Origin of the sequence: Pararhizobium antarcticum, assembly GCF_001885585.1 — a bacterium.
Lineage (GTDB): Bacteria > Pseudomonadota > Alphaproteobacteria > Rhizobiales > Rhizobiaceae > Pararhizobium > Pararhizobium antarcticum.
This window is the reverse complement of record NZ_LSRP01000088.1, coordinates 1-54,763: the sequence shown is the minus strand read 5'-3', so window position 1 is coordinate 54,763 and position 54,763 is coordinate 1. Positions and strand designations below refer to the sequence as shown.

58 protein-coding genes are annotated in these 54,763 nt (G+C 60.5%); 12 read left to right on the top strand and 46 right to left on the bottom strand.

The window, feature by feature from the left end:
• Positions 1-31: 31 nt before the first annotated feature.
• The 15 genes from AX760_RS13800 to AX760_RS13730 all read right to left on the bottom strand — a co-directional run bounded on the left by AX760_RS13800 (position 32) and on the right by AX760_RS13730 (position 11,149).
• Positions 32-1,003, bottom strand: coding sequence for a flagellin N-terminal helical domain-containing protein (locus AX760_RS13800; protein ID WP_071833473.1), 972 nt, complete (start codon positions 1,001-1,003; stop codon positions 32-34).
• A 323-nt stretch (positions 1,004-1,326) separates the two neighbouring features.
• Complete coding sequence (gene fliP, locus AX760_RS13795; protein WP_071833472.1) at positions 1,327-2,064, bottom strand: flagellar type III secretion system pore protein FliP; 738 nt, start codon at positions 2,062-2,064, stop codon at positions 1,327-1,329.
• A 7-nt stretch (positions 2,065-2,071) separates the two neighbouring features.
• Positions 2,072-2,584 carry a flagellar basal body-associated FliL family protein gene (locus AX760_RS13790; protein ID WP_071833471.1) on the bottom strand — a complete coding sequence of 171 codons (513 nt, stop codon included), beginning with the start codon at positions 2,582-2,584 and terminating at the stop codon, positions 2,072-2,074.
• Between the two features lie 53 nt (positions 2,585-2,637).
• Complete coding sequence (gene flgH, locus AX760_RS13785; protein ID WP_071833470.1) at positions 2,638-3,348, bottom strand: flagellar basal body L-ring protein FlgH; 711 nt, start codon at positions 3,346-3,348, stop codon at positions 2,638-2,640.
• Positions 3,345-3,839 carry a MotE family protein gene (locus AX760_RS13780; protein ID WP_083531185.1) on the bottom strand — a complete coding sequence of 165 codons (495 nt, stop codon included), beginning with the start codon at positions 3,837-3,839 and terminating at the stop codon, positions 3,345-3,347. The genes flgH and AX760_RS13780 overlap by 4 nt, the downstream gene beginning before the upstream one ends.
• 32 nt (positions 3,840-3,871) lie before the next feature.
• Complete coding sequence (locus tag AX760_RS13775; protein WP_071833468.1) at positions 3,872-4,987, bottom strand: flagellar basal body P-ring protein FlgI; 1,116 nt, start codon at positions 4,985-4,987, stop codon at positions 3,872-3,874.
• Positions 4,984-5,499, bottom strand: coding sequence for a flagellar basal body P-ring formation chaperone FlgA (gene flgA / locus AX760_RS13770; protein WP_071833478.1), 516 nt, complete (start codon positions 5,497-5,499; stop codon positions 4,984-4,986). The genes AX760_RS13775 and flgA overlap by 4 nt, the downstream gene beginning before the upstream one ends.
• Before the next feature lie 17 nt (positions 5,500-5,516).
• Complete coding sequence (flgG, locus tag AX760_RS13765; protein ID WP_071833467.1) at positions 5,517-6,305, bottom strand: flagellar basal-body rod protein FlgG; 789 nt, start codon at positions 6,303-6,305, stop codon at positions 5,517-5,519.
• Between the two features lie 12 nt (positions 6,306-6,317).
• Positions 6,318-6,662, bottom strand: a complete 345-nt coding sequence (fliE, locus tag AX760_RS13760; protein WP_071833466.1) for a flagellar hook-basal body complex protein FliE — start codon at positions 6,660-6,662, stop codon at positions 6,318-6,320.
• Entirely contained in the window at positions 6,662-7,081 is a 420-nt protein-coding gene (flgC, locus tag AX760_RS13755; protein WP_071833465.1) for a flagellar basal body rod protein FlgC, read from the bottom strand. Before flgC ends, fliE begins: the two co-directional genes overlap by 1 nt.
• 5 nt (positions 7,082-7,086) lie before the next feature.
• Positions 7,087-7,467, bottom strand: a complete 381-nt coding sequence (gene flgB / locus AX760_RS13750; protein WP_071833477.1) for a flagellar basal body rod protein FlgB — start codon at positions 7,465-7,467, stop codon at positions 7,087-7,089.
• Between the two features lie 196 nt (positions 7,468-7,663).
• The gene (locus tag AX760_RS13745; protein WP_071833464.1) at positions 7,664-8,218 is read right to left on the bottom strand and encodes a flagellar protein; all 555 of its coding nucleotides are present in this window, start codon (positions 8,216-8,218) and stop codon (positions 7,664-7,666) included.
• A complete protein-coding gene (gene fliI / locus AX760_RS13740; protein WP_071833463.1) occupies positions 8,215-9,618 on the bottom strand; it encodes a flagellar protein export ATPase FliI in 1,404 nt (467 codons plus the stop codon). Before fliI ends, AX760_RS13745 begins: the two co-directional genes overlap by 4 nt.
• Positions 9,619-9,642: 24 nt before the next feature.
• Entirely contained in the window at positions 9,643-10,368 is a 726-nt protein-coding gene (gene flgF, locus AX760_RS13735; protein ID WP_071833462.1) for a flagellar basal-body rod protein FlgF, read from the bottom strand.
• Position 10,369: 1 nt separating this feature from the next.
• Complete coding sequence (locus AX760_RS13730; RefSeq protein WP_071833461.1) at positions 10,370-11,149, bottom strand: DUF1217 domain-containing protein; 780 nt, start codon at positions 11,147-11,149, stop codon at positions 10,370-10,372.
• Positions 11,150-11,333: 184 nt separating this feature from the next.
• On the opposite strand from AX760_RS13730, the gene motA reads away from it, so the two are divergent.
• The 6 genes from motA to AX760_RS13700 all read left to right on the top strand — a co-directional run bounded on the left by motA (position 11,334) and on the right by AX760_RS13700 (position 16,651).
• Positions 11,334-12,212 (top strand): flagellar motor stator protein MotA, encoded by an 879-nt coding sequence (gene motA, locus AX760_RS13725; RefSeq protein ID WP_071833476.1) that lies wholly within the window; start codon positions 11,334-11,336, stop codon positions 12,210-12,212.
• A gap of 3 nt (positions 12,213-12,215) precedes the next feature.
• Positions 12,216-13,163 carry a FliM/FliN family flagellar motor switch protein gene (locus AX760_RS13720; RefSeq protein WP_071833460.1) on the top strand — a complete coding sequence of 316 codons (948 nt, stop codon included), beginning with the start codon at positions 12,216-12,218 and terminating at the stop codon, positions 13,161-13,163.
• Between the two features lie 60 nt (positions 13,164-13,223).
• Positions 13,224-13,865 carry a flagellar motor switch protein FliN gene (fliN, locus tag AX760_RS13715; RefSeq protein ID WP_071833459.1) on the top strand — a complete coding sequence of 214 codons (642 nt, stop codon included), beginning with the start codon at positions 13,224-13,226 and terminating at the stop codon, positions 13,863-13,865.
• Between the two features lie 30 nt (positions 13,866-13,895).
• Positions 13,896-14,927 carry a flagellar motor switch protein FliG gene (fliG, locus tag AX760_RS13710; RefSeq protein WP_071833458.1) on the top strand — a complete coding sequence of 344 codons (1,032 nt, stop codon included), beginning with the start codon at positions 13,896-13,898 and terminating at the stop codon, positions 14,925-14,927.
• Between the two features lie 202 nt (positions 14,928-15,129).
• Entirely contained in the window at positions 15,130-16,206 is a 1,077-nt protein-coding gene (flhB, locus tag AX760_RS13705; RefSeq protein ID WP_071833457.1) for a flagellar biosynthesis protein FlhB, read from the top strand.
• Between the two features lie 4 nt (positions 16,207-16,210).
• Positions 16,211-16,651 (top strand): hypothetical protein, encoded by a 441-nt coding sequence (locus tag AX760_RS13700; RefSeq protein WP_071833456.1) that lies wholly within the window; start codon positions 16,211-16,213, stop codon positions 16,649-16,651.
• 53 nt (positions 16,652-16,704) lie between these two features.
• Here AX760_RS13700 and visR read toward each other — a convergent pair whose 3' ends face one another.
• The 20 genes from visR to AX760_RS13600 all read right to left on the bottom strand — a co-directional run bounded on the left by visR (position 16,705) and on the right by AX760_RS13600 (position 37,898).
• Positions 16,705-17,451 carry a transcriptional regulator VisR gene (visR, locus tag AX760_RS13695; RefSeq protein ID WP_071833455.1) on the bottom strand — a complete coding sequence of 249 codons (747 nt, stop codon included), beginning with the start codon at positions 17,449-17,451 and terminating at the stop codon, positions 16,705-16,707.
• An 11-nt stretch (positions 17,452-17,462) separates the two neighbouring features.
• On the bottom strand, positions 17,463-18,203 hold the full coding sequence (gene visN, locus AX760_RS13690; RefSeq protein ID WP_071833454.1) for a transcriptional regulator VisN: 741 nt from the start codon (positions 18,201-18,203) through the stop codon (positions 17,463-17,465).
• A gap of 860 nt (positions 18,204-19,063) precedes the next feature.
• Positions 19,064-20,755, bottom strand: a complete 1,692-nt coding sequence (fliF, locus tag AX760_RS13685) for a flagellar basal-body MS-ring/collar protein FliF (RefSeq protein WP_071833453.1) — start codon at positions 20,753-20,755, stop codon at positions 19,064-19,066.
• 341 nt (positions 20,756-21,096) lie between these two features.
• Positions 21,097-21,489, bottom strand: a complete 393-nt coding sequence (gene cheT, locus AX760_RS13680; RefSeq protein WP_071833452.1) for a chemotaxis protein CheT — start codon at positions 21,487-21,489, stop codon at positions 21,097-21,099.
• Between the two features lie 119 nt (positions 21,490-21,608).
• Positions 21,609-22,163, bottom strand: coding sequence for a chemoreceptor glutamine deamidase CheD (cheD, locus tag AX760_RS13675; RefSeq protein ID WP_071833451.1), 555 nt, complete (start codon positions 22,161-22,163; stop codon positions 21,609-21,611).
• On the bottom strand, positions 22,160-22,549 hold the full coding sequence (locus tag AX760_RS13670) for a response regulator (protein WP_037156526.1): 390 nt from the start codon (positions 22,547-22,549) through the stop codon (positions 22,160-22,162). The genes cheD and AX760_RS13670 overlap by 4 nt, the downstream gene beginning before the upstream one ends.
• The gene (locus AX760_RS13665) at positions 22,550-23,614 is read right to left on the bottom strand and encodes a protein-glutamate methylesterase/protein-glutamine glutaminase (protein ID WP_071833450.1); all 1,065 of its coding nucleotides are present in this window, start codon (positions 23,612-23,614) and stop codon (positions 22,550-22,552) included.
• Positions 23,611-24,516 (bottom strand): protein-glutamate O-methyltransferase, encoded by a 906-nt coding sequence (locus tag AX760_RS13660; RefSeq protein ID WP_071833449.1) that lies wholly within the window; start codon positions 24,514-24,516, stop codon positions 23,611-23,613. Before AX760_RS13660 ends, AX760_RS13665 begins: the two co-directional genes overlap by 4 nt.
• Positions 24,513-24,980 carry a chemotaxis protein CheW gene (locus tag AX760_RS13655; protein ID WP_071833448.1) on the bottom strand — a complete coding sequence of 156 codons (468 nt, stop codon included), beginning with the start codon at positions 24,978-24,980 and terminating at the stop codon, positions 24,513-24,515. The genes AX760_RS13660 and AX760_RS13655 overlap by 4 nt, the downstream gene beginning before the upstream one ends.
• A 5-nt stretch (positions 24,981-24,985) precedes the next feature.
• The gene (locus tag AX760_RS13650; protein WP_071833447.1) at positions 24,986-27,271 is read right to left on the bottom strand and encodes a chemotaxis protein CheA; all 2,286 of its coding nucleotides are present in this window, start codon (positions 27,269-27,271) and stop codon (positions 24,986-24,988) included.
• Between the two features lie 17 nt (positions 27,272-27,288).
• On the bottom strand, positions 27,289-27,654 hold the full coding sequence (gene cheY1, locus AX760_RS13645; RefSeq protein WP_056329642.1) for a chemotaxis response regulator CheY1: 366 nt from the start codon (positions 27,652-27,654) through the stop codon (positions 27,289-27,291).
• A gap of 1 nt (position 27,655) precedes the next feature.
• Positions 27,656-27,949 carry an STAS domain-containing protein gene (locus AX760_RS13640; protein ID WP_071833446.1) on the bottom strand — a complete coding sequence of 98 codons (294 nt, stop codon included), beginning with the start codon at positions 27,947-27,949 and terminating at the stop codon, positions 27,656-27,658.
• Between the two features lie 134 nt (positions 27,950-28,083).
• Positions 28,084-29,664, bottom strand: coding sequence for a globin-coupled sensor protein (locus AX760_RS13635; RefSeq protein WP_087149250.1), 1,581 nt, complete (start codon positions 29,662-29,664; stop codon positions 28,084-28,086).
• Positions 29,665-30,542: 878 nt separating this feature from the next.
• Entirely contained in the window at positions 30,543-31,904 is a 1,362-nt protein-coding gene (locus tag AX760_RS13630) for an FGGY-family carbohydrate kinase (protein WP_071833444.1), read from the bottom strand.
• A 4-nt stretch (positions 31,905-31,908) separates the two neighbouring features.
• Positions 31,909-32,223, bottom strand: coding sequence for an L-rhamnose mutarotase (rhaM, locus tag AX760_RS13625; protein WP_071833443.1), 315 nt, complete (start codon positions 32,221-32,223; stop codon positions 31,909-31,911).
• A 10-nt stretch (positions 32,224-32,233) separates the two neighbouring features.
• Entirely contained in the window at positions 32,234-33,238 is a 1,005-nt protein-coding gene (locus tag AX760_RS13620) for an ABC transporter permease (protein WP_071833442.1), read from the bottom strand.
• On the bottom strand, positions 33,238-34,218 hold the full coding sequence (locus AX760_RS13615) for an ABC transporter permease (protein WP_071833441.1): 981 nt from the start codon (positions 34,216-34,218) through the stop codon (positions 33,238-33,240). Before AX760_RS13615 ends, AX760_RS13620 begins: the two co-directional genes overlap by 1 nt.
• Complete coding sequence (locus AX760_RS13610; RefSeq protein WP_071833440.1) at positions 34,215-35,726, bottom strand: sugar ABC transporter ATP-binding protein; 1,512 nt, start codon at positions 35,724-35,726, stop codon at positions 34,215-34,217. Before AX760_RS13610 ends, AX760_RS13615 begins: the two co-directional genes overlap by 4 nt.
• Positions 35,727-35,960: 234 nt before the next feature.
• Positions 35,961-36,950 carry a rhamnose ABC transporter substrate-binding protein gene (gene rhaS / locus AX760_RS13605; RefSeq protein WP_071833439.1) on the bottom strand — a complete coding sequence of 330 codons (990 nt, stop codon included), beginning with the start codon at positions 36,948-36,950 and terminating at the stop codon, positions 35,961-35,963.
• Between the two features lie 135 nt (positions 36,951-37,085).
• On the bottom strand, positions 37,086-37,898 hold the full coding sequence (locus AX760_RS13600; RefSeq protein ID WP_071833438.1) for a DeoR/GlpR family DNA-binding transcription regulator: 813 nt from the start codon (positions 37,896-37,898) through the stop codon (positions 37,086-37,088).
• A 211-nt stretch (positions 37,899-38,109) separates the two neighbouring features.
• Between AX760_RS13600 and AX760_RS13595 the strand changes: the two genes are divergently transcribed.
• Positions 38,110-40,209, top strand: coding sequence for a bifunctional rhamnulose-1-phosphate aldolase/short-chain dehydrogenase (locus AX760_RS13595; RefSeq protein WP_071833437.1), 2,100 nt, complete (start codon positions 38,110-38,112; stop codon positions 40,207-40,209).
• 26 nt (positions 40,210-40,235) lie between these two features.
• On the opposite strand, the gene AX760_RS13590 is transcribed toward AX760_RS13595, so the two are convergent.
• The gene (locus tag AX760_RS13590; RefSeq protein WP_071833436.1) at positions 40,236-40,394 is read right to left on the bottom strand and encodes a YqaE/Pmp3 family membrane protein; all 159 of its coding nucleotides are present in this window, start codon (positions 40,392-40,394) and stop codon (positions 40,236-40,238) included.
• An 80-nt stretch (positions 40,395-40,474) separates the two neighbouring features.
• Between AX760_RS13590 and rhaI the strand changes: the two genes are divergently transcribed.
• From rhaI to AX760_RS13565, 5 genes are all read left to right on the top strand, one after another.
• Positions 40,475-41,770 (top strand): L-rhamnose catabolism isomerase, encoded by a 1,296-nt coding sequence (gene rhaI / locus AX760_RS13585; RefSeq protein WP_071833435.1) that lies wholly within the window; start codon positions 40,475-40,477, stop codon positions 41,768-41,770.
• A gap of 178 nt (positions 41,771-41,948) precedes the next feature.
• Complete coding sequence (locus AX760_RS13580; protein ID WP_071833434.1) at positions 41,949-42,203, top strand: GlsB/YeaQ/YmgE family stress response membrane protein; 255 nt, start codon at positions 41,949-41,951, stop codon at positions 42,201-42,203.
• Positions 42,204-42,272: 69 nt separating this feature from the next.
• Entirely contained in the window at positions 42,273-42,461 is a 189-nt protein-coding gene (locus AX760_RS13575) for a hypothetical protein (protein ID WP_071833433.1), read from the top strand.
• A gap of 42 nt (positions 42,462-42,503) precedes the next feature.
• The gene (locus tag AX760_RS13570) at positions 42,504-42,965 is read left to right on the top strand and encodes a YbaK/EbsC family protein (RefSeq protein ID WP_071833432.1); all 462 of its coding nucleotides are present in this window, start codon (positions 42,504-42,506) and stop codon (positions 42,963-42,965) included.
• A gap of 134 nt (positions 42,966-43,099) precedes the next feature.
• On the top strand, positions 43,100-43,489 hold the full coding sequence (locus AX760_RS13565; RefSeq protein WP_071833431.1) for a DUF930 domain-containing protein: 390 nt from the start codon (positions 43,100-43,102) through the stop codon (positions 43,487-43,489).
• Between the two features lie 526 nt (positions 43,490-44,015).
• On the opposite strand, the gene AX760_RS13560 is transcribed toward AX760_RS13565, so the two are convergent.
• The 10 genes from AX760_RS13560 to bioB form a co-directional block, all read right to left on the bottom strand.
• Positions 44,016-45,044 (bottom strand): histone deacetylase family protein, encoded by a 1,029-nt coding sequence (locus AX760_RS13560; protein ID WP_071833430.1) that lies wholly within the window; start codon positions 45,042-45,044, stop codon positions 44,016-44,018.
• Positions 45,045-45,068: 24 nt separating this feature from the next.
• Entirely contained in the window at positions 45,069-45,572 is a 504-nt protein-coding gene (locus AX760_RS13555; protein ID WP_071833429.1) for a GNAT family N-acetyltransferase, read from the bottom strand.
• Positions 45,572-46,519 (bottom strand): 3,5-dioxohexanoate:acetyl-CoA acetone transferase, encoded by a 948-nt coding sequence (kce, locus tag AX760_RS13550; protein ID WP_071833428.1) that lies wholly within the window; start codon positions 46,517-46,519, stop codon positions 45,572-45,574. Before kce ends, AX760_RS13555 begins: the two co-directional genes overlap by 1 nt.
• The gene (locus AX760_RS13545; RefSeq protein ID WP_071833427.1) at positions 46,512-47,867 is read right to left on the bottom strand and encodes an aminotransferase family protein; all 1,356 of its coding nucleotides are present in this window, start codon (positions 47,865-47,867) and stop codon (positions 46,512-46,514) included. The genes kce and AX760_RS13545 overlap by 8 nt, the downstream gene beginning before the upstream one ends.
• A 21-nt stretch (positions 47,868-47,888) precedes the next feature.
• Positions 47,889-49,526, bottom strand: coding sequence for a N,N-dimethylformamidase beta subunit family domain-containing protein (locus tag AX760_RS13540; RefSeq protein ID WP_071833426.1), 1,638 nt, complete (start codon positions 49,524-49,526; stop codon positions 47,889-47,891).
• A 142-nt stretch (positions 49,527-49,668) separates the two neighbouring features.
• Positions 49,669-50,652, bottom strand: coding sequence for a beta-ketoacyl-ACP synthase III (locus AX760_RS13535; protein ID WP_245295018.1), 984 nt, complete (start codon positions 50,650-50,652; stop codon positions 49,669-49,671).
• The gene (locus tag AX760_RS13530) at positions 50,649-51,863 is read right to left on the bottom strand and encodes an adenosylmethionine--8-amino-7-oxononanoate transaminase (RefSeq protein WP_245295020.1); all 1,215 of its coding nucleotides are present in this window, start codon (positions 51,861-51,863) and stop codon (positions 50,649-50,651) included. The genes AX760_RS13535 and AX760_RS13530 overlap by 4 nt, the downstream gene beginning before the upstream one ends.
• Positions 51,864-51,925: 62 nt before the next feature.
• Entirely contained in the window at positions 51,926-52,564 is a 639-nt protein-coding gene (gene bioD / locus AX760_RS13525; RefSeq protein WP_071833424.1) for a dethiobiotin synthase, read from the bottom strand.
• Positions 52,561-53,706, bottom strand: coding sequence for an 8-amino-7-oxononanoate synthase (locus AX760_RS13520; RefSeq protein ID WP_071833423.1), 1,146 nt, complete (start codon positions 53,704-53,706; stop codon positions 52,561-52,563). The genes bioD and AX760_RS13520 overlap by 4 nt, the downstream gene beginning before the upstream one ends.
• On the bottom strand, positions 53,703-54,662 hold the full coding sequence (gene bioB / locus AX760_RS13515; RefSeq protein ID WP_245295019.1) for a biotin synthase BioB: 960 nt from the start codon (positions 54,660-54,662) through the stop codon (positions 53,703-53,705). Before bioB ends, AX760_RS13520 begins: the two co-directional genes overlap by 4 nt.
• Positions 54,663-54,763: the final 101 nt, after the last annotated feature.

The following is a 54,763-nucleotide window of genomic DNA, read 5'->3' as shown; positions in this document are numbered from 1 at the left end:
GAATGGCCCGCCCGCGCCGTTTCTGGTCCGATTAACGGAAGAGCGACAGGATGTTCTGCGAGTCCGAGTTGGCGATCGACAGGGCCTGGATGCCGAGCTGCTGCTGTGTCTGCAGAGCCTTGAGGCGTGTCGATTCCTCGTTCATGTCGGCGTCGACGAGACGACCGACACCCTTGTCGATAACGTCCATCAGGTCGGCCATGAAGTCATCCTGCATCGAGATGCGCTTGTTGGTGGCGCCGAGCGTTGCAGCGGAGTCCGTCAAAGACGTCAGCATGGCGTCAACCGCGCTGATCATGCCATCGATGTCTTCTGAGCTGGTCGAGGAGGTGAGCGAGATAGAATCTGCGCCGGTCGGCGCGGTACCGCCCGAAGCCAGCACCAGGTAGTAGGTGCCGTTGGCCGTGCCGGTGCCGACATTGGCGCCCTGCTCGACTTCGATAGCCTTGGTCAGCTGGCCGTTGTCGGAATCGACGGTGTCGATGAGGACCGAAGTCGCAGCATCGAATTCGAGGATGCCGACCGAAACCGAGCCGGAAGCGGAACGGGTGAACGAGCCAACCATTTCCTTGGTGCCGATCGCCGTCGTCGAATCGTTGTAGAGCCAGTTTTCACCGGAGAACGAAGCCGACGTTGCCGTCGAAACCAGCTGGTTCTTGAGTTCGGTGATTTCCTTGTCGATCTTGGTCTTGTCGACGCCCGGTTCGCGGGCAGCAACCAGCTTGGCCTTGATTTCGGAAACCACGTCGATGGCGGCGTTCAGACCGGTATAGGCTGTGTCGGTCTTGGCAGCGCCAAGGCCGAGGGCATCCTGAACCGTCGAAAGCGCCTTGTTGTCCGAACGCATGGTGGTGGCGATCGACCAGTAGGCGGCGTTGTCGGAAGCACTGCCAACGCGCAGGCCGGACGAGATGCGGCCCTGGGTCGATTCCATGTCGGAGGAGATCGAACGCAGGGTGGAAAGTGCCGCCATGGCGGAGGAGTTTGTCAGAATGCTTGTCATAGGATTGTCCCTCTAGGATACAAAATACAAAGGATAGGGGACATACCGGATTGAAAAGGACCGGTGATAAAGGATCGGCATCATGCCTCTTGGCGCTGCTTTTCAGGAGCAGGTCGCCAAACCCGTTATGCCAGGACAATGTCGCAGCAATAGCTTGTAATTTGCTTAATAGACGCCCGTTTATTCGAGCTTTTGCATATGCCGGAATTTCCCCTGAGGACACTATGGGGAACGAAAATACTACAATATATTCAGATGCTTATGAAAAAATATGCCGCGGTTAAACGCCTCGAAAAGAAACGCAAAGTTAACCATAAGCCGGTTCAGTTGAAAGACCGGACAAGGCTGCCGACAAGCAGGTTCCAACCGTCGATCAAGACGAAAAACAGGATCTTGAACGGCAGCGAAATCGAGGTTGGCGGCAGCATCATCATGCCCATCGCCATGGTGATGGTGGCCACCACGAGATCGATGACCAGAAACGGCAGCATGATCAGGAAGCCGATCTCGAACCCGCGGCGGATTTCCGAGATCATGAAGGCAGGCACCAGAGCGCGCAGGTCGACCTTCTCGTCGACGACGACGGTCTGGCCCTTCTCCTCGGCGATATCGATGAAAAGCTGAAGATCCTTGTCGCGGGTATTGGCGGCCATGAAATCGCGGAAGGGCTCCGACACGCGCGCAATCGCTTCCGTTTCGGAAATCTCGTTTTTCAGCAGCGGATCGATACCGGTCTGCCAGGCCCGATCGAAGGTCGGCGCCATGACATAGAAGGTCATGAACAGCGCAAGACTGACCATGATCATGTTCGAGGGCGTCGTCGCCAGGCCCATGCCGGTGCGCAGGATCGCAAAGGCGATCACGAAGCGCGGAAAGCTGGTGACCATGATCAGGATGCCCGGCGCAACCGACAGCACGGTCAGAAGACCGAAGGTACGGATGATCCAGGATGCCACGGAGCCGTCGATCGGCTGCGTCAGGATGTCCGCAGGAAAGCCCTGCGCACCCGCAATACCGGACATCGCCATCATGGCGGCTATGAATGCGACGGTACGGATCATGGGCGAATCATTGGATGACAAATGTCCTGAAGATCACATTGGTTACGCGTCCTTCGGAACGAAGGTCAACCCGTTCCTGGATATCATCCTTCAAATACTGGAATCCACGCGGTCCCTGGATCTGCTGCAGCGAGACCGTCTTGAGATAGCCGGCAATATCCTGGTGGATCTGTTCCGACAAGGTGACATCCGGTGCACCGTTGAACTGGAGGGCAACCTCCAGCCGAATCCAGTTTTCGGACGGGTAGGCAAGGTTCGTGGTGATTGCCTCAAGCTGGACGATCCCGTTGGCTTCTGTCGCGACCCGCGGCAGCCCCTCGTCCTTCTTCTTCTTGCCGCCATCTTCCTCGCCGGCCGGTTCGACTGCAGCGGCAGCGGCGTTTTCCGGCGGTGGTGCGATCATGCCGCCCAGCATCCAGCCGCCGCCGCCCGCCAAAAGCGTCAGCACGCCGATCGCAGCAATGGTCACGATCGGTGATGGCTTTTTTGCAGCTGGCTTGCCGCCCTCAATTTCGTCCATGATCACAATCCATACCTGTTACACTCCGGCCGACCCTGCAGCAGTGCCGCGGCTCAAATCGGCGAGATGATATCCATGATCTGCTGCCCGACCGGCGGCTGCTGCACTTCCGTCAGGCGGCCGCGGCCACCATAGGATATCCGCGCTTCGGCGATCCTGTCATAGGAGATCATGTTCTTCGCATCGACATCCTGCGGCCGGACGATACCGGCGACGTTGAGGATGCGGATTTCGTGATTGACGCGAACCTCCTGCGAACCGCTGATCAGGAGATTGCCGTTTTCGAGAACCCCCGTGACGACAGCTGCAACCAGCAGGACCAGTTTCTCCGAGCGTTCCGTTGTGCCTTCGCCCTTGGTCGATGTGTTGGAACCGTAGTCGAGACCACCCTTCCAGCCGAAATCGCTGACTTCGGACTGGCCGTTGGCGCCGATGTTGAAGCCGCTGTCATTGGTACGCTTGCGGTCTGTCTTGTTGTCGAACGAGGCCTTGTCGTCGATGCGGATATCGACCGTCAGGATATCGCCGACATTCAGCGCACGCGCATCCTTGAACAGCGCCGCCTGCTGGTCGCTCCACAGCGAATAGCCATGGGCGGTCGGCTGCGCCTGCTTCGGATAGCTCGCCAATTGCGGCGTCTGCGCATATTGCAGGCCGCTGCCGATCGGGCTCATGGAGGGCGCGCGGCCGATCTCCTTGAAGGTCTGGCTCTCGCAGCTCGACAGAAGGCCAACGACCATCAGCATCGGAAGAGGATATTTCATGATGGTTCCTTCGATGTGTTCGGATCGCTGGCGCTCGAGATGATGTTGGTCAGCATGGCGGCCTTGTCGGCCGCCATCTCGCTGAGGATCAGGCTCGACTGGCGCGGTGGCAGCTTCATGACGATCGCCGCGGCGATTTCCGGATTGACCAGTTCGAGCTGGCCGGCCGCGGCATCCGCCTTCATCGTCTTGTAGATATCGACAAGGCCAAGCTCTGCCTGCTTGAGGAAATCGTCGCGCCGCTTCAGCCAGTCTTCATACTCGGCCCGGCGCTTTTCCAGCACCCCGATGCGCTCGTTGACGCCGGCCTGGATATCGGCCAGCTCCTGCTTCTGCAGGACATAACGCTGGTCGCGTGCTGCATCGGCGATATTGGTGCAGAACTGCTGGATTTCGTCGGATGTCCTGTTGGCTTCGACAGGGGCCGCAACCTCCTGGGCGAAGGCGCCCGGCATGGTCAGCATGGCGCCGATCAGGCCGGCGAAGAGCATCCGGGGCGGAGTGATGGTGATGGAAATGCTGGTCATTGCAGTACGAGCTCCGCCTGGAGGGCTCCGGCCGACTTGATGCCCTGGAGAATGGAAATGATGCCGTCCGGCTTGACGCCGATGCTGTTGAGCCCGGCCACCAGCGATCGCAGGTTTGGTCCGTTGAGGATTGCCACCGTGCCGCCCTCTTCCGATGCCTGGATCGTCGTGTTCGGCTCAACGGCGGTTTCGCCGCGCGAGAAGGGTTCGGGCTGGATCACGGTCGGCGTCTCGGTCACCTGCACGGTCAGCGTGCCGTAGCTGACGGCAACCTCCGAGATCCTGACATCCTGGCCGATGACGATCGTCCCCGTGCGCTCGTTGACGACAACACGTGCCGGAACGTCCGTCTCGATCACCAGGTTTTCGATGTCTGCCATCAGCCGCGCCAGGTCGGCCATCTTAGGCTTGTCGACGACGACCGACTGCGAATCCCGCGCCTCGGCAATGCGTCCGCCGAACTGGGTCGTCGCATAGCGGTTGATTGCTTCCGCCATGCCGACGGCCGTCGAGAAATCGGGGTTTCTAAGCTGCAGGACGAGATTGAAGCCGTCCTTGAACTTCGAGGGAAGTTCGCGCTCGATGATCGCACCGTTCGGGACGCGACCGGACGTCGTGATGCCCTGGCTGATCGAGGCGGCATCGCCCTGCGCATTGAAGCCCGTGACAACGACAGAGCCTTGCGCCACGGCATAGATCTGTCCGTCGGCCCCTGAAAGCGATGTCATGACCAGCGTGCCGCCGCGCAGCGACGTGGAGTCGCCAAGCGAACCGACGGTCACGTCGATGCGGCTGCCGGGGCTCGCGAAAGGCGGCAGGTTTGCCGTCACGAGAACCGCCGCGATGTTCTTGGAGCGCGAGTCATTGCCCTGTGTCGAAATACCGAGATTCTGCAGCATGGCGCGCAGCGACTGCTCGGTGAACGGCGAGGAGCGCAGGCTGTCGCCCGATCCCTGCAGGCCGACGACGAGACCGTAGCCGATCAACTGGTTGTCGCGGCCGGACTGGACGGATGCCACGTCCTTGATCCGCGATGCCGCGACAGCGGGCGTCGTCGCGAGAGACAGGGCAGTTGCCATGGCCAGAAGCCAGCGTCCGAAAGGAAAGGTCATTTTGCCACCACATGAATTGTACCGTCGGCCATCACGGTTCCCGAGACGATGACGCCGGAATCGGTGTTGCGGACGCGGATCAGATCGCCGATCGCAGCACTTTCAAGCGGCGAACCGGCAGCCGTGATCGTCAGCGGGCCATTGTTGAAAACGATGCGCACGGCCTTGCCGCGTTCAACGGTGTAAGGGTCGCGAAGCGCCGAGGTGAGGATGACCCGACCGGCGAGAAGTGTCCGGCTGGTGATCTTCCCCGCCACCTGATTGATGGCGGAGGCATAGTCCCCGGTCAGATTGGGATTGGTCACCTCGACCGCTTCCACCTGATGGCTTTCTATCACTTCGCCTGGATAGATCGTTCGGGTGGGAATGACGGCCATGGGGTTCTGGGCCTGCGCCTGGCCTTGCGGCATCAGGCTCATGCACAGAAAACCCGCAACGGCCGATGCCCGCAGAAGAAGACTTCCGCGGGGCTCGTTTGCTTTTGCTGCCGATGCAGTCCGGCGAAACATCATGTTTCCCATTCCTTCTATTATCTGAGGTTCTTGCTCACGGTGGAGGCCATTTCGTCGGCCGCCTGGATGATCTTCGAATTCATCTCATAGGCGCGCTGCGCCGAGATCAGATCGGTGATTTCCTTGACGGGATCGACGTTGGAGGCTTCGAGATATTTCTGCTTGATCTGGGCGTAGCCCGGATCCGCCGGCGTGCCGATGACGGGATCGCCGGATGCAGGCGTCTGCTTGAACAGGTTGTCGCCCTGCGGCTCAAGACCCGCTTCGTTGACGAAGTTTGCGAGCGTCAGCTGGCCGATTTCCTGGGGGATCGTGTCATTGCCGACCCGGGCCATGACCTGCCCCGAACTCGTGATGGTGATTTCGCTCGTGTTCTGCGGAACGGTGACGCCCGGAACGACGGTATAGCCATCAATGGTGACGAGCTGGCCCTCGGCATTGGTGTTGAAGGCACCGGCGCGGGTATAGGCCGTTTCGCCATCCGGTGTTTCGATCTGGAACCAGCCGCGCCCGATCAGCGCGAGGTCAAGATCGTTGCCGGTACTGACAAGGCTGCCCTGGAGATGAAGATTGCGAACGGCCGAGGTCTGGACGCCGAGGCCGATGCTGGCGCCTTCCGGAACGACCGCCTGGTTGGCGCGGTTGGGAACGCCCGCGGCCCGCTCTGTCTGATAGAGCAAATCGGAGAACTCGGCGCGGGCGCGCTTATAGCCCGTCGTGTTGATGTTGGCGATGTTGTTCGCGATCACCTCGAGGTTCAGCTGCTGAGCATTCATGCCGGTCGCGGCAATGGAGAGGGCTTTCATGGATCTGATCCTTTAAATCGGCATGCGTGCGATTTCGAGATAGGCGCTGACGACCTTGTCGCGCACGGCGATCGCGGTCTGCAGCGACTGCTCGGCGTTCATGACGGCGTCGACGACCTCGCGAGTATTGGCCTCGCCGCGAATGCCCTGCAGGGAGGAGATTTCGGCCTTCTTCATGTTGCCGACCATGTCGCTGGCCATGCTGCCCATGACGTCCGCGAAGCTCTGCGTCTTGCCGGCTGCCGAAGCGCCGCCGAGCATGGATTGGGCCGTGGATGCAGCGGACGAGGTCGACGAGCTTGCGTCGAGCCCCTGCATGCTGGAAAGACCGCCGATGTTCTGGATTGCGTTTATCATTACTGCGAAGCCCTCAAGAGGTCGATGGTTGCCGAGATCAGGTCACGTGCCTGCTTGATCGTCTGGAGATTGGCCTCGTAGGAGCGATTGGCTTCCCGCATGTCGGCCATTTCAATGAGCACGTTGACATTGGGCATCTTGACCATGCCCTTGTCGTCCGCGGCCGGGTTGCCCGGATCGAATTCGGTGATGAAGGCGCTGTCGTCCGTTCCCAGCCGTTTGACTTCGACGGTCGATGCGCCGCTGGCGCGGTCGACTTCGGCTGCAAAGCTGACGGTCTTGCGGCGATAGGGATCGGCGCCGGGGGCATCGCCACTGGAACGCGCATTGGCGATGTTTTCCGAAACGATGCGCAGGCGCGTCGATTCCGCTTCGAGGCCGGTGGCTGAAACTTTGAGAGCTGAGATGAGGGGATCCATGATTCCTACTTCCGTACCGCCATGAGCATCATCCGGTGGAAGGCTTTCACCAGTCCGGTATTGAGCTCATAGTCACGCTTGATTTGGCCGGTCTTCATCATTTCCTTTTCCAGCGCGACGCTGTTGCCGGATTGCTGAATCTGGGCATCGTCGAGCATTCCGACCTCCGTCACCTGCGCGGCGCCGGCTGCATCGACGAAATGCCCCGGCTGCGTTGCAGCCATCTGAACGCCTGTTTGCTGAAGAACACTTGCGAAGGGCTTGACGTCCTTGGCCGCATAATGCGGCGTGCTGGCATTGGCGATATTGCCGGCGACGACGTTCTGGCGGACCGATAGCCACTGGGCCTGGCGGGACGCGAGATCAAAAAGCTGAATAGGTTGCATCATGCGACTCCATTGTTGATCCGACCCTAGGGCCGTAATCTTGCGTGGGACTTGTCGTGGATGCAGATGCAAAACATCCTGCCCGCCAGAGGGGAGAACCCGTGGCGATGGCAGGGATCACCGGCGCGCAGCGAGCGCCCGGGATATTCGGCCATCATGGCGGATTGATCGGCAGCCGGATGCGGCAGCCGTAAAATCAGTTGGTCTCGAACACGTCGCCGTTGGTGGTGATCAGCACCCAGCTGCCCTCGCGCTTTTCGAGCGTGGCCAGCCGGCTATTGTCCGGAAGGACGGAACCGACACGCACGAGATACATGCCGCTCGCATCCTCGATCAGCGCTCGACCGTTGGCCACGTGCATCAACTTGAAGCCGGAAGAGCCGGGGAACGGCTGATCGATGCCGTCCTTCTCGCTGGCCGACGTGTCATCCACGGCGGACATCGGAACCGTCGCGGTAAACAGTTCGTCGACGGCAGTCCTGATCTCGGGATCGCTCTCGGGTTTGCCGTCTGACGACAGAGAGGCAACCGTCCCGGACCCAACCTTTTCGGCAAGGTCCCGTGTTGCGCCGCTCCAGGGGGCGGGCATCGAGAACGTGTCCTGATGCAGGAAGGCATACCAAGGGAAGAAGGTCGCGATGGCGGCAAGCACTATGCCGGCTGCTCCCAGCGCCTTGTCTATGGTGGGCAGGCGTTCGCCGCGCTTGCGCTGCGGAACGACTTCATCGGCATCCTGATCGTTTAGGCTCATGCTCGTGGTCTCAAGCCGGCTGCGGGCTGGTTGCCGACGCTTGCCGCAGCCTTCAGCGCGTTGGCAAGATCGGTGAAGGCATCGAAGGCCGGCCGTTCACCAGGCGTCTGCTTCAAAATTTCGTAAATCACCGGCACCTGCTTGATCGCCATGTCGAGATCCGGATCGCTGCCCGGCCTGTAGCCACCGATCAGGCGCAGGTCACGGGTTTCCTCGAAACGGTGGATCAGCGATTTCAATCGCGACACCAGTTTTTCCTGGTCCGGCGTCCAGGCTTTTCGCGCCAGACGCGAGACCGAAGCCAGCGGATTGACGGGCGGATAGCGCCCCTCTTCTGCCAGGCTGCGGTCCATGACGATGTGTCCGTCGAGAATGCCGCGGGTCGAATCGGCGATCGGATCGTTGTGATTGTCGCCGTCGACGAGGATCGAGATGATTGCCGTGATCGTTCCCGTTCCCTCTGCGCCAGGCCCTGCCCGCTCGAGAAGGCGCGGGAGTTCGGTAAAGACGGAGGCCGGATAACCGCGCGCGATGGGCGGCTCGCCCGAAGCGGTCGCCACTTCGCGGATCGCATGGGCAAAACGCGTCACGCTGTCGACGATCAGCAGCACGTTGTCGCCCTGGTCGCGATAGTGCTCGGCAATGGTGATTGCCGTCAGCGGTGCCATCTTGCGCAGCATCGGGCTTTCATCGCTGGTGGCAACCACAGCGACCGACTTGGAGAGGTTCTCGCCAAGCGTGTCCTCGATGAATTCGCGCACTTCGCGGCCACGTTCACCGACCAGTGCGATCACGACCTTATCGAAGGCATCGGCGCGGGCCAGCATCGAAAGAAGGGTCGATTTGCCGACGCCGGAGCCGGCAAAAATGCCGAGACGCTGCCCCAGGCAAAGCGGAGAGAAGATGTCGATGGCGCGAACACCGGTGCGGAAACCATGTTGAACGCGCTGGCGCGTCATGGACGGCGGCGCCGTGTTGGAGATCGGCCGGCGGATGTCGCCCTGCAGAAGCGCGCCAAGGCCATCGATGGGTTCGCCAAGGGCATTGATCGTTCGCCCGCACCAGCCTTCGGTCGGTGCGACACGGAAGGCACCCTTGCGGATCACCGTGTCATGGATGCCGATCGGATCGCCCGGCTCGATCGGGCAGACGACCACGGTTTCCTCTTCCACCTTCACGACTTCGCCCAGATGAATGCCGGTTGCGCTCCTGTGCGCGACGAACTCGCCGAGCCGGACATGCCGCGACAGGCCGCCGACCGTGTAGTGGCCAGCCGAAATCGTCTTGACGTGACCGCCCGGTGCAATCGAAAAATCCGGGTTGGAGTAGCGTCCAACGAGGCCTGCAAGTGCTGCAAGCGACGTCGATGTCTTGCGAATCTGGATTTTCTCGCCCTGCATGCCGTTTCCTGTCCCGATATCGGTTTACTTGGCGCCGCCGAGGGTCTTGATCGCTTCGTCCAGCGTACCCTCGCTATCGCGCATCAGGGCCGTGATGTTTTCGAAAGCCCTGGAAACCATGATCAGCTGCGACATCTCCTGCACCGCATTGACGTTGGATTCCTCCAGGAAACCCTGCATGACGCCGATGTCGAAACGATCGACCACAGGTTCCGGATTGGTCGTCGGAATCACCGCGCTGTTGTCATAACGTGCAAAACCATTGTCGAAATTGGCCTCATAGACACCAAAGGCTGCGACTTGCGCGCCATTCTGGTGAATCGAGCCATCCTGGCCGACTTCGATGTTGCCAGCCGCGTTGTTCAGCTGGATAGGAGCGCCACCGGCATCGAGCACCGGATAGCCCTTGATCGAAACCAGGTCGCCGTTTTCCGTCAGCGTGAAGCGTCCGTCGCGGGTCAGCGCAGGGCCGCCCGGGGTCTCGATCTGGAACCAGCCTTCACCCTTGATGGCGAAGTCCAGCGAATTTCCTGTCTGCCTCAAACCACCATTGTTGGTGTTGATGAACTCCTGGCCTTCCGAGACGAAAGATACTTTCGTTGGTTTGGTATCGCCCAGCATCTGGTTGAACTTGATCTCGGTGGCACGGAAGCCGATCGTGCTGGAATTGGCGACATTGTCGGCCAGCGTGTTCATGCGTTTTTCGAGCGCCATCTGCGATGAGACGGCAACATAGAGACCGGTCTGCATGTCAGAGCCCTCCGAGTTTCAGTTTGTTGATGGAGAGCAACAGATCAGACGAGATGCCATAGCCGCTGGACGATCCGAAGACTGCAAGCGGATCGTAGGGATCGGAGGAATTGCTCAGTTCCCAGAGGGCTGCGAACCGCTCCATGAATTTTCCGAGCTTCGCCGGATCTTTGAAATCGGCGATGTCGATCGACTTTTCGATGGTGGCCACCTGTTTGTCGATGTCGGAGGCGGCAAATTCGTCCGGCAGCTGCATCACGGTACGAACGACCTGCGCCAGGGCCTCATCGGCCAGGAGACCATAGCCGCTGGTGATCGACGGCGCCATGCGTTCGAAATACAGGGCAAGGCGCACACCGGAGTTTTCCTCTCCGGCATTCTGCTCCAGCGTCTGGCGGGCATATTTGTCGGCCACGCCCTTCTGCGCCTTGTCGAACGACGTTGCGGCGGTACCGTTGCGGGCAAAATTGAGCGATTCGACCAGTTCGGAATAACGGTTGTCGGTCAGTTTCTTGGCGAAGGCATCCTCGTTGTCGATGCCTTCGGTCAGCACTTTGCGCATGAAGGCCTTGGCATAGCCCATGTCCTCCAGGCCGTGCGCCTTGATCGCATAGTTATAGAGCCGGCTGTCGGCGAAAAACTCGTCGATGGATTTCACGTCGCCAATCTTGGAGAGGTAATATTCGGTCTCGCGCTCAACGTCGGGCTGCTTTGCCACACGCTCCAGCGATTTCGACAGATCGGCCGTTATCAGTTTGTAGCTGGTGTAGGTCGTCGTCACGACGGAACCCCCCGTTGATCCAATTTCAAAGACGGCGCATGGCGCGCCCGTTGTAGGGAAACTGCCTTGCCTTGCTTGCGCGAGCCTGTTCCGCAAGATGATGGAAAGGGGTCATGGGCCAGCCTCACGCAAGGCTGAAACCGTATCTGTTGCCGTGAAAATTGCGATCTTGGCGGACAAAAACATGAACATCATCATCGGCCTTATCCTGACATTCGGCTGCATCATCGGCGGTTACATCGCCATGGGCGGCCATATGGAAGTGCTGAACCAGCCCTTCGAGCTTGTAATCATTGGCGGGGCCGGGATCGGCGGCTTCATTATGGCCAATTCGATGAAGGTCATCAAGGACACCGGCAAATCCCTCGGCGAAGCGTTCACCAACAAGGTTCCGAAAGAACGCCATTATCTTGATACGCTCGGCGTTCTCTACAGCCTGATGCGGGACCTGCGCACGAAGTCGCGCAACGAGATTGAAAGCCATATCGACAATCCGGATGAATCCACGATTTTCCAGTCGGCCCCGACGGTTCTGAAGAACAAGGAATTGACCTCCTTCATCTGCGACTATGTCCGCCTGATCATTATCGGCAATGCCCGCAGCCACGAGATCGAAGCGCTGATGGACGAGGAAATCAACACGATCACCCATGACAAGATGAAGGGCTACAACGCGCTTGTCACCATGGGCGACGCTTTCCCGGCCATCGGCATCGTCGCCGCCGTTCTCGGCGTCATCAAGGCCATGGGCGCGATCAGCGAGCCGCCGGAAGTGCTCGGCGGCAAGATCGCCGCCGCCCTTGTCGGCACCATGCTCGGCATCTTCCTGTCCTACTGCATCGTCAGCCCGATCATTGCCAACATCAAGACGGTGCGCGACAAGCAGGGGCGTCTCTACATCATCGTCAAGCAGACGCTGCTCGCCTACATGAACGGCTCGGTCCCCCAGGTTGCGCTCGAATACGGCCGCAAGACGATTTCCGCCTACGAACGTCCGTCGATCGACGCCGTCGAGCAGGAAATGATGAATCCGGGCGGCGGTGGCGAAAGCAAGGCGGCCTGATCCATGACAGAACCAAGCACCAGCAACGTTCACCCCTTTGATCGCCGCCTTCTGGCGCGCATGACCGGGGCGCTCGGCGACAGTCAAACGATCGGCAAGACCTGCAGCGACCTCGGACAGATCTTCTCCGAGTTTCTCCCGGATATCTTCAAGAACGAAACCGGGCTCGACATCGCCATCGGCTATGCCGGCTTCGAGGTCGGCCTGAAAAGCGAGCTGATCACCGATCTCGGCACGGCTGTCGCACTCAGTGATACCGCACTGCGCAACTGGGCCCCGGACTTCAACCTCAGCTGCGACAGCCCCGTCATCATCACCCTGATGGAAACGCTGCTCGGCGCGCCGCTGTCTTCGATTGAAGAACCGAAGCCCCGGAAGCTGTCGGCCATCGAGCTCGATGTCGCGACGATGATTTTCGAGAAGTTCGCCGACGTCCTGCGCTCCGCCGTCAACGCGCCTGGCGGGTTCGAGCCGCTGCTCGGCCGCCCCTACAATGCCAGCGATCGCCCTGCGCCGGATCCGGAAATCGAGGATGTTTATTCCGCCTGCATCAACATGACGGTCGGCCTCGGTCCGGTGCTTTCGACGTTCTCCGTCATCGTGCCGCAAAAGACACTCCTGAAGACGCACATCGTCTCGCCGCACGGCGTGGGACATAACAAGAAGCCAAATTCCGACTGGAACGAGCATCTCGAGCAACAGGTCCGCCGTTCGGCGGTAACGCTCGAGGCCCGGATCAAGCTCGAAAGCCTGACACTCGACACAATCAGTCGCCTGCAGCCGGGCGACGTCATCCCGTTTCACGATGCAAAAGATGTGCGCGTCGAAGTCAACGCCAATGGCCGCGAGCTCTACATTTGCGAGTTCGGGCGCTCCGGCGCGAAATACACTGTGCGCATAAAAGACACACACGGTTCCGAGAACGACATTCTTCACCATATCATGGGTTAAAAGAACCGCGACCCGACCGGCAGTATGGTTGGGGCAAGTTTCAACTGGAATAATTCAATCATGGCTACCAAAAAAGCACCCATTGACGAAAAAGCGATTCTTGGCGTTGGCGATGACGAACTCGATCAGGCGATCGACGATCTGCGCGGCGTCTTGAAAAGCGATACCACCGGCGGTCTGCCCGGATCCGATTTCGGCATGGATTTCGGGTCGACCGAGAGTTCAGACCTGTCGTCGGATTTTGGCGGCTCCCTGGACGATACGTCAAGCAGCCTGGATAGCTTCGGCGGCGATTTCGCAGCGACAAGCTTCGGCGAAGACGCTGCAGCAGACACTGCTTTCGGGGCCGGCGATTTCGGCTCCACCAGTGATTTTGGCTCGACCAGCGATTTCGGCGGGTCGTCCTTCGATGCCGGCTCCGCGTCGGCCGAGCCCGGCAGCAGCCTGACCGCCAATCTCGACCTGATCATGGACATCCCGATCGATGTCCAGATCGTGCTTGGATCGAGCCGCATGCAGGTTTCCAGCCTGATGAACCTGACAGAGGGCGCCATCATAGCGCTCGATCGCAGGATCGGCGAAGCGGTCGACATCGTCGTCAACGGCCGATTGATCGGCCGCGGCGAAATCACTGTTCTGGAAAACGACGAAACGCGTTTCGGTGTGAAGCTCATCGAAATCAAGGGTACCAGTAAAGTTTAAAGCCCGGTTTCGGGCCAAGGGGATAGATCCATGATGGATTTTGACAATTTCGCGGCGCAGGCGCCGACAAGCCCTCTCAGCCAGATCGACAAGGCTGCGGCGGTCCTTCTGGCCATGGGCAAACCCATCGCCGGTAAATTGTTGAAGTTCTTCACCCAGAGCGAACTGCAGGCGATCATTGCCTCGGCGCAGTCGCTCCGTTCGATCCCGCCGCACGAACTGGAAATTCTCGTCAACGAATTCGAGGACCTGTTCACCGAAGGTGCGGGCCTGATGGACAATGCGAAGGCCATCGAGGGCATCCTCGAGGAAGGCCTTTCCCCGGACGAGGTCGATGGCCTTTTGGGGCGGCGCACCACTTTCCAGTCCTATGAAGCCAATATCTGGGACCGCCTTCAGGATTCCGACCCGGCCTTTGTCGCCCAGTATCTTGGCAAGGAACATCCGCAGACCATTGCCTACGTGCTGTCGATGATGCCATCGACCTTTGGCGCCAAGGTTCTGCTGCAGCTGCCGGAGGCCAGCCGTGCCGACATCATCAACCGCGCCGTCAACATGAAGACCGTCAGCCCCAAGGCCGCAGCGATCATCGAGACGCGTGTTTTTGAAATGATGCGCGAACTTGATGCGGATCGCAATTCGACCGGCTCGATCAAGATCGCCGAAGTCATGAACGAGCTGGAAAAGACCCAGGTCGACAGCCTGCTCGCCTCGCTCGAAAGCCTCAACACCGATGCGGTCAGGAAGGTCCGGCCAAAGATCTTCCTCTTCGACGACATCCTCGCCATGCCGCAGCGCAGCCGCGTGCAACTGTTCAACGACGTTTCCGGCGACATCATCACCATGGCGCTGCGCGGATCCGGCATGGAACTGCGCGAATCGGTCCTGGCCTCGCTGGGTGCACGCCAGCGCCGCATGATCGAATCCGACCTTTCGGCCGGCGATGCAGGCATCAACCCGCGCGATATCGCCATCGCCCGTCGCTCGATCACGCAGGAAGCGATCCGCCTGGCCGCCAGCGGCCAGATCGAACTGAAGGAAAAGGCGCAAGCTGCCGCCTGACGCGGAAAAGCCCGCGACCGCAATGCGCGCCGGCTGCCACCGGCGCGCATTTTGCGTTTTTTGATCAGACGTCCGTGCGGCTGTCCGGTTTCTGTGAAGCCCGGATGTTAAAAAGCGCCTCCCCCTTGCATGCGGGCCGCGCCGGGATCACAACAGGCCGTCGCGCACGCGCTGCGGCGCTGCACGAGGGTTCGTCGATCCAATGTCTGAAGACCAGGACAAAGACAGTAAAACCGAACTGCCATCGGAGAAAAAAATCGCCGATGCGGCCGAGAAAGGCAATGTGCCGTTCTCGCGCGAAGTGACAATGTTCGCCTCCACCATCGCGATCTATATCTTCTTCGTGTTTTTCATGCCGAGTGGCTTCACCACGCTTGCCGAGGCGCTCAAGGACATTTTCGAACAGCCGGAGGCTTGGCGCATCGAAACATCCACGGATGTCGTGGCCTTGGTGACCCACATCTTCTGGTCGGCCAGCGCATTGATGATACCGGTCTTTGCGCTGCTCATGATATTCGGCCTTGGCTCCTCCGTCCTGCAGAACCTGCCTTCGCCCGTTCTCGACCGGATCGCGCCGAAGATAAGCCGGATTTCCCCGATCGGGGGCCTGAAGCGGGTCTATGGTCCCCAGGGCCTTGTCGAATTCGGCAAGTCGTTGTTCAAGATCATCATCGTCTCGATCATCATCGTGCTGGTGCTGAAGAATGACTACTACAGTTCGCTCGAATCGATGTTTTCCGATCCGCTGACGATCTTTGCCACCCTGTCCGGCGATCTCCACCAGATCATGATCGTCATCCTCTTCGCCACGGCGACGATCGCCATCGTCGATTTCTTCTGGACCCGCCACCACTGGTACACCGAGCTGCGCATGACAAAGCAGGAGGTGAAGGAAGAATTGAAGCAATCGCAGGGTGACCCGATCATCAAGGCGCGCCTGCGTTCGATTGCCAGGGATCGTGCGCGCCGGCGGATGATTTCTTCCGTCCCGCGTGCAACGCTTGTTATCGCCAACCCGACCCACTTTGCTGTCGCCTTGCGTTACGTGAAGGAGGAGGGAGACGCGCCACAGGTGGTGGCCAAGGGGCAGGATCTCGTTGCGTTGAAAATTCGCGAGCTTGCGGAGAAACACGGCATTCCGGTTTTTGAGGATCCGCCCCTCGCGCGCTCAATGTTTGCGCAAGTCTCGGTGGATAGTGTGATTCCACCGGTGTTCTACAAGGCAGTCGCCGAACTGATTCACCGGGTTTATGCAACGCAGCCGAAACGGATCACGTAAGTCGATGAAAAAATGCCAGTATTCCGAACAGCGCGAAAAAATTGTAGCCGAAGCCATCCGACCGGTCGCCACGGAATTGCGCCTGATCGACGCGGCCGATTTCATTGCGCTTTTGCGCTTTGAATCGCATGGTAGCCTGGCCGATCTCGTTGCATCGGCCGCAGAACTGTATTTCCTTCCGGGCACGGTGAATTTCGGCATCGGCGGCAACTACAATCTCGACTGGGATACCAAGCCGGAAATCGTGCTTGATCTCGAACTCAAGCCTGATGGTGTCACTGTCTATGCCCAGCTGGCACTCGGCAAGGACACTGCCGGACTGGAAATCAATCATATCGCCTTCCAGAGCCCGTCCAGCGATCCGGACGAGAACACCGCATTTCTCGCCAAAAGCCTGAATGCAGCGAAGTTCGTCACGTCCTATCCCACGGCAATGGCGAGCTGAACGCCACCGTCATCCGCACGAACTGTCCCATCCCAACGATCAGAGACCGGATATCAGCTGATATAGCCAAGGCGGATCGCCTTGGCGATCGCCTGAATGCGGTTAACGGAATCGAGCTTTGTCGTTGCTACGCCAAGATAGGCATTCACCGTATGAACCGACAGCCCCATTTTTTCGGCAATCTCTTCGCTGATATAGCCATCGCCGGCCATCTGCAGGCAGGCGATTTCGCGATCGCTGAGGGATTCGGAAGGGAGAACGCGGCGCTCGTCAGAGCCGAGGATGTCGATCATGATCTGGCAGCTGCGCCCATGCAGGTCGATGATGACAGCGCTGCTGAGGTCGATATAGCTGCCCATGAACATGACATAGCCATTGCCCTGAGCACCGAGACGAACCGGAAAGGCAATACCGGAAAATGGCAGGAAACGGCCTTTGAGCCGATGGGTGAAGCGCGCGAAGTCCGAGGTTTCGGCCGCCTGGTGTTCGCCGGAGCCATTCCAGAGCAGAGGCAGAAGCGACGCATCGAGATGCGCGAGCATCTGGTCGCTGTAGGAAGAGACCAGATCATGCGCGGTGGCCTCCGAACCCGTGCCCCAGTTGTCGAGCACGCAGGTCAATTTGCGCGACGCCGGCAGACCACTGCCGTTCAGGCGCAGCACGGCAAAGTGCTTGGCGTTGATCTGCTTCTGCATGGCCTGCAGGCGCGCGACAAGCGTGGAAGCCCGCGACACTCTCACCTGGCGTCCTGCCTTGCCGTCTTCATAGGCCCGCGTATTGGGCGGCAGGATATGCGTCATGATCGTCGCTCCTAGACCAGGTTGTTTCGAACAGCGTAGGCAATGGCCTCGGAGCGTGTCTTCGTGGCTGTCTTGCGCATAACACTGGTGATGTAGTTGTTGATGGTGTTGCGCGAGATGCCCAGGATCATGGCGATTTCGTCGCTTGTCTTGCCTTCGGCGATCCAAAAGAGACATTCAAGTTCGCGTTCCGTCAGTTCGAAATCGCGGTCGCTGCGGACACTGCGATCATTGGCGAAGCTGGCGAAATAGCCCGTCAGAATCCCGACATCCCGGACGCTTTCCTGGGACAGGATGACATCCTGCGGAAACAGCAGCATCAGCGACAGGCGGACGCGACCGACGTTGAAGGTGATCGAGCAATATTCGCGGCTGATGCCACGGCTGATATCCACATCGTCAGGCAACGACATGAAGCAGGGTTGCAGCACCGAAAGGCACTTTTCCAGTTCGTTCGTCTTCGAGTGCAGGCCGGACATGACCTTGGCCAACCGCTTGACGACATCGAATGGCCAGTCAGAGCAGATGACGAAATCGAGACCCTCGTCCTGCGACAAGTCATAGCGGGCCAGGAGATAATGCGTGGCGCCGACATATTCGGTCAGGGCAGCAAGCCCCTTGCCGAGATTCCCGCGCTCGGCGAATTCGCCAAGCCTGCGGATCAACTGCTCGCGCGTCGATACCCGGCCAACAGCACGCACCGTCGCCGTCGACCCCGCCCAGGTCGCACTTTCAGCCTGCAGAACATCCATAATCTTGCCCCTCGTTATGGACTCGCCCGTCCTGCTCGAAGCGCCTTCGCCGCCGCCGCCGACAGCTTTCCCCGGGCATTCCGCCACCCGGACCAGACGCAAATCAGTACGCGAATCACTACATAAAATGTACATCGCGCCCTGCAAAAAACTACTGCCATCTTCTCGGGATTTACTTTTAGAAATATCCGTGAAACGATTCGAGACGCTTTGATTCAAGCGCTCGTCAAAACAGCGTGTAAAACAGAATATGGCTTTCAAAATCCTGTTTTTATTAGCTATTCATTAACTTGATGGAAAATGGAAACAACGCGCCAATACGGATTTCACGGCGAAAATGCCAATTTTTGCAAAATTCCAGAGCAAAAAACGAATCAATGCGGAGTCCACCGACACCTCGCAGACTCTGATTTTCTTATTTGAATTTTTGGATGTGGCGAAATTGCATCAACTAGCGCGTCAGTTGAAATACGGCTGAGCTCATAGAGTTAAAGCTTAGCGTAGAATTATTGCTGAAGTAATATTCAAACTATAGTTTCCCGCGGAATCATCGTCCGTTTTTGGCAGAGTCTTGCAAAATTTTCGGGAAACAAAACCGCCTCACACCGGCGCGAATTTAACGTTTTGTTAAATATAACGAATCGCCTTGGCGAATTTGTCGCGGTGCCGGTTCGGCACGATTCTTGTCACACGCGCTGCGGGACTCCGCATACCCGGAATGGGGTGATGTTTATACCAAGCAACAGGGTAGCCATCCCTTGGACCAGACCCAACGGCGCAACCAGGCCGGACAAAAAAAGTCCCGGCAGAACCGGGACTTTGAAGCCTTGAAAAATGATGGTGTCGGCCCTGGCCTTGCCTCAGGCTGCCCGCTCGGCAGCCCATTTGCGGAGGATCTTGGCGGTGCGCTCTTCGCTGATCTCCACCATGCGTGCCAGACGCCGCTCCGGGCCTTCCTTGACGCGGCGATTGAAACCACCGTCGCTTTCGCTGTCGTCGCCAAGGCTGAGCAGGTCGTCCGTGCTGTCGAAGCCGAAATCCGAACCGAAGCCTTCCATGAGCGCCCCACCCGTCGCACCCGGCGATGGCGAGAAGTCCGGAAGTTCGAGGCCGGCGCCATCGGCATCGGCCAGTGCCGTGCTTCCGCCGCCCAGGCCAACGGAGCGGGCCAGCGGACGAAGACCCATCCAGACGACCAGGAAGGCGACCGCGACGAAGGCAAGCGCGTTGATAATGCCACCGAGATTGCGGGTCAGCGTTTCCATGATACCGGGACCGGCAATCGCTTCGTTGAGGAGTTCGGTGTTGACGAAGTCCATGGCGGTCAGCGTGATCATGTCACCCCGCGCCGGATCGAGCCCGACGGCCGAAGCGACGATCTTCTGCATTTCCGCAATATAGGCGTCGATTTTCGCCTGGTCGGGATTTTCGCCGACCATTGCTGCGATACGACCCCGATTGACGACCACGGCGACGGAGAGCTTTTCGAGCGTATAGCTGCTCTTCACCGTGGCGACGGTCTTCGAGTTGATCTCGTAGTTGGTCTGCTCTTCCTTCTTTTCCGTCTGGTCGTTCGACTGCGGACCGCTGGCACCGCCGGTCGGTGCCGCCTGCGGCACGTTCTGCTGCACGGTCGCGGCATTGTCGGCCTGCTGCTGGCTCGACTTCTGCTCTTCCTTGGTGACGCGTGTCGACCGTTCGACACGCGATTCCGGATCGAAAACCGTTTCCTGGATCTGCTGCGTATCGGTGTTGAGCTGCGCCGTGACGCTGGAGCGGAAGTTGTCCATACCGAGGAAAGGAGCAAGCGCCTTGTCGATGTTGCTCTCGATTTCCTTCTGGACGTTTTGGATGATGCTGAGCGACTGGTTCATGGCGCTGCTGGCCGGATCATCGCCGGAGGCGAGAAGCTGGCCGGACGAATCGAGAATGGTCACGTCGTCAACGTTGAGACCGGGAACCGAGGACGCGACGAGGTGGCGGATCGAGGACGCGGCATTGCGTCCGACACTGGCGCTCGCACGGATCATCACCGAGGCTGTCGGGGTCTGCTCCGCCTTGCGGAAGGAGCCACGGTCGGCCATGACGATATGGACGCGGGCAGCCTGGATGCCGGAGATCTGCTGGATGGTCCGGCCGATTTCGCCTTCCAGTGCACGAACGCGCGTCACCTCCTGCATGAAGGAGGTGAGACCCAGGGAGCCGACATTGTCGAAGAGTTCATAACCGGCATTGGCACTGTTGGGCAGGCCGCGTTCGGCAAGATAGAGCCGGGCCTTGCCCGTCATGCCAACCGGCACCTGCAGGCTGCTGCCATCGGCGCCAACATCGAAATCGATATTGGCCTCTGCCAGAGCCACGCTGATCTGGTTGAGATCGCTGCCTTCAAGGTTGACATAGAGGGTCTCGTAAGCCGGCTTGTTGACGTAGATGCCGGCACCGAGCACGATCCCCACCGCGATGACCCCGGCAGAAATGAGGGCAATGAGTTTGCCCTGGCCGAGACTGGTCAAATTTTTCATGACCGTCGAAAGTTGATCCAACAGATTCATTCTGTTTCCGCACCCAGTGGCGCATATTTCAGTCGAGTAACATCACTCGATAGAACAATCATGCGCAGATCCAAACAATCGGGTTTGCTGGTCGATGATTTGGCGCAGTCGGCCTAATGCAAATCACGCGCAAATCTACCAGCCCCAGTCAGGACCCTAGAAGACGAAACTTGTGCGAACTTGTCTTGGATGCCGGTTTTCGACGGCGGTGCAAAAAGCATGGGCCGGTTCAGGATCCCGCACGCGACGCTGCGGTGCCGGGACGAAACATGCTGCATCTCAAACAAAACCGGCCGCCAATGTGGCAGCCGGATGGATTGAAACCTTGTGAAAAGGGCTGTCTAGAACGCTTCGAAGTCGCCTGCCGCTTCCGTCAGCGGCTGGGAATGGCCATGACGCAGCATTCCGTTGCCGAGCGATTTCTGCATATCGGCAAGTTTCACCAGATTGAGTGCCGTCGTGACATCAACCATCCAGGACAACGGGATCGCCGCCGTGACCGTGTCGATGAACTCGGCGAGGCCGCGCGTTTTCTGGACGGCAAGATCTATGCCCTGCAGCAGTTTCATCCGGTCGGCGCTGTCGAGCATCGCGTCGCCGTCGATGTCGTTCAGCATCGGCTCGATCCGCTCGATCAGATAGGCCACGTCGTAAAGTTCCGAAACGACGCGCATCATCACTTCCGGAAGCGCTTCGTCAACGTGAGGCATATGGCTCTTGGTTTCGGTCTGCATTACTCTTCCTCACGATGATAACAACTGCCGTCCGGGTCTTTCCGCTTCGGACGGCCTGCCTTCGAACTCCTGTCGGTTCCGTTTGCCGTGTGCCGCGCCGAAGCGCGGCATCGCTTGGACTAGAAGAACTCGATCGTATTTTCGACAGGCCTCGAAACAGGAGCCGGACGCTGCTCGAGTGCAACCGTCTTCTGCGTTTCGACACCGGTCAGCGCATACTGGCGCGCCCGACCGCTGAGCGGCCAGTATTCCAGTTTGCGTCCGTGTTCTCCGCCGGTGCTTTCACCGACGATCTGGATACGCTCGTCCATCAAGAACTGCCGCGCGAACAGCGCATTCTGTTCCCCGACATTGGAAAACCGCGCAATCGTCTTTGCGCCGCCGAAGATCTTGGCTTCGAGCCTTTCACGACGTGCTCCCTTTTTCAGGAGGCCGTTGATCAGCAATTCCATCAGATGAACGCCATAGCGTGTTGCGTCGCCGCCAGAAGCCATCGCTTCCGCCGAACCCGGCAGAAGAAAGTGGTTCATGCCACCAACACCCGCGACCGGGTCGCGCATACATGCCGACACGCAGGATCCCAAGATGGTCGAGAGCACCACATCCGGATCACTGACTACCTTGAATTCACCCTGAATGACGTGCAGGCGTTTGACCGCGGCCTCCTGGATCATTTCAGCGCCCCAAACACAGCCTCGATCGCTGCCTTCATCTTTTCAATGGTGAACGGCTTGGCGAGTACGTTGTTGGCACCAAGTGCTGCAGCCTTGGTGACCAGTGCGCGATCTCCCTGTGCCGTCAGCATGATGAACGCCGCCTTCTTCGTCGCCGGATTGTTGCGAACAGCGGCCAGAAGGCCGAGCCCGTCCATCTTGGGCATGTTGAAGTCGGAGATCACCAGATGGTGCGGCTGCTGGGCCATGATCTTGGCCCCCTGCTCACCGTCGCCGGCAACCGTGATCTGCTTGAAACCGAGCTGTTGCAAGGCATCACCCAGCAGCAGGCGGCTCGTTACCTGATCGTCTACGATCAGAACCTTGATTTTTTCCGCTAGGGACATTTATTCGTTTCCTTCTCTTCGGGCAGCGGCGCTTTTCAATACTTCTTCCCCGATTGAGTTGAGGGGTAGTTGTGTTTCGACGGCTCCCAGTTCATGGGCGACCCTCGGCATTCCATACACCACGCAGGTTTTTTCATTCTGACCGAATGTTCGAGCGCCCGCGTGACGCATTTTCAAGAGGCCGGATGCGCCATCACGGCCCATTCCGGTTAGTATCACGCCGATCGCATTGCGACCGGCGAGTTCGGCAACGGAGTCGAACAGAACATCGACCGAGGGTCGGTGGCCGTTGACGGGTTCACGGTCCAGCAGACGGCAGGACGGTGATGTCGGGTTGACAACCTGCAGGTGGCGTTCGCCACCGGGCGCCAGGTAAACTTTGCCGATCTCGAGCCGCGCGCCATCGGTCGCCTCTGACACCGTCGGTGCGCAGAGGCGGTTGAGACGTTCCGCGAAGCTCTTGGTGAACGTGTGCGGCATATGCTGCGTGATCACCGTCGGCGGGCAATTCGCCGGGAATTTCTGCAAGACGGCAATGAGGGCCTCGACGCCGCCGGTGGAGGCGCCGATCGCGATAATCTTGCGGCCGGCGCGGTAGTCAACGGAGGCGTTGGCATTGGCATTGGCGGGGCTCGGCGCTGCAACCTTGTTGCCGGTGATGATGAACTTGCGCTGCGAGCGTGCAGCCGCCTTCACCTTGTCGGCAAGGTCGCCGAACGGACGCGGATCACCCGGAAGGGGCTTTCCGACGCAGTCGAAAGCACCGATTTCAAGGGCCGAGATCGTTGCTTCTGCACCTTTGTGCGTCAGCGTCGACACCATGATCACCGGCATCGGCCGAAGGCGCATGATCTTGTCCAGAAATTCCAGACCATTCATGTTCGGCATCTCGATATCGAGCGTGACGACGTCCGGATCCAGTTCCTTGATCGCCTGGCGCGCCTGCATGGCGTCGGCCGCCTGGCCAACGACATTGACGTCCGGGTCCGCGTTCAGGATCGCCGTGATCAGTCCGCGCATGGTTGCGCTGTCGTCGACAACGAGAACGCGTGCTGGCGTGGTCATGAGCGTCCCCCCTGTGGTTTGCCGTTCAGGCGGTAAGTGGTGATCCCGATATTGTCGAAGACCGATTTCGCGTCGCCCGAGACCCGCTCGGAATGACCGATGTAGAGATGGCCCTTCGGGTTCAACATGCCGGCAAAGCGCGACCAGATCTTCATCTGTGTCGGCTCGTCGAAATAGATGACGACGTTGCGGCAGAAAATCACGTCGAACTGGCCCTTGAACGGCCATTGCGCCATCAGGTTCAATTCGTTGAAGGTGATCAGGCGCTTGACCCGGTCATCGACCTGCCATTTCTGACGGCCACCGACTTCGGTCTCCGCAAACCACTGCTTGCGCATCGCCGGACTGACGGTTTCGAGCGCCGTCGCGTCATAGGCACCCGCCTTGGCAAGCGCCAGGATCTTCGGATCGATGTCGGTCGCAAGAATGCGGAAATCGAGATCCGCAACGTTCGGCATCATCGACAGGACGGTCAGCGCGATCGAATAGGGCTCCTGCCCGTCCGAGCAGGCAGCCGACCAGATGCGCACCCGTCCGCCGTTCTTGGCACGCGCCAGAAGCTCGGGCAGGACATCCGACTTCAGATGTTCGAAATGGTGGTTCTCGCGGAAGAACCTGGTGAAGTTGGTGGTCAGATGCGACAGCATGTCCCGCCGCGCCGCAGCCCCAGCCGGCGAAGAAACCAGCGAGCAATATTCCCGGAAGCCCTTCAGTCCCAGCGTGCGGATATGCTTGGAAAGCCGCGAATAGACGAGCGAGGCTTTGGATTCGTTGAGAAAGATCCCGGCATCCGCATAGATCATCGCAGCAACCTCCATCAGGTCGCGGCGTGTCAGCGGATATTCGCCGCTCGCCAGACACTCGTCCGGGGATAGTTTGCTGTCAAAGGCTGGCATGCTCATGCGGCTTCACTTTCGGAGTGAGGAAAGACAGCATCCAGTTCGATAAGACAGATCATCCGCCCCTCGATCGCCAGGATGCCACGTGCAAAGGTTCTTTCGAATTCCGACGATACGTCCGGTGTCGGCTGTATGTTTTCGTCCTTGATCGTCAGGATGTCGGAGACTGCCTCGACCAGAAGCCCGACCACCCTGTTTCTCGCTTGCGTCACAATAATGACGTGTCTGACTGTCGGTTCCGCCGGCTTCATTCCAAGACGGGCCGACATGTCGATGATCGGCAAGACGGCGCCACGAAGATTGAGGACGCCCAGCACGTAGGAGGGTGCATGGGGCATCGGCGTGACGGGCGTCCAGCCGCGGATTTCACGGACCGACATGACGTTGACGCAGAATTCCTGGTCACCGATGCGGAAAGCAATGAGCTCCCGGCCGCCATGAGTCAGATTTTGTGCGAGATCCGTCATCGTCATTATCCAGCCGCGGCAAGCGACGCTTCGAGTTGCAGGGAATGGCCGCGCGACGCCGAGACGACGGAGTCTACGTCCAGGATGAGAGCGACACGACCGTCACCGAGAATGGTGGCGGCGGCAATGCCGGGCACGTGCGTGTAGTTTGCCTCGAGGCTCTTGATGACGACCTGGCGCTGTCCCTGGATGGCATCGACCATCAGGGCGCGCTGGCCGCCGCCTTCGGATTCCACCAGAAGGGCCACACCTTCGACCGGATTGGCCTGTGTCGAGCGGAAATTCAGGATCCGGCCGACATCGACGAGCGGGCAGAAGGAATTGCGGATCGAGATCAGGCGCTGGGTGGCGCCGAACGAATGGATCGCTGCGGCTTCCGGCTGCAAGGTCTCGACGATGGCGGTCAACGGAACCACCAGCGTCTGGCCAGCCACCGTCACCACCATGCCGTCAAGCACGGCAAGGGTCAGCGGCAGGCTCATTGTGAAGGTCGAGCCATGACCGGGCTTGGAGGAGATGTTGATACGACCGCCGAGTGCCTGGATCGAACGCTTGACCACGTCCATGCCGACGCCGCGGCCGGAAAGGTCGGAGACCTTGTCGGCGGTGGAGAAGCCGGCGTGGAAAATCAGATTGTCGATTTCCTCGTCCGAAAGATTGGCGTCGGCCGTGATCAGGTCGTTGTCGATCGCCTTCTGGCGGACCTTTGTGCGGTTGATGCCAGCGCCGTCATCGGAAAGTTCGATGACGATGCGGCCGGAGCGATGCTTGGCGGTCAGCTTGACCGTGCCTTCAGCGCTCTTGCCGGCAGCGAGTCGCTTTTCGGGCATTTCCAGGCCATGGTCGACCGCATTGCGAATCATGTGCGTCAGCGGCTCGGCCAGCTTGTCGATGACCGTCTTGTCGACCTCGGTGTTTTCACCCTCGGTGACCAGACGAACCGATTTGCCGGTGATGTCAGCGATTTCGCGGACGGTGCGGGCCATGCGCTGGAAGACCGGCTTGACCGGCTGCGCACGGATGGCCATGACCGAATCCTGGATCTCGCGGGTGAGCTGCTGCAGCTCTTCGAGGCCCATATTGATCGACGACGTGCCGTTGTTGTCGTTCTCGATAACGCTCTGCGACAACATCGCCTGGTTGATGACAAGCTCGCCGACGAGGTTGATGAGGCGGTCGACGCGATCGAGATCGACGCGGATTGTCGGAGCGACGGCCGAGGAAGCCTGCTGGGCATTGTTCTGGGCGGCAGCTGCAGCCGCGTTCTTTGCACTTTCGCTGGCAGCACGGGATGCGTTGCCGGCCATCTGAAGCACGTTGCTGGCTGTTTCAGCGGCAGCGACGGCTTCGTCGCGCTGAGCCGATGCCAGATTCTCCTGCTCTTCCGCCATGGCGGCAGAAGCGTCACCCTCGTCGTCAAGGGCCGACAGGTCGAAGGGGACCGGCTGCATGGGCAGGTCGCTGGCGACAACCGCACTTTCGTCTCCGACTTCCGACACTTCCAGATCGCAATCCCACTCGGCGAATTCGAAGACCGAACGAACAGCGTCCTCGCCCTTGTCGGTCTTGATCGAGATCTTCCACCAGAAATAGGCAGCTTCCGGATCCAGCTCTTCAAGCGGCGGCAGGTTGCTCATGTCGCAATGAATGCTCATTTCTCCAAGGCGCGAGAGATCACGCAGGAGAAGGGTCGCTTCATTGCCCTTTGTATAGAGATCGGACTTCGGCTTGAAGACGACTTCATAGGTCGGCTGATCGGCGGAGTCGGATTCGTCGCCACCGAACTCGTCGAAGGAGAAGGCAACGGGCATAAAGCCCTGGTCATTTGCGGCCGGGGCCGCTGCCACCGGAGCGGCCGGCTTTGCAGCGGGGACCGGTGCGGGTGCAGCCGATGCCGTCGGCAAGGGCGAACCATTGGCCAGGGCCTCGAGTTCGCGGATCAGCTGCTTCGAGCGGGCCTGATCGACACTGCCGCCATCTCGGGCGACATTGGTCAGGTCGGCCAGAACGTCGGCCGATTTCAGCATGACCTTCAGGACTTCCTGGTTCGGTTCCAGCTTATTGGAACGAACGCAATCAAGTGTCGTCTCGAACACGTGGGCGAAGGAGACAAGATCATCAAGGCCGAAGGCGCCGGCACCACCCTTGATGGAGTGGACCGCTCGGAATACCGCATTCACCGTTTCCGGGTCACGGTCTCCGTCGTTGAGCCTCAGGAGACCCGATTCCAGTTCAGCGAGTTGCTCCTCGCACTCCTGGAAGAAAATCTCTTTGATTTCGTTCATATCCATTGGGTGAAATCCTGGCGTTAAGCGGTTACACGCTCGATTGCATCGATCAGTTTCGTCGGATCGAACGGCTTGACGATCCAGCCTGTTGCGCCTGCCTGGCGGGCGCGGTTCTTCTTCTCTGCATCGCTTTCGGTCGTCAGAACGAGGATTGGGATGGCGCGGAACTTTTCATTCCGGCGAACGCCCTCGATGAAACCGAAGCCATCGAGGCGCGGCATGTTGATGTCGGTGACGATGACGTCGGGATTGGCATCCTCGAGCACTTCGAGGCCTTCAATGCCGTCCTCGGCCTGGATCGTTTCGAAACCGGCATTGTTCAGCGTCACGAGAAGCATATTACGTATTGTGCGGCTGTCGTCGACCGTCAGTACTTTTTTCTTCATTTCAAATCTCCTTGGCCATCAGATGGTCGATATTGACCCCGATGAGCTGCGTCGTTTTCGTGAAAGCGTCCGACACCTTGGTGAAAGTGAAAGACTTTTTATCCTCTTCCCAGCTCCTGGCTCCGGCCATCAGAACCTGAAGGCAGAGTGCACCGACCCGCTCGACGGCGGAAGCATCGACGACGAGACTGTTGCCGCGCAGTGCCACCAGCTTTCCACGCAGCGCGCTTGCCTCGTTAAGATCGAGGATTGGCGGGAGACTTAAACTTTTGTGAGCGGCCTTCTTGCTTGCCATCCCTATCTTCCTTGTCTGCCTGGGAGTAATTTGCACTGATTGTCGATAACGGCGTCCGTTCGAGAGCGGCCACCGGCGCGCCCCGGAGGATAACCGGGCGATGTCTGAATGCTGTGCTTGTGGCGGCTCTGCATCTAGCGCCCCCACCCGGCTAGGCTGGCCTGGAGGCCAAAACCATCGTCTTCGGAACCGAACGAAAGATCTTCCGCTTCAGCACGCCGCGACAAAATCGCGACGCTTGCCTGTTGAACGCGTGCAACCGGAACGGCGGTCGTGGACTGACGCTGGACACGGAACTGGCGGATCGTCTGGCCCAGCTCGAGAATGACGGTCTGAAGATCGTCGCACGTACCATGGGCCTCGCCGGCTTGCGCCGCGACGGAACCGATCTCGGCACCGATGCGACCGACATCTGACGTCGCCGCCTGAAGGCCGGTGACCTGATCTGCAGTTTCCGCTGCAATGCCCGAAATTGCCGCGTTGATGCCGCGAACCTGCTCGACGATGCTTTCGATCGCATCCTGCGTGCGGCCGACCATCTCGACCCCGGCCTCGACCTGCGACTTGGTGGTGGTGACCAGCTGCTTGATTTCGCGTGCCGCATCGCCGGAGCGCTGCGCCAGCGCACGCACTTCCTGGGCAACGACGGCAAACCCGCGGCCGCTCTCGCCGGCGCGGGCCGCCTCGATGCCGGCGTTCAGCGCCAGAAGATTGGTCTGGAATGCGATTTCGTCGATCACACCGATGATCTGGCCGATTTTCTCGGCAGAGGTTTCAATGTCGGCCATGGCGGAGATGGCCTGGCCGGCAACCTCGCCGCTGCGTTCAACCGACTGGCGGGTGGCGGTTGCAGTCTTCTCCGCGTCCCGTGTCTGGGCCGCGCTGCTGCGCACCCGGGCGACGATATCGCCCAGCGTCCGGGTTGTTTCGCCCAGAGCGTCCGACTGGATCTGCGTCGTTTGCGCGAGGCGCTGCGTGCGCGCGCCAAGATCATCGCTGGAGGTTTCGATTGTTGCTGTGCGCTCCGCGATGGAAAGCAGGTTGCGCTCCAGGTTGTCGAGCGCGCCGTCAAGCCGGCGGGCAAGCGGCTGGTAACTTTCCGGCACATCGACCGGTGTGCGGATGGAAAAATTTGCATCCGCCAAGCCATCGATGACGGCCTCGAACACCGCGTTGGCTTCGGCTTCTCCGGCCTTGCGCTGCTCGATCAGCTGGCGCTGGTGGGCATGGCGCTGTTCGTTGAACCGCAGCGAGACAGCGATTTCGGTATCGACAAAAACCGTACGCACCAGTGCGGCGACAAGTTCGGTCAGTTCGCCCTTGCGCGACTTGCCGAGCGGCAGCACGGATTTCGGCCAGAATTCCTCGATCATTGCACAGAGCAACCGCTCCAGGACAACGGCATGGCCGGCGATCTGCCAGCGCGGATCGAGACCCATCTTGCTTTCGGCATCGGACAGGAGCTTGACGCGTTCGGCATAGAGGCTGTCGAATCGTGCATCGGTCAGCACATTCCAGTGCGACGACTGCAGGTCGTGAAGACGCTCGATCTGGCGATCGCTGGTAAAGTGACGGGCGGCATCGGGAAATGTCTGGAGGCGCTGGAAGAGATCGCGGAGCGCCAGATCAACCTGGGGCCCTAGCGCCTGGCGATGCCGGCGGATGACGTCGGTCTGGCCATCATCGAGACCAGCAAAGCGCAATCGCTCAAGCAGACTGCCTGCCTGGGCCTTTCGCGACTGATCTGATGACGTATCGTGCCTCAACGCTGTTCCCCGGTTCAGCGCATGATCCTGAAAAGTGATTGTGCTTTTCAGACGGGATCATGCGTAAATTCCATGTCTAGCGCCGATCCCTGCATTCGAGCGGAATGCTGCCGGCGCTGCTGCACTGTCGAATTGGCTGGAAATCCGGCCCGTCGGAGACGGTTGCGTCTTCGGACACGGCCTCAAGTCGATCGACTCAAGGACATGGCCTCACGCGATCTGGTTTCCCAAGTCCACTCGTGAAGATCGTCATACCGGACCAAACCCGGTTCGACTGTGCGGCATCATGCCTTGTCGGGAACATCGGAACGTTCGCATTCCGAGGTGTACGACCATGTTTATGGTTAATTCCTTGCTTGAAGGTTAACGGTTGAAGGTCCGTATATGCTTTTGCTAAAATTAACCCCGTCGAGCCGCATTTGCCGCCGAGAACCTGCAATCAGGCAAGCCTTTCCATGGAAAACAACAGGTTCTCAATGGTAAGACTTGGGAATTGAAGTTTCCGGCCCGGCGCGCTACTTCCTTTTCTATTCTGCTTGAGGTCAGCCATGCGCAAGCATGGCGCGCCAGTGTAAAGCGGCATCATGATGATGACGTAAGAAGGGAATGGACAATGATTGTTCTTGGATTGTGCGCCATACTGACCGCCACCCTGACACTGGCTGCCGTCTCCATGCTTCTCAACATCGAAGACGAAAACAAGGTTGCGAGATCCCGCATTTTCTAATGCCTGCCGGGTGCTTCTACTGAGCCCTTAGCAGTCAATCTTGCGTCCGAACCCGGGTTGTTCGTAAAAACCTGCGGATCTTTCTTGTCACGGACGGAACTTAATCGGCGGCAACACGCCATGCCTGCGCATAGACGCGGTATTCGACTGGTATCTCTTCAGCAAACGCGACGGATTGCACCTTTGCCCGTGTCGGGTCGGCAAGGCAGGCTGCACCCAGGCTGGTCCCGGTGGCGCTCTGGCCGCCGGTCAGGACCGGTCGTCCTGTCGCAGCCGCCAGCATGCGGAGATAGCTGATATTTCCAGCAAACGGCCCCTCAACGACAATCTCGCCCCGTGCGCCGATCAGATCGAGGCTTGTCGCCGTCATCAGCGCCAGGTGAAACGACACGACGGCATACCGTTCTGCCGGTCCAAGGCTGGTCTCATCGCAGGTCCAGCGGGCTTTCGCCTGCGGATAAGGCCCGGATCCTTCCGGAACCGAAGGCAAAAGCATGCAGCGGCGGCGGACAATATCGGCTTCGACCGCGATCGAGGCGGCGGTGACGGGCTCCGGCATCAAGGTCGCGAAGGCCCGACCGCCCATGAAGCGGGCCGACGGCACCGGGTCCCCGAGAGCATTGACATTGATCAACGTGTCACGGGCTTCGTCGAGTGCCACTTTTTCGGCGCCGACCGCCATGATCACCACCCAGGTCCCCGTCGAAACAACGGCGAAGGGCGATGGTCGCGACAGCACATGCGGCAGAAGCGAGGCATTGGAATCATGGATTCCACAATATACCGGCAATCCGGCCGGCAGACCGGCTTGCTGCGCGACGGCCGGCAGCAGCCCGCCAAGCACATCGCTTGCCTTGCGCACCGGGGCAAACAGCGGCCGCCAGCCGCGCGCGTCGACCAGCGTCGAGTAATCGGCTTTATAGGGGTTCCAGAGATCGGTGTGGCAACCGAGCGAGGTCAGTTCGTTGGCCAGCACACCGCTTAACCGGTAGGACCAGTATTGCGCATAGGTGAGAATGCTGTCGACCTGGGCAAACGCCTCCGGAAAGGTCTGTTCCTGCCAGTAAATCTGCGCCCCGATATTGAGCCCCATCGGCAGGCGGGCAGCACCGGTTTCCGCAAAGGGCGGACGGATCGCGTCATAGGCCTTTGCCAGACTGTCCGGCCCGCCAAACTCGTAATCGAGGAGGGGCAAGGCGAGCGCGCCGTTCCTGTCGAGCAGAACCGCCGTTGCGCCATGGGTGGTGACCGAGATGGCATCGATCGGTATCTCCGCATGGAGTTCGCCCAGGCTGTCGAGAATGAAGCGCCAGAGCGTTTCAACGTCAAAATGCGGATAGATACCGTTCGACGTGACGCCATTGGCCGTCTTGCGAACGGCAATTTCGGCAAAGCTATCCAGATCCACCAATGCGACCTTGGCATTCGTCTTGCCGATATCGATGACGGCGATGGTTTTCATGAACTTACGCCATGTGAAAGACGGTGGTGAGCGGTACTGCGACTGGCTCGTTATCGGCTTTTGTTTCCATGATATCCGCCATGTGGGCCCACCATTTCTGTATCACAGGATGTTTGGGCAGGTCGGCCATGGTGTGATCATCGGTGCGCCAGAGAACGCCAAACAGCAGATTGGTCTCCTCGTCCAGATGGATGGAGTAGTCGGACACGCCGGCGGATGTCAGCAGCGCCGACAATTCAGGCCAGATGGCATCGTGCCGTGCCTTGTACTCTTCTGCCAAGCCCGGCTTGAGGCGCATGCGGAACGCGTATTTTTCCATGATCGGATCCTTATTGCGCCATGCGCCGGCGGGCGCGCGACCAGAGGATCGGCAGCGCGATGACCGAGATCAGAAGTGCGCCGATGAAGATCGACATGACGATGCCGGGCACGTTCAGAAGACCGAAGCCGAAAGTCACCATGCCCATGATGAAAGCGGCCAGAACGACGCCGGGGATCGTGCCGGAGCCGCCAAGGATGCTGACACCACCAAGCACGACCATGGTGACGACCTCGAGCTCGACGCCGAGCGCGATCGACGGACGGGTCGAGCCCAGCCGCGAGGTGAGGCAGATCGAGGCGATGCCGGCCATCAGCCCTGTCAGCAGAAAGAGGATGAACTTGACGCGACCGACGCGCACGCCGGAAAACAGCGCCGCCGTCTGGTTGTTGCCGATGGCATAGACGGTACGGCCGAAATTGGTCTTGTGCAGGAGAACGCCAAAGACCACGGCGCAAACCGCAAACAGGGCCAGTTCGAACGAGAACACCCACCAGACATAACCCTGGCCGAAGAAGGCGAAGCTCTCGGGATAACCGGTATAGGCCTTGTCGCCGAGAATGATGAAGGACAGGCCGCGAAACAGGCTCATCGTGCCGATGGTGACGACGATCGACGGCAGGCCGAGCCCGGTGATCAGGAGGCCGTTGACCATGCCGCAGAACAGGCCGGTGCCGAGGCCGACAAGCACCAGAACAGGCGTATCGGCGCCCATGGTCACGGCAAGGCCCATGGCCGTCGAGGACAGTGCAATGATCGAGGCCACAGACAGGTCGATCTCGCCGGAGATGATGACAAGCGCCATGGCAAAGGCGATCAGCGCCTTTTCCGTGAAGTTGAAGGTGGCGTCGGACAGGTTCCACGGATCGAGGAAATAGGGCGACGCAAAGGAATTGAGGGCGAAGATCAGGATCGCCACGACCAGAAGAAGGCTTTCCCAGCTTTTCAACATGCGGCTGGAGCGACTCTGCAGGCGATCAGGGATGAGCCGGGGTGAAAGATGCTGCTCTGCCATCAGACCGCCTCCGCTTTCTTCAGAATGACACGGCCCTTGCGGCTTTCCGTGCGGGCGTTGACGGCGACAGCGATGATGATCACCGTACCCGAAATCGCCAGTTGCGCAAAAGGCGAGATGTTGATGACCGGCAGGGCATTCTTGATGACGCCCAGGAACAGGCTGCCGAGCACGGCGCCGCCGACCGAGCCGATGCCGCCGGCGATGGAAATGCCGCCGATGACGCAGGCGGCGATGATGTCGAGCTCGAAACCGGCAGCAATATCAACATAGGCCACCGCATAGCGCGAGACCCAGAGATAACCGGCCAGACCGGCAAGCGCGCCTGACAGGCAATAGGCGAGGAAGCGGGTGCGGCCGACGTCGATGCCGGTATAGACTGCCGCATGCGGATTGCCGCCGACGGCAAAGAAGGCACGGCCGATCGGCGTCCGGGTCATCAGAAGGTAGACGGCGATGATGGCCATAACGGAGAGCCAGGACAGGACCGCGAAACCCGCGAACGACGCCCGCGGCAGCGCCTTGAAGGCATCGCTCATCTGGTGGGCGTTGATCCAGGCACCGTTGCTCAGGAGAAAGATGCTGCCGCGGAAGATGGTGAGGGTGCCAAGCGTGACGACAATCGGCGGGATGTCGAGCTTCCAGACGAGCAGGCCGTTGATCGAGCCAAGCACGGCGCCCAGACCGACGACCGCCAGAATGAGAAGCGGGATCGGCACGCCCGGGAAGGCGGCATTGATCATCGCCGCGACAATGCCAGACAGCGCCAGGTTGGCGGCCATCGACAGGTCGATACAGCGCGTCAGGATCACCGCCATCTGACCAAGTGCCAGGATGATCAGGATCGACGTGTCATTGTAGACACGCGCCAGATTGGCCGGCTCGACAAAACCCGGAAAGCGCAGCGCGATCAGGAAGACCAGGGCGATGATTGCAAAAACCAGCAGGATTTCGCGATTTTTCAACAGCTTTGCCATTATGCGGCCCCGCCTTCGACTTGCGTTGCAATACCGGCAGCGGCCCGGACCAGTTTTTCCGCGGTCAGTTCAGCGCGCTCGAAACGGCCGGCGATGCGGCCCTCGCGCATGACGATGACGCGGTCGGCCATGCCCATGATCTCGGGGATTTCCGAGGAGACCATGATGACACTCAGCCCCTGCCCGGCCAGTTCGCTCATGAAGGCATGCACGGCCGCCTTGGAGCCGATATCGATGCCCTTTGTCGGCTCGTCGAGAATGATGACCTTCGGCTGCGTCGCCAGCCATTTGGCGATCACGACCTTCTGCTGGTTGCCGCCCGACAGGGTGCCGACGTCCTGATCGAGCGATGCAGCACGAAGATCGAGGCGCTGGGTATATTCGCGCGCCAGCGCAAATTCATTGGCCAATTTCAGGAAGCCCGAGCGTGAGGTCCGGTTCAGCGACGGGAGTGTGACGTTCTGGAAGATCGGCAGGCCAATGATCGCACCTTGCCGGCCGCGTTCCTCCGGCACGTAGACGATACCGTTGGCAATCGCTTCCGAAGGGCTGCGGATGACGAGGACCTTGCCGTCGAGCTTCACGGCACCGGCAGACGGCCGGGTGATGCCGATCAGCGACTGCATGAACTCGGAGCGGCCGGCCCCGATCAAGCCATAGAAGCCCAAAATCTCGCCGCGGCGCAGTTCGAAATTGATGTCCTCGAATTCGGTCGGATGGCGATAGCCCGACACGGTCAGCACAGGCTCGCCGATCGCGACATCGACTTTGGGGAAAACCTGACCGACATCGCGGCCGACCATCATCTTCACCAGTTGATCCTGATCAACATCGGCTATCAGCCCCGCCCCCACCATGCCGCCATCGCGGAACACGGTGTAGCGATCGGCAATGCGGAAGATCTCGTCGAACTTGTGGCTGATGAACAGGATCGCCTTGCCGTCGGCCTTCAGGCGGTCAATCAGTTCGTAGAGCTCGTGGATTTCCTTGTGCGACAGAGCGGCAGTCGGCTCGTCCATGATGACGACGCTGGCGTCGATCGACAGCGCGCGGGCAATGGCGACCATGTGCTTGTTGGCAATGCCGAGGTCACGCAGCCGGATGGTCGGATCGATGTCGGCGCCGACACGACGCAGGAGGTCGCGGGCATTGCCGTTGAGCGTCTTCCAGTCGATCAGACCGAAGCGATTGCGCGGCGCGTGGCCCAGAAAGATGTTTTCGGCGACCGAGAGTTCATCGAACAGCACGGTCTCCTGATGGATGGCCGTGACGCCGTGTTGGGATGCCGCCATGGCCGTCGGAAATTGGGTCTCGACCCCGTCGACACGGATCGTTCCGCCGTCCGGCTGATAGATTCCGGTGAGGATCTTGACGAGCGTCGACTTTCCCGCGCCGTTTTCACCGATCAAGGCGGTGACGGAGCCCGGATATAGCGACAGCGAGACGTCGGACAATGCCTTCACGCCCGGGAAGGACTTGGAGATGCCCTCCAGCGCAATGGCGGGTTTCATCCGCAATGGGGTCGTTTCCTGCAGCAAGGGTTGGTCCACCGGTATGATTGAGTTTGAAATGCAATGACCTTCGCCAACCGCGCACTCCCTCTTTTCCCCGACGGGGAGAAGTGCCGAGCGCCCGCGAGGCTATGAGGGGGTCTTTCCACAAACGCTATGTTTGCCGAACCGCCCCCTCATCCGGCCCTCCGGGCCACCTTCTCCCCGCCGGGGAGAAGAGGCAGATCTCCCAGATCAGAAGATCTTCGAAAACTCTTCGACGTTCGAAGCGTCGTAGACGAACGGGTCGGCCATTGCGCCTTCATTGTTGTCGTCGAGCTTGACGGCGCCCATGCGGCCCATTTTCAGTTCCGCGCCCGGCTTTGCTTCCGCGCCGCCGATCAGGTCATAGGCGATCATGGTTGCGGAATAACCGAGGTCGATCGGGTTCCAGATGGCGAAGGACTTCGACGCGCCGGACTTGACATGGCCCGCCATTTCCGAGGGAAGGCCGAGACCGGTGACGTTGATCTGCCCCGTCTTTCCAGCGTCGGTGACGGCCTGAGCCGCAGCAACGATACCGACGGAGGTCGGCGCAATGATCGCCTTCAGGTTCGGGTAGGACTGGATGAGGCCCTGCGTTTCGCGGTAGGACTTGTCGGCAAGGTCGTCACCATAGACGGTGGCCACGACATTGATGCCCTTGTAGTTTGGCAGGACCTTCTTCATTTCCTCGATCCAGACGTTCTGGTTGGTCGAGGTGGCTGTTGCCGAGAGGACGGCAACGTCGCCGCCTTCCGGAAGCTGGTCAGCAGCCAGCTTGATGATCATGTTGCCGATCAGCGGGCTGGACGACGGGTTCAGGTGCATGGAGCGACCGTCCTTGGCAACGCCCGAATCCCAGGAAATAACCTTGATGCCGCGTTCCATGGCCTTCTTCAGGGCCGGAACGAGCGCGTCCGTGTCGTTGGCGGAAACGGCGATCGCGTCAACCTTCTGGGCGATCAGCGAGTTGATGACTTCGATCTGGCCTTCGGCCGTCGTCGTCGTCGGTCCGGTGTAGATCACCTCGACATCGCCGAGTTCCTTGGCGGCTTCCTGGGCGCCCTTGTTGGCTGCTTCAAAGAAGCCGATGCCGAGCGCCTTGACGACGAGCGCGATCTTCTTGGTTTCCGCATGCGCGCTATTGGCCATCAACGCCATGGCGACTGCCGTGGTGACCATCAGTGTCTTGAAAAGCTTCATGATATTCTCCTCCCGTTCAAGCCTCATGCGGTCACGATGACCGCCTTCATCCGGCTTTGTTCTTTCAATCCCCGCCCCAGCGTCCGGCAATGCCCTGGCATGGTGCAGTTGATCCACTCCCCACTTCCCGCCGGTTCAGGCCGACGACGAAGCATTCTCTTCAACGATGCCCGGCCGCGTATTGGCAATGACCAAACCGACGCCTGCATCTTCGAGCATCTGGACGTGACGGTCCTCGATGCCCTGATCCGTGATCACCGTGGTGATGCGCTTCAGCCCGCAGAGAATGAGGCTGGAACGTTTGTGAAATTTCGACGAGTCGATCAGCACGACGAGTTCATCGGCCTGGTCGATCAGCTTTTGCTCGGCCTGGATGAGCAGCGGGTCGCCTTCCATCAGGCCGAGCGGACCGAGCCCCTGGGCACCCATGAACATGCGGCGCGCATAGAAATTGCGGGTCACGTCATTGTCGAAGGGGCTGAGGATGATGTTCTGCTCGCGGTAGATCGTGCCGCCGGAGAGCATCACCGTGTTCTTGGAATGCTTGAGCAGATGCTCAGCGATCGGAAAGGAATTGGTGAACACCTGCATGCGGCGATTGGCGAGAAAATGCACCATCTGGAAGGTGGTCGTACCACCATTGATGATGATCGGCTCGCCGTCCTGACAGAGAGCCACGGCCTCCTTGGCAATCGCCTGCTTCTGGCGGGCATGCAGCCCTTCATTGACGCTGAACGGGCGACCGGCCAGACCGACGAATTGCGGTGGATTGATCGCCTCGGCACCGCCACGCACCCGGCGAAGACGCTTTTGCACGTGCAGCGCCGCGATATCCCTGCGGATCGTCGCTTCGGAACTGTCCGTCAGATCGACCAGTTCAGGCACGGTAATCACCGGCTTGTCCTGGACCGCCGACAGGATGATCCTGTGTCGCTCTTTTTCGTGCATCTGCTCCTCCAACGCTGCCTATGCTTCCATCACGACCGCGCAATGTCAATCACAATCAGTCATATTTTTTCATTGTGCAGTGCAATATGATTGTTTTTGATCGTTTATGATTGACATGCAGCGACAATTTATGTGATCTGATGACAACGAATGCGTTCCCGCCCCTGGCATGTCCAGCCGGCCGACGCGGAATTGACCGGGAGGAATTCACATGCTCGACAAGCAACAAGGGTCACGCTTGGCCAATCTCTGGGACGATGCCAGGTCGGCGGACATGACCGAGGCGGAACGGCTTCTGTACCGCTCCAACCTGCTCGGTTCCGACAAGCGGATCACCAATTACGGCGGCGGAAACACCTCCGCCAAGGTGATGGAAAAGGATCCTCTCGGCGGCGGCATGGTCGAGGTTCTCTGGGTCAAGGGCTCCGGCGGCGACGTCGGCACCATCAAGATGGACGGTTTCTCGACGCTCTACATGGAGAAGCTGGAGGCCTTGAAAGGTCTCTACCGCGGCCTCGAGCATGAAGACGAGATGGTCGGCTACCTGCCGCACTGCACGTTCAACCTCAATCCGCGCGCCGCCTCGATCGACACGCCGCTGCATGCCTATGTGCCGAAAAAGCATGTCGACCACATGCACCCGGACGCGATCATCGCCATTGCCGCCTCCAGGAACAGCCAGGAGCTGACACGCCAGATCTTCGGCGACGATATCGGCTGGTTGCCCTGGAAGCGTCCCGGCTTCGAGCTCGGCCTGTGGCTGTCGAAATTCTGCGTCGAAAATCCGGGTGCACGCGGGTTGATCCTGGAAAGCCATGGCCTGTTCACCTGGGGCGATACGGCGAAGGAAGCGTACGAAACCACGATCGAAATCATCAACAAGGCAATTGCCTGGTTCGAGACGACGAACACGGCGCCAGCCTTCGGCGGCGCCGTCAAGCCTGTCCTGCCAGCCGCCGAGCGCCGGGCCGTTGCGCAGAAACTAATGCCGGTCATTCGCGGCATGATCAGCGCCGACGAGCGCAAGCTTGGCCATTTCGACGACAGCCAGGCCGTGCTCGACTTCGTGACGTCGAAGAACCTTGCGCCGCTGGCAGCCCTTGGAACCTCCTGCCCCGACCATTTCCTGCGCACCAAGATCTGCCCGCTGGTCCTCGATTTCGATCCGGCCAATCCGGATATCGACAAGACGCTGGCCGGCCTCGAGGCTGCCATCGCCGACTATCGCGCCGGATACGCTGCCTATTACGGGCGCTGCAAGCGCGACAACAGCCCGGCGATGCGCGACCCGAATGCCGTCGTCTATCTTATTCCGGGCGTCGGCATGATCACCTTCGCCAAGGACAAGGCGACAGCGCGGATTTCCGGCGAATTCTATGTCAATGCGATCAATGTCATGCGCGGCGCCTCCGGGGTCTCGACCTATGTCGGCCTGCCGGAACAAGAAGCCTTCGACATCGAATACTGGTTGCTCGAAGAGGCAAAGCTGCAGCGCATGCCGAGGCCGAAGATGCTCGCCGGCAAGATCGCGCTGGTCACCGGCGGCGCCGGCGGCATCGGCAAGGCAACAGCCAACCGGTTGATGCTGGAGGGCGCCTGCGTCGTGCTCGCCGATATCGACGAAGCAGCACTGGCCTTAGCACTGTCCGAACTCGGCGGTCGCTACGGCAAGGATTTTGTCCGCTCCGTCAATATGAACGTGACTGACGAGGCTGCTGTCGAGAAGAGCTTTGCCGACGCGCTGCTGGAGTTCGGCGGACTTGATATTCTCGTTTCCAATGCGGGCCTTGCATCCTCGGCTGCGATCGAGGACACGACGCTGGCGCTCTGGAACAAGAACATGGATATTCTTGCGACCGGCTATTTCCTTGTCTCGCGCGAAGCATTTCGCATCTTCCGCAACCAGAAGGCCGGCGGCAACGTCGTCTTCGTCGCCTCCAAGAACGGCCTTGCCGCTTCGCCCGGCGCATCGGCCTATTGCACGGCAAAGGCTGCGGAAATCCACCTCGCACGATGCCTCGCTCTCGAAGGCGCATCGGCACAGATCCGGGTCAATGTCGTCAACCCGGATGCCGTTTTGCGTGGTTCGAAGATCTGGTCTGGCGAATGGAAGGAACAGCGCGCCGCCGTCTACAAGACGGACATGGAAGGGCTGGAGGCGATGTATCGCGAACGGTCCATGCTGAAGCTCAGCGTCTTCCCGGAAGACATTGCCGAGGCGATCTACTTCCTCGCCTCCGACATGTCGGCCAAGTCGACCGGCAACATCATCAATGTCGATGCCGGCAACGCGCAATCCTTCACGCGCTGATGCCCACGATGCGGCTCAGGCGCTGATCAGCGCCTGAGGATGATCCAGATGGCATGGATGATGCCGGGAACATAGCCGCACAGCGTCAGGAGGATGTTCAGCCAGAACTGCAGACCGATGCCGACCTGCAGGAAGACGCCGACCGGCGGCAGAAGAATAGCAACAAGAATACGAACGACGTCCAAGGGGACCTCCAAATGGGTTCAACAATCGAGACGTGGTAACGCGGATAGCGGAGAAAAGTTCAGATGCTGGGGAAGAAACCATGACCGACTTCACGATCGCACCCGATGTGATTGCAAGGGATAACGAGGCGCGCATTGCCGATACACGGTCGGATTACGACCATCTGGGTGCGCAACTTTCGCGCCGCGGTATCGATATCGATGCGGTCAAGGCGAAAGTCACCGCTTACGGTGTCGCCGTGCCTTCCTGGGGCGTCGGCACCGGCGGCACCCGCTTTGCCCGCTTTCCCGGCACCGGCGAGCCACGCAACATCTATGACAAGATCGAGGATTGCGCGGTCATCCAGCAGCTGACAAAGGCGACGCCGACGGTCTCCCTGCACATTCCCTGGGACAAGGTCGACGACCTGAAGGGGCTGCGGGAGAAGGGCAACGCGCTTGGCCTCGGCTTCGACGCGATGAATTCCAACACATTCTCGGACGCACCCGACCAGGCCCATTCCTACAAGTTCGGCTCGCTCAGCCATGCCGATGCGGCAACGCGCCAGCAGGCCGTCGATCACAATCTCGAATGCATCGAGATCGGCAAGGTGCTGGGCTCGAACGCGCTCACGGTCTGGATCGGCGACGGTTCCAACTTTCCCGGTCAGAGCAACTTCACCAAAAGCTTCGAGCGTTACCTCGAGGCGATGAAGGCGATCTACAAGGGCCTGCCGGACGGTTGGAAGATCTTTTCCGAGCACAAGATGTTCGAGCCGGCCTTCTATTCGACGGTCGTGCAGGACTGGGGCACAAACTACCTGATCGCCCAGGAACTCGGCCCAAAGGCCCATTGCCTCGTCGATCTCGGCCACCATGCACCGAATGTCAATATCGAGATGATCGTTGCCCGGTTGATCCAGTTCAAGAAACTCGGCGGTTTCCACTTCAACGATTCGAAATATGGCGACGACGACCTGGATACCGGCTCGATCGATCCCTACCGTCTGTTCCTGGTGTTCAACGAACTGGTCGATGCAGAGACGCGGCAGGCGGAGGGTTTTGCGCCGATGCACATGCTGGACCAGAGCCACAATGTCACCGATCCGATCGAAAGCCTGATGAACTCGGCAACCGAGGTCAGCCGTGCCTATGCGCAGGCGCTGCTGGTCGACCGCAAAGCGCTCGAAGGCTATCAGGACGGCAATGACGCGCTGATGGCGACGGAGACGCTGAAAGCCGCGTTCCGCACCCATGTCGAGCCTATTCTCGCCATGTCGCGCTACGAGGCTGGCGGCGCCATTGCACCGATTGCAGCCTACCGGGCGAGCGGCTACCGCGCCAAAGTCTCGGGCGAACGGCCGGCTTCGAAAAGCGGCGGCGGCGGGATCGTCTGACCCTCTGCAAAACGAAAAAAATCGGAGGCCTCGGCATGGACATGCCGGGGTCTTTTTCTGTGTGATGCACCCATCCACTCCCTACAGGATATATTCGAAAATTGTCACGTGCCCCCCTATCCATCGGACCGCGCCGCACTATTTCGATTGATGAAATGCAACGGGAAAGGAACCATCCATGGGCATTGAAAGTATTCTTATCTTCATCCTGATCGGCGCGATCGCCGGCTGGCTCGCCGGTCTGATCGTCAAGGGTTTCGGCTTCGGCCTGCTCGGCAACATCATCGTCGGCATCGTCGGCGCCTTCATTGCCGGCGCCCTGTTTCCGCGTCTCGGTCTGCCGCTCGGCGATGGCATTCTCGGTGCTATTCTTGCGGCAACGCTGGGCGCTGTGATCCTGCTTCTGCTGATCCGCGTCATCAAGCGCGCCTGAACAGCATCAAAGACCTGCGCGGCCCGCACCTCTTGCGGGCCGTTTTTTCCATGATTAAAGGGAGCCTCGATGTCGGAGCTTTACAAAACGGAACTGGAACTGGCGCTTAAAGCCTTCATAGCCGATCATCCGGGCATGCTGACCCGCGAAGAAGCGATCGGCGCCGTGCTGGAAAACTGGTTCAGCACGCATGGTTACCTGCCGACCGGCCAAACCGGTACGCGCCCCGAAGACCTTGACGCGACCAACGACGACTGAAACAAATCGCTGGCACAATGTCTGGCCGTTTTCGGGAGTGTCATGAGCCTTCATTCCGTCAAGGCGTTCTTCGCCGAACATGCCCCCGATATCACCGTCATCGAACTTGCGCAGAGCACTGCGACGGTCGCGCAGGCTGCAGAAGGCCATGGTGTTGCGCCCGGCCAGATCGCCAAGACCCTGGCGCTGCGTGTCGGCGACGACGTTATCCTGATCGTCACGCGGGGCGATGCACGGCTCGACAACAGGAAATTCAAGGCCAGGTTTGCCAGCAAGGCCAAGATGCTCGCGCTTGATGAAGTCGAAGCGGAAACCGGGCACCCGATCGGCGGCGTCTGCCCCTTCGGTCTGGTGAAGCCGCACACCATCTATTGCGATGTTTCGCTTCGGGCATTCAAGGAGGTTGTGCCGGCCGCCGGCGCGACCAACGCGGCCGTGCGGATCGACCCCATGCGCATGGCAGACCTCACCGGTGCCGAATGGATCGATGTTTCCGAGACGTGAGACCTGTTTTGGACGCGCGACACATTCTTGCCGTTGAAAAAGCACAAAGGTTGATCCGAAATAACCAGCTTTTCGCAGCTGCCGATGTTTGCGGCTGAGTGTGATTTATGGAAGTTCATGGAGTTAACGTGATTATGAGGATACGTATCTGGCCAATTCTGGCCGTCGTTTTCACCGCGACCTCGACATCGGCCATGGACCAGAGACTTGTTCGGCAGTTCGAGAAACTCGATCCGGAAACCCGCCTGGAGCAACGCTGCGATACAGAGGCCATGGAGCGGATCAGCGCCGACAAGAGCGTCTACCGGCCGGACAAGGTGATCGCCTATACGTTTGCCGATCCCGTCATGGAAGAAAACGCCATGAAGGCGCCGGGCGCCGTGTTTCGCAGCAAGGGTGAATGGTACAGGCTGACATTCAAATGCAGCACCGGTCCCGAACACCTCAAGGTTCTATCCTTCAAGTACAAGATCGGCGAGGTCGTGCCCCATGACGAATGGGAGAAACACTATCTGTACCCTTGACGTCTGAGGAGACCGGTGGCGAGCACGCACGATGCGTCGCTGCTTGCAGATATGTTCGTTTGAGCCTTCGTTTACAGAACGATGACGAATAGCATCACCGATGCGAAGGAGAGCGCAGCAAAAATGTTCAGAAGCGTCTTCATGATATGATCAGTCATGTCACACGTCCTTCCTGGCCAGCTAAACCCGGAGCGGTTGCACAAGCATCCAGTCCTTAAGGCAACAACGGATCAATCTTCGATTTGCTCCATCATCAGCGCCGGTTTGGTCGAATTTACGCCACAGAGATTAAAAAAACGTCACCGGCGCCGGAGCTCAACCTCTTGTTAACCGTGTTTCCGATTGGTCTGGACCGGTCTTCCGGCTGGCTCTCGTTCGGTCCGCTACGGAAAGTCTCCCTTGATGACAGCCAGCATCTCCTCACAGCCTTCGACAGGGTGCCGCTTGCCGAGCTGACCTATCGGCAGCAAGGAGCAGTGTCCGGGAGCGGATCGCGCGACTGATCCCAGAACGCCGACTGAAGGGGTCAGCGGCCGGCATTGCCGAACCCTGTCAGGAAGGCTGTCAGATTGTCGGAAAGCGCGTCGCACAAATAGCCGCCCTCCTGGACGATGACGCTTGGCAGGCCGAGCCCGGCGATCGCCTGGGCAATCCTGGCAAAACCGGGCGTCGAGACAGACAACCCGCCAAAGGGATCGCCCTCATAGGCATCGAGCCCCAGCGCCACGACCAGCGCATCCGGCGCATAGGCCTCGATCCGACGCAGGGCCGCGGACAGCGCCTGCAGGAAGCCGTCATCGCCGGTCTTGCGCGGCAGCGGCAGATTGTAGTTGTAGCCGAGGCCGAGGCCTTCACCCCGCTCGTCGGCATGGCCCCAGAAAAACGGATAGAAGCGCACCGGGTCCGCGTGCAGCGACACCGTCAGCACGTCGGCCCGGCCATAGAAAATGCCCTGCGTGCCGTTGCCGTGATGCAGGTCGACGTCGAGGATCGCAACCCGCCGGCCGTCTTTCACCAGATGCTGGGCGGCGATCGCAGAATTGTTGAGAAAGCAGAAGCCGCCGGCAACATCGGCAAAGGCATGATGCCCCGGCGGGCGGCACAAGGCATAGGCCGAGCGATCGCCGGACAGAACTGCATCGGCCGCCTCGACGGCACTCCATGCGCTCCAGCAGGCACTGATCCAGGTGTCCGCTGAAATCGGGCAGGCCGTGTCGGCCATGTGGTAGCCCGCCTGCCCGACGGCAGAGGCCGGATAGCTGCCCGTGCGGGCAAGCGGATGGATGTTCGGGATAACCTCGTTTGACGCTCCCTCGATGCGGCTCCAGCGCAGGAAGATGTTTTGCAGGAATTCCAGATATTCCGGCGTATGGACGGCGGCGATGGATTTCAGGCCATGATTGCGCGGGCGGTGGATTTCGGACCCGGCGGCCTTTGCGCCGGCCACCAGCCGTTCGATCCGCTCCGGCTTTTCCGGGTTTGGCTGCGCCGCGCCGCTCGAAAGGAACATCTTCGGGTCATGCGTCTTCTGCTCGTCGGCATAGAAGGTCTTCATCGGTCAGGCCTTTCGCAAATCATATCAGACACCGCTCTCGTGCTGGCCGGCCAGCACATCGAAGGCATCGCCATACACGGCATGAATATGCTCATGCATCGACCATTCGAGCCCCATGCGCTCATAAAAATGCTGCGCAGCGACATTTTTCGCATCGACCGAGAGGCGCAGGTAACACCCGCCATCCTGCCGCACATGCCCGGCCGTCGCCCGGAGCAGGGCAACGCCGATACCGGCACCACGAAAGCGTTCATCGACCACGATGTCCTGGATATAGGCGCCCGGTTTACCGCGCCATGTCGAGAAACTGGGGAAATACAGCGACAGGCCGGCGAAATCACTGCCGATCTCGGCGATCAGCGCCGTGAAAGCGGGACGGTGCCCGAAGCCATGGCGGAGAAGGTCGGCGGGGGTCGCCGTGATCCTGCCCTCCTCGCCCAGATGCCGGGCGATCATCATCAGGCCGGAATGGATGGTTTCGGCATCACCGGCTACGGCCAGCCGGATACGCAGGGGAGCCTCCGCCATCAGAACGCCACCCGATCGCCGCCCTTGAGCGCCAGCATGGCCCGCGCCTCGTCGGGCGTGGCGATTTCCAGCGACAGGTTTTCGAGGATGGTGCGGATGCGCGCCACCTGTTCGGCATTGGATTTCGCCAGTTCGCCGCGTCCGAGATAGAGGCTATCCTCCAGCCCGACCCGGACATTGCCCCGCATGGTGGCTCCCATCGTGATCAGCGGCATCTGCTGGCGTCCGGCCGCTAGAACAGAGAAGCGATATTGGTCGCCGAACAGCTTGTCGGCAATGCGTTTCATATGCAGAAGATTTTCCGGATCGGCGCCGATGCCGCCGAGGATGCCGAGCACGAACTGGATGAACAGAGGCCCCCTGACCAGCCCGCGATCATAAAAATGCTTCAGCGTATAGAGATGGCCGACGTCGTAACATTCGAATTCAAAGCGCGTGCCGCAGCCTTCACCAAGCTGCTTCAGGATGCTTTCGATATCGGAGAAGGTGTTCTTGAAGATCGTGCCGCGCGTCGCCTCGAGCAGCTGCGGCTCCCATGCGTGCTGCCAGACCATGTCGGGCCTGGCGAGCGGGAAGATGCCGAAATTCATCGAACCCATGTTGAGAGAGCACATTTCCGGCTCTGCCTGAAGCGCTGCCGCCAGCCGATCCTCCAGCGTCATCAGCGAACTGCCGCCGGTGGAGATGTTGATGACGGCATCGGTGGCCTGCCTGATGCGCGGCAGGAACTGCATGAAGACTTGGGGATCAGCCGTCGGGCGGCCGTCCTCAGGGTTGCGCGCGTGGAGGTGCAGGATGGAGGCCCCCGCCTCTGCTGCGGCAATCGCCTGTGCGGCGATCTCGTCCGGGGTGACCGGAAGATGCGGGCTCATCGACGGCGTGTGGACGGAGCCGGTGACAGCGCAGGTGATGATGACCTTGTTTTTCACTTTGACGTCCTTACCCATTCACCGGCAGATCCAGTTCGCGCGCCAGAACCCCGAGCGCATCGGCAAGGATCGCCACCATTTCGCCCACCTGTTCCGCGGTGATGATCAAAGGCGGCGCAAGCATGAAATTGTCGGCCTCGATCCCGTCGCCGCGGATGCGCCGGGAATAGATGATCAGGCCGCGCTCGTAGCAGAGGTCGACGAGGCGCTGGTTGGTGGCCTTGGCCTTGGGCAACGACTGGAAGGTCACGGGGTCGGCCACCAGATCGGCGCCGAGCAGCAGTCCCTTGCCGCGCACGCCGGCAATGAACGGGAAGCGTTTTGACAGCGCCTCCATTTCGCCCTTCAGCAGGGTACCCATCCGGACCGCATTGCCTTCGCAGTCCAGCCGCTCCATTTCCTCCAGCACCGCCAGACCGGCGGCGCAGGCGAGCGGATTGCCGGCATAGGTATAGCCGTGCTGGAAACCGCCCATGTCCAGCACCGGTTTGACCAGCCGCGATGACGCAGCCATGGCGCCCAGCGCCGCATAACCGGAGCCGATGCCCTTCGACATCGTGACGATGTCCGGCCGGCAGTTCCAGTGATCGCCGCCGAGATAGCGGCCGGTGCGGGCAGCCCCGGTCATCACCTCGTCATGGATAAGAAGGATGCCATAACGATCGCAGATCTCGCGGATGCGGGCGAAGTAGCTGTCAGGCGCAACAAGGGCTGCGGTTGCAGCCCCGCCGATCGGCTCCATGATGAAGGCAACGACGCTGTCTGCGCCCTCTTCCAGGATTTTTGCCTCCAGCATATCGGCATACCGCAGGCCACGCTCTTCCATCGACAGGTTGTCGCGGTCGCGATAGGCACGCGGCGCCGGGATGGCGGGCATCGGCTGGATCTGCGGCGCAAAGGTTTCGGTCAGCGCCAGATCGCCGGTGACGCCGAGCGCGCCCATCGTGCCGCCGTGATAGGACGGGAAGCGGCCGATGACCTTCCAGCGCTTCGACTGGCCGGTGGCGACGGCCCATTGGCGGGCGAGCTTGATCGCCGATTCCACCGCTTCGGACCCGCCGGAGACGAAGAAGATCCGGTCGAGATCGCCGGGCATCTTGCCGGCCAAGCGCCGTGCCAGTTCCTCGGCCGGCTCGTTTTCGAAATGCAGGCGATAGGCGAAGGTGGTCTTCTCCATCTGCCGTTTCATCGCCTCGATCACATGACGATTGCCATGGCCGATATTGCTGACCATCGGCCCGCTCGATCCATCGATGAAGCGTTTGCCATCCGCCGTCCAGAAATAGATGCCGTCGGCACGATCGACCAGCGGACGGCGCAGGCGCGTGACGTAGAAGAGATGGGAAGCGGGACGTTCAATGGTCATGTGGATTTGCTCTGTCGAATCTTATCGGTTGAGAAAACGGTTGAGGACATTGGCGGTGATACGTTCCACCATGGAATCAAGGCGCAACAGCCCGGCTACCCATTCGCAGCTTCCGGCGTGGAAGACCTCGCCCTGCCCGCGCTTGAAATGGACGATCATGCCATTGCTGTAGCGAACCTTTTCCATGTTTTCGTCGCTCGCCTCGCCATAGAGCGTCTCGGCAATGAAGCGGCCGTCCTCGTCGCCAAAGAACTGGTCTTCGGGGGCAAGCATGTCGCTTTCTTCGACCTGGCTCGCCATGCCGAGCGCCAGGATTTCGAGGCCCTCCGGCGCGCCGCTGTCGGCCGAAGGATAAGGCAGGCCGTGGCGGATGTCGTAGGAGAGGCCATCGACCTCGTAGCCATAGATATGGCTGTCGGCACCGATAAGATCGCCATAGAACAGGCCGGTGCCGGCAAAGGCCCAGTGGCCGGGGCGATAGACCGGAAAACCCCGGACGCCGCGCGGCGCGCAGCCGCCCCAGCCGGCATAGACGCCATTGGTGGCGTTAAGCCCGAAGGTCAAGGCGCCAGGCCTGCCGATCTCAGGCGCTTCCCAGGAATTGGTGGCACGGGTTATGTCGCCGGTCGCATAGACGGGATCCTGTGTTCGGGCGACATATTTATAGCAGACCTGCCGTCGCCCCTCGTCCTCCAGCCGTGTCTGCCACATGAAATTGCCGGCGAAGCGCGCGACATGGCCGCCTTGATCGACGTATCGATCGATCGCGTCGCGCATCTCCCAGGTCCAGTATTCGTCATGGCCGACGCAGACGACGCAGTCATAACCATCGAGCAGTTCGGGCCGCACATGCAACTCGTCCTGCGACATCAGATCGACGGCATAACCCTGGCGCTCAGCCCAGCGGAAGAAATGGCTGTCGTAACTTGCCCAGCCGGCCGAGGCATATTTCTTGGAATAGCCCTTCGCATAGGCCCATTCCATGTGCGGATACCGCGGCACGGTGCCGGGCGGCAGGCTGACCTCCAGCGGCACACGCGGCGCATCCGCCGGCAGAACGACGAACCCCCGGCCCCATGGCCGTTCGCGACTGACGGTAGTGGCAAACTGGTCGCGGTTTTCCCCGGTTATGCCCTGATAGTGATTGGAGCCGCCCCAGGTGTTGTAGGCCGCCCAGGTACCAGTCGCCGCCACCTGCAGGATCCGGCCGGGTTTCCGTCCGGCATTCGGCACGACGATGATGAGATGATGGCAGCGGATCGGCTTGCCATCGCGACCTTCTGCGGTCAGCGTGATGCGATAGGCGCCGGAGGGCCAGCTTTCGTGGATGCGGAACGTGTGGCTTGGCGCCCAGCCACAACCATCGACGGAACACTGGTCCGGAGTCTCCTGCCAGACGGTGGCAATCTCGTCCGTGCCGTAGACGCTCGTTTCAACGCCGCCATCGCGGATAATTTCCATTTCGCAGGTGGCAGCTGTCGAACTGATATGCAGGTCGACGGTCGCGCCCCGTGCATAGGAGAAGGCGCTTGTGTAGCACCAGATTTCGCCCCGCGCGCCATCCATGCCGGGCGTCTCGTAATAATGCCCGCGCACCGCATGGCGCCGGTCTTCGACGCTCAGCCCAAAATCGGGAAACGGATCGGCCACCTCAACCACACAAGCTCCTCGGCATTCATTTCACGACGCGTGTCGCGCAATGACAGGAGAATGACCGCCGAGGGCGCCGACTGCAAATACATAGTGGCAATAATCGACAGAGATCGGATGACTGCAGCAAAACACCGCTCTCTGCTGCGCCTCATATACCGATGACACAGGCCCCCCCCGTCAAGCCGGCGCCTGCCGCCGTCAGCAGCACCTTTTCACCTGTCGTGAAAGGACGATGGCGATGGGCCAACGACAGGGACAGCGGGATGGTGGCCGCCGACGAATTTCCAAACTCCGCGATCGTCCGGAACGCCCTATCCGGATCGATCAGCAGACCGGCGCACACCGCATCGGAAATGCGGCCATTGGCCTGGTGCGGAACGAAACGATCGATCTCGCCTGCGGCAATCCCGGCCCGGGCCAAGGCGCGGCCGGCACATCCCGTCATCATCCGGACGGCCTGGCTGAACATTTCCCGGCCGTCGCGCATGGTCATCAGGCAATCGGCCGATTCCATACTCGGTGCGAAGGGACGGCTGCTGCCGCCCGCCGCGATCGAGATCAGGTCATAGCCGCGGCCATCGGCGGTAAGGTCCATGCCGAGAAGGCCATGGCCTGTGATATCCGAGGGCGCAAGGACCACCGCGCCGGCAGCATCCGCAAACAGCACAGCCGTTGCCCGTTCGGCCGGATTGATGCGCCGGCTGAGGATATTGGCGGCAACCACCAGAACCGGAAGCCCCTGGGTCCGCACAAAGCCGTCGGCGAGTGTCAGGGCATAAAGAAAGCCCGAACACGCGCCGGCAAGGTCAATCGCCCCGGACCGGGCGAGTCCGAGCTTGTGGGCCAGGAGCGGCCCGGACGGGGGGAGCAAATGATCCGGCGTCGATGTGGCGAGCAGCGTCAATGCCACGCTCTCCCGCGCGATGCCGGCATCCTCAAGCGCCATCGCGCCGGCTCTCGCGGCAAGATCGGTCAGCGTGTCGCCATCCGCTGCCCAGCGCCTGGAGCGGATGCCGGTGCGACGCTCGATCCAGCCGGGTTCGAGACCCAGCTGACGCTCGATCTGCAGATTGTCGACGCGGCGTTCCGGCACCGCATGCCCGAACCCGGCAATCTGGCTGGCGCTGCTCACACCGTGCCCTCGGCGACTCGTTGGGCCGCCTCCTCGATGGCTGCATAGGCGCAATCGAGTTCCGTCGCCGTGACGCAATAGGGCGGCATCAGGTAGATGATATTGCCCAAGGGGCGGATCAGCAGGTTTTTCTGCCGGAAGAAGGCGCGCAGTCGCGGACCGACATCGGCGAGATAACCGCCTCCGGGGACATCAAGGTCGAGCGCCACGATCGTCCCGGTCCGGCGAACATCGGCGAAGTGCCTGTTGTTCTGCAACGGCGCCAGCCGCGCTTCCTGCATTGCCGACAGCGCATCCACGCGAGCGCCGACCGGCTCGTTCTTCCAGACCTCGAGATTGGCAAGGGCGGCAGCACAGGCAATCGGGTTGGCCGTATAGGAACTGGAGTGAAAGAAGGTCCGGCTGCGGTCCGTGGACAGATGCGCGTCGAAGATTGCCGCCGTGCAGAGCGTTGCCGCCAGGGGCAGCGCACCGCCGGTCAGTCCCTTCGAGGTGCAGAGGATATCGGGGGTTAGCGCGGCCTGTGAACAGGCAAACATGGTGCCGGTCCGGCCCCAGCCCGTCATCACCTCGTCCGCGATCAGCAGGCTGTCATGGCGTTCGGCGATCCGCTTCAATTCGGACAGAACCGTGGCGGGGTACATTTTCATGCCACCGGCACCGAGCACCAGCGGCTCGATCAGAAGCGCTGCGACCTGCCCTGTCCGGCAGAAGCCCTCGAAGGCATCGAGCGTATCCTGCTCCTTGCCGGGGGCCGGAAACGGCAGGCGATCGACCCCGAAGAGAAGCGGCTCGTAGGCTGCATTGAAGACGCCGCGCTCACCTGTCGACATGGTCCCGATCGTATCGCCGTGATAGCCGTGCTCCATGACGACGATGCGGCGGCGCGGCGTGCCGGAATTGTGAAAGAAACCGAGCGCCATCTTCAGCGCCACCTCGACACAGGTCGAACCACTGTCGGAATAGAACACATGCGCAAGACCCGGAGGCGCAATTTCGATCAGGCCGCTTGCCAGCGCTTCCGCCGGTTCGTGGGTATATTCGGCGAAGATGATCTGGCCATAGGCTTCGGTGGCATCGCGGATGGCCTGCATGATCGGCGGATGGCGATGGCCGTGGGTAATCACCCACCAGGACGAGATGGCATCGAGGATAAGCTCGCCCGTTTCGTCGACAAGATGGGCGCCCTCGGTGCGGACAATGCGCTTCATCGGCGGCTCGAGCGCGTGCTGCGTGAACGGATGCCAGACGGGCGAGCGGGAAGCGGCAGGGCTCAAGACAGGGCCTCCTGAAAACGGTCCATCGCGAAATGGCTCTGGAAGGCCTGGCGCAGGGACTGCGGCGTCAGGGGATCGAGGCGCGGCAGGCGTCCCAGAACCGGTACGCCGCCCATGCTGGCGATGATCGCCTGCGTTTCGGTCTGCTCGTCCCCGATGAAGGCAACCCCGAACACCGGTATATCGCGGCGGTGCAGGGCTTCCAGCGACAGCAGCGTGTGATTTATGGTGCCAAGACCGGTGCGGGCACAGAGAATGACGGGGATCTGCCAGCGGGCGAAGACATCGGCGAACACGATCGTTTCGCTCAGCGGCACCAGCAAGCCGCCGGCGCCCTCGATCACCAGCGGTCCATCCGCTGCTGGCGGCAGCAGCGTTGCCGGGTCGATTGTCACGCCATCGATGCGGGCTGCCAGATGGGGCGATGCCGGCGTCTTCAGGCGATAGGCCTCGGACAGGATGCGAATGCCGGGGAGACCGCCGAGCCGCCTTACGGTTTCGCTGTCGGTTTCCGTGTCGAGACCGGCCTGCACGGGTTTCCAGTAGGATGCCGCCAACACACCCGCCAACCCGGCCGCAAACACCGTCTTGCCGATGCCGGTATCGGTGCCGGTGACAACAAAGCGCGCCGTCATGCCGGTATCTCCGCCATCACGCCGGCTAGGTCGGCAAACATGTTTCGGATCATCGGCCTGTCGACGTTGAGCGTGATGGCAATCCTCAGCCGGGAGGTCCCCTCCGGAACGGTCGGCGGGCGTATGGCACGGATATCGAACCCCTTGGCGCGCATGCGCGCGGCGATGGACGCAGCCCGGCCATTGTCGCCGATCCTGACCGGCAGGATCTGCGAGCCGCTGCCTTCAAGGCCAAGCACCGCCTCAAGTTCCGCATTGGCGAATGTCCGCAATGCTGCAAAGTCCTGCAGGCGATCCGGCTCGTCGGACAGCAGTTTCAACGCCTCGCGCACGGCGACCGCCATCAGCGGCGACGGTGCCGTCGCATAGATGAAGCTGCGCGCCCGATTGATCAGGTAGTCACAGATCTCGCCGCTGGCGCCGACCAGCGCACCGGACGCACCGAGCGCCTTGCCGCAGGTGTGCAACACGATGATGTTGGAGCGTCTTTCAAGCTCTGCTGCCAGACCCCTTCCGGCGGCGCCGAACACGCCCGTCGCATGGGCTTCGTCGATGACCAGGAAACCGTCATGCCGGTCGGCCAGATCGGCAAGCGCTGCCAGCGGCGCACGGTCGCCATCCATGGAATAGAGGCTTTCGACAGCGATCCACGGATGCCCCGTTGCACCGCTCCGCCGCCAAGCGACAATCGCCGTCTCGAAGGCTGCGACATCGTTGTGCGACACGGACACGGCCGGCGCTCGGCTTGCGCGAATACCGTCATGGGCGCTCGCATGCACCAGCGCATCATGCACAATCAGATCGCCGCGCTGCGGCAGGGTGGCGAACAAGGCCGTATTCGCGGCGTAACCGCTGCCGAAATAGAGCACCCGCTCGACGCCGAAGAACGCCGCCGCTTCCTCCTCCAGCGCCACATGCTCCGGATGATTGCCACGCAGCAAGCGCGAGCCGCCAGCACCGGCCGGCAGACCCTGCGCCAGCGCTGCCGAAAGGGCCGCGCGGATACGCGGTGCCGCCGCCAGGGCCAGATAATCGTTCGAGGTGAAATCGGCGCCGGCCTGCGGCAACAGGGTGCGAAGCCGGCCCTTGCGCTCCAGCCCGGACAGCGATTTGCGATACTGCATCAGCGCGCCTGCGCTCATGCGCCGACATCCGGCTGCATCGGCGTCAGGCCCAACCGGCGAAACAACGCCGCATCCTTGTCTTCGCCCGGATTGCCGGCGGTCAGAAGGGTCTCGCCAACGAAGATCGAGTTTGCGCCGGCGAAGAAACAGAGCGCTTGCATCTCGTCGCTCATTTCGGTGCGGCCGGCCGACAGCCGCACATGCGAAGCGGGCATCAGGATGCGGGCAAGCGCGATGCTGCGGATGAATTCGATCGGATCCACCGGTGGCGCATCGGCCAGCTTCGAGCCGGGTATGGGGATCAGCATGTTGATCGGCACGCTTTCAGGGGGCACCGGCAGGTTTGCCAGCGTCACCAGCATGGAAATCCGGTCATCCGTGGTCTCGCCCATGCCGAGAATGCCGCCGGCGCAGACCTTCAGGCCGGCATCGCGAACATTGGCGAGTGTCTCCAGCCGGTCGGCAAAGGTCCGCGTCGTGATGATCTCGCCGTAGAACCGCTCCGACGTGTCGAGATTGTGGTTGTAGTAATCAAGCCCAGCCTGCGCGAGCGCATCACTTTGCGCCGGCGTCAGCATGCCGAGCGTCATGCATGTCTCGAGGCCAAGCGAACGGACGCCGCGCACCATGGCCAGAACCGCCTCCATGTCGCGGTCCTTCGGGCTGCGCCAGGCCGCCCCCATGCAGTAGCGTGTCGCACCGCCCGCCTTTGCCTTGCGCGCTTCCTCCAGCACACGCTCGACCTCCATCAGCTTCGATGCCTTGAGACCGGTCGGGGCATGGGCGGACTGGCTGCAATAACCGCAATCCTCGGCGCAGCCACCGGTCTTGATCGAGAGCAGCCGGCTCATCTGCACGGCATTGGGATCGAAATGCGCGCGATGAACCGAGTGGGCGCGGAACAGAAGATCATTAAAAGCGAGATTATAGATTTTTTCTGCTGCATCGGAGTGCCAGCGGATAAAACCGGTCATCTCCGGAGAGTTCTTGTCCACTTTATCGATTTTCATCGTCTGCATCAGCGCGTATCTCCGAAAGAGCCGAAATTATCGATTTCTATTATAGATATATTTTC

Coding starts and splice junctions, on each gene's coding strand:
- fliE (WP_071833466.1), bottom strand. CDS start 6,662: ATGATAAACGCAATCCAGAACATCGGCGGTCTTTCCAGCATGCAGGGG.
- bioD (WP_071833424.1), bottom strand. CDS start 52,564: ATGACGGCGCGCTTTGTTGTCACCGGCACCGATACCGGCATCGGCAAG.
- fliF (WP_071833453.1), bottom strand. CDS start 20,755: ATGAATCTGTTGGATCAACTTTCGACGGTCATGAAAAATTTGACCAGT.
- AX760_RS13800 (WP_071833473.1), bottom strand. CDS start 1,003: ATGACAAGCATTCTGACAAACTCCTCCGCCATGGCGGCACTTTCCACC.
- flgC (WP_071833465.1), bottom strand. CDS start 7,081: ATGGATCCCCTCATCTCAGCTCTCAAAGTTTCAGCCACCGGCCTCGAA.
- cheT (WP_071833452.1), bottom strand. CDS start 21,489: ATGCAGACCGAAACCAAGAGCCATATGCCTCACGTTGACGAAGCGCTT.
- flgG (WP_071833467.1), bottom strand. CDS start 6,305: ATGAAAGCCCTCTCCATTGCCGCGACCGGCATGAATGCTCAGCAGCTG.
- AX760_RS13595 (WP_071833437.1), top strand. CDS start 38,110: ATGCTCGACAAGCAACAAGGGTCACGCTTGGCCAATCTCTGGGACGAT.
- AX760_RS13655 (WP_071833448.1), bottom strand. CDS start 24,980: ATGACGGATCTCGCACAAAATCTGACTCATGGCGGCCGGGAGCTCATT.
- fliN (WP_071833459.1), top strand. CDS start 13,224: ATGGCTACCAAAAAAGCACCCATTGACGAAAAAGCGATTCTTGGCGTT.
- AX760_RS13560 (WP_071833430.1), bottom strand. CDS start 45,044: ATGAAGACCTTCTATGCCGACGAGCAGAAGACGCATGACCCGAAGATG.
- AX760_RS13580 (WP_071833434.1), top strand. CDS start 41,949: ATGGGCATTGAAAGTATTCTTATCTTCATCCTGATCGGCGCGATCGCC.
- flhB (WP_071833457.1), top strand. CDS start 15,130: ATGTCTGAAGACCAGGACAAAGACAGTAAAACCGAACTGCCATCGGAG.
- visN (WP_071833454.1), bottom strand. CDS start 18,203: ATGGATGTTCTGCAGGCTGAAAGTGCGACCTGGGCGGGGTCGACGGCG.
- AX760_RS13555 (WP_071833429.1), bottom strand. CDS start 45,572: ATGGCGGAGGCTCCCCTGCGTATCCGGCTGGCCGTAGCCGGTGATGCC.
- AX760_RS13620 (WP_071833442.1), bottom strand. CDS start 33,238: ATGGCAGAGCAGCATCTTTCACCCCGGCTCATCCCTGATCGCCTGCAG.
- AX760_RS13720 (WP_071833460.1), top strand. CDS start 12,216: ATGACAGAACCAAGCACCAGCAACGTTCACCCCTTTGATCGCCGCCTT.
- fliI (WP_071833463.1), bottom strand. CDS start 9,618: ATGCAGGGCGAGAAAATCCAGATTCGCAAGACATCGACGTCGCTTGCA.
- AX760_RS13640 (WP_071833446.1), bottom strand. CDS start 27,949: ATGGCAAGCAAGAAGGCCGCTCACAAAAGTTTAAGTCTCCCGCCAATC.
- AX760_RS13610 (WP_071833440.1), bottom strand. CDS start 35,726: ATGAAACCCGCCATTGCGCTGGAGGGCATCTCCAAGTCCTTCCCGGGC.
- AX760_RS13670 (WP_037156526.1), bottom strand. CDS start 22,549: ATGTCCCTAGCGGAAAAAATCAAGGTTCTGATCGTAGACGATCAGGTA.
- flgF (WP_071833462.1), bottom strand. CDS start 10,368: ATGCAGACCGGTCTCTATGTTGCCGTCTCATCGCAGATGGCGCTCGAA.
- motA (WP_071833476.1), top strand. CDS start 11,334: ATGAACATCATCATCGGCCTTATCCTGACATTCGGCTGCATCATCGGC.
- rhaI (WP_071833435.1), top strand. CDS start 40,475: ATGACCGACTTCACGATCGCACCCGATGTGATTGCAAGGGATAACGAG.
- AX760_RS13665 (WP_071833450.1), bottom strand. CDS start 23,614: ATGACCACGCCAGCACGCGTTCTCGTTGTCGACGACAGCGCAACCATG.
- flgA (WP_071833478.1), bottom strand. CDS start 5,499: ATGATGTTTCGCCGGACTGCATCGGCAGCAAAAGCAAACGAGCCCCGC.
- AX760_RS13780 (WP_083531185.1), bottom strand. CDS start 3,839: ATGCTCTTCGCCGGCCTGATCGGCGCCATGCTGACCATGCCGGGCGCC.
- AX760_RS13630 (WP_071833444.1), bottom strand. CDS start 31,904: ATGAAAACCATCGCCGTCATCGATATCGGCAAGACGAATGCCAAGGTC.
- bioB (WP_245295019.1), bottom strand. CDS start 54,662: ATGACCGGTTTTATCCGCTGGCACTCCGATGCAGCAGAAAAAATCTAT.
- cheY1 (WP_056329642.1), bottom strand. CDS start 27,654: ATGAAGAAAAAAGTACTGACGGTCGACGACAGCCGCACAATACGTAAT.
- fliG (WP_071833458.1), top strand. CDS start 13,896: ATGATGGATTTTGACAATTTCGCGGCGCAGGCGCCGACAAGCCCTCTC.
- AX760_RS13650 (WP_071833447.1), bottom strand. CDS start 27,271: ATGGATATGAACGAAATCAAAGAGATTTTCTTCCAGGAGTGCGAGGAG.
- AX760_RS13745 (WP_071833464.1), bottom strand. CDS start 8,218: ATGAGCCTAAACGATCAGGATGCCGATGAAGTCGTTCCGCAGCGCAAG.
- AX760_RS13790 (WP_071833471.1), bottom strand. CDS start 2,584: ATGGACGAAATTGAGGGCGGCAAGCCAGCTGCAAAAAAGCCATCACCG.
- AX760_RS13530 (WP_245295020.1), bottom strand. CDS start 51,863: ATGAAGCGCATTGTCCGCACCGAGGGCGCCCATCTTGTCGACGAAACG.
- AX760_RS13545 (WP_071833427.1), bottom strand. CDS start 47,867: ATGACCATTGAACGTCCCGCTTCCCATCTCTTCTACGTCACGCGCCTG.
- AX760_RS13520 (WP_071833423.1), bottom strand. CDS start 53,706: ATGAGCGCAGGCGCGCTGATGCAGTATCGCAAATCGCTGTCCGGGCTG.
- AX760_RS13660 (WP_071833449.1), bottom strand. CDS start 24,516: ATGAGCATGCCAGCCTTTGACAGCAAACTATCCCCGGACGAGTGTCTG.
- visR (WP_071833455.1), bottom strand. CDS start 17,451: ATGACGCATATCCTGCCGCCCAATACGCGGGCCTATGAAGACGGCAAG.
- rhaS (WP_071833439.1), bottom strand. CDS start 36,950: ATGAAGCTTTTCAAGACACTGATGGTCACCACGGCAGTCGCCATGGCG.
- AX760_RS13775 (WP_071833468.1), bottom strand. CDS start 4,987: ATGACCTTTCCTTTCGGACGCTGGCTTCTGGCCATGGCAACTGCCCTG.
- fliP (WP_071833472.1), bottom strand. CDS start 2,064: ATGATCCGTACCGTCGCATTCATAGCCGCCATGATGGCGATGTCCGGT.
- AX760_RS13570 (WP_071833432.1), top strand. CDS start 42,504: ATGAGCCTTCATTCCGTCAAGGCGTTCTTCGCCGAACATGCCCCCGAT.
- rhaM (WP_071833443.1), bottom strand. CDS start 32,223: ATGGAAAAATACGCGTTCCGCATGCGCCTCAAGCCGGGCTTGGCAGAA.
- kce (WP_071833428.1), bottom strand. CDS start 46,519: ATGGGTAAGGACGTCAAAGTGAAAAACAAGGTCATCATCACCTGCGCT.
- AX760_RS13700 (WP_071833456.1), top strand. CDS start 16,211: ATGAAAAAATGCCAGTATTCCGAACAGCGCGAAAAAATTGTAGCCGAA.
- AX760_RS13600 (WP_071833438.1), bottom strand. CDS start 37,898: ATGCACGAAAAAGAGCGACACAGGATCATCCTGTCGGCGGTCCAGGAC.
- AX760_RS13575 (WP_071833433.1), top strand. CDS start 42,273: ATGTCGGAGCTTTACAAAACGGAACTGGAACTGGCGCTTAAAGCCTTC.
- cheD (WP_071833451.1), bottom strand. CDS start 22,163: ATGATCCAGGAGGCCGCGGTCAAACGCCTGCACGTCATTCAGGGTGAA.
- flgH (WP_071833470.1), bottom strand. CDS start 3,348: ATGAAATATCCTCTTCCGATGCTGATGGTCGTTGGCCTTCTGTCGAGC.
- flgB (WP_071833477.1), bottom strand. CDS start 7,467: ATGCAACCTATTCAGCTTTTTGATCTCGCGTCCCGCCAGGCCCAGTGG.
- AX760_RS13565 (WP_071833431.1), top strand. CDS start 43,100: ATGAGGATACGTATCTGGCCAATTCTGGCCGTCGTTTTCACCGCGACC.